This window comes from Pacificoceanicola algae, assembly GCF_049341065.1.
Lineage (GTDB): Bacteria > Pseudomonadota > Alphaproteobacteria > Rhodobacterales > Rhodobacteraceae > Pacificoceanicola.
The window spans coordinates 452,538-510,208 of the sequence record NZ_JBMPIX010000001.1 but is presented as its reverse complement, the minus strand read 5'-3'; the positions used below and the strand labels follow the sequence as shown (position 1 = coordinate 510,208).

At 60.7% G+C, this 57,671-nt stretch carries 52 protein-coding genes (2 of these 52 cut by a window edge); 34 read left to right on the top strand and 18 right to left on the bottom strand.

Annotation, left to right across the window (positions count from 1 at the left end):
* From ACOYQJ_RS02410 to ACOYQJ_RS02370, 9 genes are all read left to right on the top strand, one after another.
* A protein-coding gene (locus ACOYQJ_RS02410) for a PHA/PHB synthase family protein (RefSeq protein ID WP_500797219.1) crosses the window boundary here: on the top strand, nt 1-1,696 show its 3' portion. It extends 101 nt beyond the left edge of the window; 1,696 of the gene's 1,797 nt are visible here — the last part of the coding sequence; its start codon lies off the left edge, out of view; its stop codon occupies nt 1,694-1,696.
* A gap of 78 nt (nt 1,697-1,774) precedes the next feature.
* Nucleotides 1,775-2,416: a CerR family C-terminal domain-containing protein gene (locus ACOYQJ_RS02405; RefSeq protein WP_422904397.1), complete on the top strand. Its 642-nt coding sequence runs from the start codon at nt 1,775-1,777 to the stop codon at nt 2,414-2,416.
* Nucleotides 2,413-3,363, top strand: a complete 951-nt coding sequence (locus tag ACOYQJ_RS02400) for an HlyD family secretion protein (protein ID WP_422904396.1) — start codon at nt 2,413-2,415, stop codon at nt 3,361-3,363. The genes ACOYQJ_RS02405 and ACOYQJ_RS02400 overlap by 4 nt, the downstream gene beginning before the upstream one ends.
* The gene (locus ACOYQJ_RS02395; RefSeq protein WP_422904395.1) at nt 3,360-4,283 is read left to right on the top strand and encodes an ABC transporter ATP-binding protein; all 924 of its coding nucleotides are present in this window, start codon (nt 3,360-3,362) and stop codon (nt 4,281-4,283) included. The genes ACOYQJ_RS02400 and ACOYQJ_RS02395 overlap by 4 nt, the downstream gene beginning before the upstream one ends.
* The gene (locus ACOYQJ_RS02390; protein ID WP_422904394.1) at nt 4,280-5,410 is read left to right on the top strand and encodes an ABC transporter permease; all 1,131 of its coding nucleotides are present in this window, start codon (nt 4,280-4,282) and stop codon (nt 5,408-5,410) included. The genes ACOYQJ_RS02395 and ACOYQJ_RS02390 overlap by 4 nt, the downstream gene beginning before the upstream one ends.
* Nucleotides 5,411-5,518: 108 nt before the next feature.
* Entirely contained in the window at nt 5,519-5,977 is a 459-nt protein-coding gene (locus tag ACOYQJ_RS02385) for an Lrp/AsnC family transcriptional regulator (protein ID WP_422904393.1), read from the top strand.
* A 433-nt stretch (nt 5,978-6,410) separates the two neighbouring features.
* Nucleotides 6,411-6,941, top strand: a complete 531-nt coding sequence (locus ACOYQJ_RS02380) for a phage tail protein (RefSeq protein WP_422904392.1) — start codon at nt 6,411-6,413, stop codon at nt 6,939-6,941.
* 21 nt (nt 6,942-6,962) lie between these two features.
* Nucleotides 6,963-7,418, top strand: coding sequence for a DUF6916 family protein (locus tag ACOYQJ_RS02375; RefSeq protein ID WP_422904391.1), 456 nt, complete (start codon nt 6,963-6,965; stop codon nt 7,416-7,418).
* Between the two features lie 72 nt (nt 7,419-7,490).
* Nucleotides 7,491-7,997, top strand: a complete 507-nt coding sequence (locus ACOYQJ_RS02370; RefSeq protein ID WP_422904390.1) for a GNAT family N-acetyltransferase — start codon at nt 7,491-7,493, stop codon at nt 7,995-7,997.
* Nucleotides 7,998-8,000: 3 nt separating this feature from the next.
* Here the strand turns inward: ACOYQJ_RS02370 and ACOYQJ_RS02365 are convergent, their stop codons facing one another.
* A complete protein-coding gene (locus ACOYQJ_RS02365) occupies nt 8,001-8,333 on the bottom strand; it encodes a DUF6916 family protein (protein WP_422904389.1) in 333 nt (110 codons plus the stop codon).
* Between the two features lie 231 nt (nt 8,334-8,564).
* Here ACOYQJ_RS02365 and ACOYQJ_RS02360 point away from each other — a divergent pair, with 231 nt between their 5' ends.
* The 3 genes from ACOYQJ_RS02360 (at nt 8,565) to ACOYQJ_RS02350 (ending at nt 13,978) form a co-directional block, all read left to right on the top strand.
* A complete protein-coding gene (locus tag ACOYQJ_RS02360) occupies nt 8,565-9,614 on the top strand; it encodes a Hint domain-containing protein (protein ID WP_422904388.1) in 1,050 nt (349 codons plus the stop codon).
* Between the two features lie 272 nt (nt 9,615-9,886).
* A complete protein-coding gene (locus ACOYQJ_RS02355; RefSeq protein WP_422904387.1) occupies nt 9,887-11,725 on the top strand; it encodes a sulfotransferase in 1,839 nt (612 codons plus the stop codon).
* A 24-nt stretch (nt 11,726-11,749) separates the two neighbouring features.
* Nucleotides 11,750-13,978 (top strand): tetratricopeptide repeat protein, encoded by a 2,229-nt coding sequence (locus tag ACOYQJ_RS02350; RefSeq protein WP_422904386.1) that lies wholly within the window; start codon nt 11,750-11,752, stop codon nt 13,976-13,978.
* Nucleotides 13,979-13,994: 16 nt separating this feature from the next.
* Here the strand turns inward: ACOYQJ_RS02350 and ACOYQJ_RS02345 are convergent, their stop codons facing one another.
* Genes ACOYQJ_RS02345 through ACOYQJ_RS02325 form a run of 5 tightly spaced genes read right to left on the bottom strand, consistent with a single transcriptional unit; the run spans nt 13,995 to nt 18,677 of the window.
* Nucleotides 13,995-14,630: an aspartate/glutamate racemase family protein gene (locus ACOYQJ_RS02345; RefSeq protein ID WP_422904385.1), complete on the bottom strand. Its 636-nt coding sequence runs from the start codon at nt 14,628-14,630 to the stop codon at nt 13,995-13,997.
* A complete protein-coding gene (locus tag ACOYQJ_RS02340) occupies nt 14,627-15,466 on the bottom strand; it encodes an ABC transporter permease (protein ID WP_422904384.1) in 840 nt (279 codons plus the stop codon). Before ACOYQJ_RS02340 ends, ACOYQJ_RS02345 begins: the two co-directional genes overlap by 4 nt.
* Before the next feature lie 2 nt (nt 15,467-15,468).
* Entirely contained in the window at nt 15,469-16,332 is an 864-nt protein-coding gene (locus tag ACOYQJ_RS02335; protein WP_422904383.1) for an ABC transporter permease, read from the bottom strand.
* Between the two features lie 53 nt (nt 16,333-16,385).
* Entirely contained in the window at nt 16,386-17,645 is a 1,260-nt protein-coding gene (locus tag ACOYQJ_RS02330) for an ABC transporter substrate-binding protein (RefSeq protein ID WP_422904382.1), read from the bottom strand.
* A gap of 39 nt (nt 17,646-17,684) precedes the next feature.
* The gene (locus ACOYQJ_RS02325) at nt 17,685-18,677 is read right to left on the bottom strand and encodes an ABC transporter ATP-binding protein (protein ID WP_422904381.1); all 993 of its coding nucleotides are present in this window, start codon (nt 18,675-18,677) and stop codon (nt 17,685-17,687) included.
* A 275-nt stretch (nt 18,678-18,952) separates the two neighbouring features.
* Between ACOYQJ_RS02325 and ACOYQJ_RS02320 the strand changes: the two genes are divergently transcribed.
* The 6 genes from ACOYQJ_RS02320 (at nt 18,953) to ACOYQJ_RS02295 (ending at nt 26,771) form a co-directional block, all read left to right on the top strand.
* Nucleotides 18,953-19,627 carry a GntR family transcriptional regulator gene (locus ACOYQJ_RS02320; RefSeq protein ID WP_422904380.1) on the top strand — a complete coding sequence of 225 codons (675 nt, stop codon included), beginning with the start codon at nt 18,953-18,955 and terminating at the stop codon, nt 19,625-19,627.
* Complete coding sequence (locus ACOYQJ_RS02315; RefSeq protein ID WP_422904379.1) at nt 19,624-20,442, top strand: GNAT family N-acetyltransferase; 819 nt, start codon at nt 19,624-19,626, stop codon at nt 20,440-20,442. Before ACOYQJ_RS02320 ends, ACOYQJ_RS02315 begins: the two co-directional genes overlap by 4 nt.
* A gap of 73 nt (nt 20,443-20,515) precedes the next feature.
* Complete coding sequence (locus ACOYQJ_RS02310; protein WP_422904378.1) at nt 20,516-21,433, top strand: LysR substrate-binding domain-containing protein; 918 nt, start codon at nt 20,516-20,518, stop codon at nt 21,431-21,433.
* A gap of 121 nt (nt 21,434-21,554) precedes the next feature.
* The gene (locus ACOYQJ_RS02305) at nt 21,555-23,225 is read left to right on the top strand and encodes a sulfatase-like hydrolase/transferase (RefSeq protein WP_422904377.1); all 1,671 of its coding nucleotides are present in this window, start codon (nt 21,555-21,557) and stop codon (nt 23,223-23,225) included.
* A 61-nt stretch (nt 23,226-23,286) separates the two neighbouring features.
* Nucleotides 23,287-24,339: a TAXI family TRAP transporter solute-binding subunit gene (locus ACOYQJ_RS02300; protein ID WP_422904376.1), complete on the top strand. Its 1,053-nt coding sequence runs from the start codon at nt 23,287-23,289 to the stop codon at nt 24,337-24,339.
* A gap of 92 nt (nt 24,340-24,431) precedes the next feature.
* Nucleotides 24,432-26,771, top strand: coding sequence for a TRAP transporter permease (locus ACOYQJ_RS02295; RefSeq protein ID WP_422904375.1), 2,340 nt, complete (start codon nt 24,432-24,434; stop codon nt 26,769-26,771).
* A gap of 39 nt (nt 26,772-26,810) precedes the next feature.
* Here the strand turns inward: ACOYQJ_RS02295 and ACOYQJ_RS02290 are convergent, their stop codons facing one another.
* Entirely contained in the window at nt 26,811-27,770 is a 960-nt protein-coding gene (locus tag ACOYQJ_RS02290; RefSeq protein WP_422904374.1) for a sugar phosphate isomerase/epimerase family protein, read from the bottom strand.
* 151 nt (nt 27,771-27,921) lie between these two features.
* Entirely contained in the window at nt 27,922-28,848 is a 927-nt protein-coding gene (locus ACOYQJ_RS02285; RefSeq protein ID WP_422904373.1) for a LysR family transcriptional regulator, read from the bottom strand.
* 101 nt (nt 28,849-28,949) lie between these two features.
* Here ACOYQJ_RS02285 and ACOYQJ_RS02280 point away from each other — a divergent pair, with 101 nt between their 5' ends.
* The 12 genes from ACOYQJ_RS02280 to gph all read left to right on the top strand — a co-directional run bounded on the left by ACOYQJ_RS02280 (nt 28,950) and on the right by gph (nt 41,026).
* Complete coding sequence (locus tag ACOYQJ_RS02280) at nt 28,950-29,948, top strand: class 1 fructose-bisphosphatase (RefSeq protein ID WP_422904372.1); 999 nt, start codon at nt 28,950-28,952, stop codon at nt 29,946-29,948.
* A 17-nt stretch (nt 29,949-29,965) separates the two neighbouring features.
* On the top strand, nt 29,966-30,838 hold the full coding sequence (locus ACOYQJ_RS02275; RefSeq protein ID WP_422904371.1) for a phosphoribulokinase: 873 nt from the start codon (nt 29,966-29,968) through the stop codon (nt 30,836-30,838).
* 13 nt (nt 30,839-30,851) lie between these two features.
* Nucleotides 30,852-32,852, top strand: a complete 2,001-nt coding sequence (gene tkt / locus ACOYQJ_RS02270; protein ID WP_422904370.1) for a transketolase — start codon at nt 30,852-30,854, stop codon at nt 32,850-32,852.
* A complete protein-coding gene (gene gap / locus ACOYQJ_RS02265) occupies nt 32,849-33,850 on the top strand; it encodes a type I glyceraldehyde-3-phosphate dehydrogenase (RefSeq protein ID WP_422904369.1) in 1,002 nt (333 codons plus the stop codon). Before tkt ends, gap begins: the two co-directional genes overlap by 4 nt.
* Nucleotides 33,850-35,058: a phosphoglycerate kinase gene (locus ACOYQJ_RS02260; RefSeq protein ID WP_422904444.1), complete on the top strand. Its 1,209-nt coding sequence runs from the start codon at nt 33,850-33,852 to the stop codon at nt 35,056-35,058. Before gap ends, ACOYQJ_RS02260 begins: the two co-directional genes overlap by 1 nt.
* A gap of 12 nt (nt 35,059-35,070) precedes the next feature.
* Complete coding sequence (gene fba, locus ACOYQJ_RS02255) at nt 35,071-36,150, top strand: class II fructose-bisphosphate aldolase (RefSeq protein ID WP_422904368.1); 1,080 nt, start codon at nt 35,071-35,073, stop codon at nt 36,148-36,150.
* Between the two features lie 20 nt (nt 36,151-36,170).
* Nucleotides 36,171-37,640 (top strand): form I ribulose bisphosphate carboxylase large subunit, encoded by a 1,470-nt coding sequence (locus ACOYQJ_RS02250; protein WP_422904367.1) that lies wholly within the window; start codon nt 36,171-36,173, stop codon nt 37,638-37,640.
* A 58-nt stretch (nt 37,641-37,698) separates the two neighbouring features.
* Nucleotides 37,699-38,085 carry a ribulose bisphosphate carboxylase small subunit gene (locus ACOYQJ_RS02245; RefSeq protein ID WP_422904366.1) on the top strand — a complete coding sequence of 129 codons (387 nt, stop codon included), beginning with the start codon at nt 37,699-37,701 and terminating at the stop codon, nt 38,083-38,085.
* A 96-nt stretch (nt 38,086-38,181) separates the two neighbouring features.
* A complete protein-coding gene (gene cbbX, locus ACOYQJ_RS02240; protein ID WP_422904365.1) occupies nt 38,182-39,117 on the top strand; it encodes a CbbX protein in 936 nt (311 codons plus the stop codon).
* A complete protein-coding gene (rpe, locus tag ACOYQJ_RS02235) occupies nt 39,114-39,809 on the top strand; it encodes a ribulose-phosphate 3-epimerase (RefSeq protein WP_422904364.1) in 696 nt (231 codons plus the stop codon). The genes cbbX and rpe overlap by 4 nt, the downstream gene beginning before the upstream one ends.
* 9 nt (nt 39,810-39,818) lie before the next feature.
* A complete protein-coding gene (locus ACOYQJ_RS02230) occupies nt 39,819-40,373 on the top strand; it encodes a thioredoxin family protein (protein WP_422904363.1) in 555 nt (184 codons plus the stop codon).
* Nucleotides 40,370-41,026, top strand: a complete 657-nt coding sequence (gene gph, locus ACOYQJ_RS02225; RefSeq protein WP_422904362.1) for a phosphoglycolate phosphatase — start codon at nt 40,370-40,372, stop codon at nt 41,024-41,026. Before ACOYQJ_RS02230 ends, gph begins: the two co-directional genes overlap by 4 nt.
* 45 nt (nt 41,027-41,071) lie before the next feature.
* Here the strand turns inward: gph and ACOYQJ_RS02220 are convergent, their stop codons facing one another.
* Together ACOYQJ_RS02220 and ACOYQJ_RS02215 are read right to left on the bottom strand one after the other, a co-directional pair.
* Nucleotides 41,072-42,856 (bottom strand): methyl-accepting chemotaxis protein, encoded by a 1,785-nt coding sequence (locus ACOYQJ_RS02220; protein WP_422904361.1) that lies wholly within the window; start codon nt 42,854-42,856, stop codon nt 41,072-41,074.
* Nucleotides 42,857-42,899: 43 nt separating this feature from the next.
* A complete protein-coding gene (locus tag ACOYQJ_RS02215; RefSeq protein WP_422904360.1) occupies nt 42,900-43,472 on the bottom strand; it encodes a PDC sensor domain-containing protein in 573 nt (190 codons plus the stop codon).
* Nucleotides 43,473-43,626: 154 nt separating this feature from the next.
* Between ACOYQJ_RS02215 and ACOYQJ_RS02210 the strand changes: the two genes are divergently transcribed.
* Nucleotides 43,627-43,956 carry an SMR family transporter gene (locus ACOYQJ_RS02210; RefSeq protein WP_422904359.1) on the top strand — a complete coding sequence of 110 codons (330 nt, stop codon included), beginning with the start codon at nt 43,627-43,629 and terminating at the stop codon, nt 43,954-43,956.
* A gap of 51 nt (nt 43,957-44,007) precedes the next feature.
* Here the strand turns inward: ACOYQJ_RS02210 and ACOYQJ_RS02205 are convergent, their stop codons facing one another.
* The gene (locus ACOYQJ_RS02205; RefSeq protein ID WP_422904358.1) at nt 44,008-44,586 is read right to left on the bottom strand and encodes an outer membrane protein; all 579 of its coding nucleotides are present in this window, start codon (nt 44,584-44,586) and stop codon (nt 44,008-44,010) included.
* A 256-nt stretch (nt 44,587-44,842) separates the two neighbouring features.
* Between ACOYQJ_RS02205 and typA the strand changes: the two genes are divergently transcribed.
* Nucleotides 44,843-46,660: a translational GTPase TypA gene (typA, locus tag ACOYQJ_RS02200; RefSeq protein WP_422904357.1), complete on the top strand. Its 1,818-nt coding sequence runs from the start codon at nt 44,843-44,845 to the stop codon at nt 46,658-46,660.
* A gap of 54 nt (nt 46,661-46,714) precedes the next feature.
* Nucleotides 46,715-47,377: a DUF6639 family protein gene (locus tag ACOYQJ_RS02195; RefSeq protein ID WP_422904356.1), complete on the top strand. Its 663-nt coding sequence runs from the start codon at nt 46,715-46,717 to the stop codon at nt 47,375-47,377.
* Between the two features lie 16 nt (nt 47,378-47,393).
* Here ACOYQJ_RS02195 and ACOYQJ_RS02190 read toward each other — a convergent pair whose 3' ends face one another.
* The 3 genes from ACOYQJ_RS02190 to recA form a co-directional block, all read right to left on the bottom strand.
* Nucleotides 47,394-47,681 carry a DUF1330 domain-containing protein gene (locus tag ACOYQJ_RS02190; RefSeq protein WP_422904355.1) on the bottom strand — a complete coding sequence of 96 codons (288 nt, stop codon included), beginning with the start codon at nt 47,679-47,681 and terminating at the stop codon, nt 47,394-47,396.
* Between the two features lie 56 nt (nt 47,682-47,737).
* Entirely contained in the window at nt 47,738-50,413 is a 2,676-nt protein-coding gene (alaS, locus tag ACOYQJ_RS02185) for an alanine--tRNA ligase (RefSeq protein ID WP_422904354.1), read from the bottom strand.
* A 252-nt stretch (nt 50,414-50,665) separates the two neighbouring features.
* A complete protein-coding gene (gene recA / locus ACOYQJ_RS02180; protein WP_422904353.1) occupies nt 50,666-51,739 on the bottom strand; it encodes a recombinase RecA in 1,074 nt (357 codons plus the stop codon).
* A 181-nt stretch (nt 51,740-51,920) separates the two neighbouring features.
* Between recA and ACOYQJ_RS02175 the strand changes: the two genes are divergently transcribed.
* Entirely contained in the window at nt 51,921-52,514 is a 594-nt protein-coding gene (locus ACOYQJ_RS02175) for a sulfotransferase family protein (protein WP_422904352.1), read from the top strand.
* A 42-nt stretch (nt 52,515-52,556) separates the two neighbouring features.
* Here ACOYQJ_RS02175 and ACOYQJ_RS02170 read toward each other — a convergent pair whose 3' ends face one another.
* The 4 genes from ACOYQJ_RS02170 to garD form a co-directional block, all read right to left on the bottom strand.
* Nucleotides 52,557-54,788, bottom strand: coding sequence for a hybrid sensor histidine kinase/response regulator (locus tag ACOYQJ_RS02170; protein ID WP_422904351.1), 2,232 nt, complete (start codon nt 54,786-54,788; stop codon nt 52,557-52,559).
* 165 nt (nt 54,789-54,953) lie between these two features.
* On the bottom strand, nt 54,954-56,111 hold the full coding sequence (locus ACOYQJ_RS02165; protein WP_422904350.1) for an RsmB/NOP family class I SAM-dependent RNA methyltransferase: 1,158 nt from the start codon (nt 56,109-56,111) through the stop codon (nt 54,954-54,956).
* Nucleotides 56,112-56,172: 61 nt separating this feature from the next.
* Nucleotides 56,173-56,883 carry a FadR/GntR family transcriptional regulator gene (locus tag ACOYQJ_RS02160; protein WP_422904349.1) on the bottom strand — a complete coding sequence of 237 codons (711 nt, stop codon included), beginning with the start codon at nt 56,881-56,883 and terminating at the stop codon, nt 56,173-56,175.
* Between the two features lie 28 nt (nt 56,884-56,911).
* On the bottom strand, nt 56,912-57,671 hold the 3' portion of the coding sequence (gene garD / locus ACOYQJ_RS02155) for a galactarate dehydratase (RefSeq protein WP_422904348.1). 743 nt of this gene lie beyond the right edge of the window; 760 of the gene's 1,503 nt are visible here — the last part of the coding sequence; the start codon falls outside the window, past its right edge — the gene reads right to left on this strand; it ends in the stop codon at nt 56,912-56,914.

Below are 57,671 nucleotides of genomic sequence, written 5' to 3'. Positions count from 1 at the left end.
GGCGACCCCTTTTGAAACGCTGGACAAGATGGCCCATGCTGGGGTTGCCAAAGCAACCTCGGGTCTGTCCCCTTCGGTGCTGGGCGAGGCCTGGATGGACTGGGCCGTACACTTGGCGGTTTCGCCGGGCAAGCAGGCCAACATGATGCAGAAGGCGCTGCAGAACGTGCAGGCCTTTTGGAGCGAAGCGCTTGGCATCAGCCAACCCGAAGCCTCGTCCGACCGCAGGTTCGCCAGCCAGAACTGGCAAAAGTACCCCTTCAATGTCCTGTCGCAAACTCACTTGCGAACAGGCCGGTGGTGGCAGGAAGCCATGACCGATGTGCACGGCGTCTCCCCTGCGCATGAAAACCTGATGGCATTTGTGGCGGGCCTGATGGTCGATACCGCCGCACCCAGCAACTTCGCACTGACCAACCCTGATGTGATCGAGGCAACACTGAAAGAGCAGGGTCAGAACCTTGTCCGGGGCGCGCAGAATCTGGCCGAGGATATCGCCCGCAAGACACGCGGCACAAAACCGGAAGGGCCGCAGCCTTTCGAAGTCGGTCGCAATCTGGCGATCACCCCCGGCAAAGTCGTCTTCCGCAACAACCTGATCGAATTGATCCAGTACGTGCCCACCACAGGCAGCGTGCGCCCCGAACCGATCCTGATCGTCCCGGCCTGGATCATGAAGTTCTACATTCTCGATCTTTCTCCGCATAATTCGCTTGTGCGGTATCTGGTCAGTCAGGGGTTCACCGTCTTCATGGTGTCGTGGAAAAACCCCGACAAGAGCGACCGCAACCTGAGCATGGAGGATTACCGCGAAGATGGCGTCATGGCGGCAATCGACGCTGTTCAGGCCATCACCAGCGCGCCCAAACTTCACGCTGTCGGATATTGCCTTGGCGGCACATTGCTGTCGATCGCAGCTTCGGCCATGGCCCGGGACAAGGACAGACGCCTTGCAACGGTCACCTTCTTTGCCGCGCAGGTTGATTTCACCGAGGCCGGGCCGCTGCGACTGTTCATCAACGACTCCGAAGTCACCTTGATCGAGGATATGATGGCCGAACAGGGCTATCTGTCCTCGGATCAGATGGTGGGTGCCTTCGCCCTGTTGCGTGCCCGTGATCTGATTTGGGCGCCCGTGATACGCAATTATCTGCTGGGCCAGCGCAGCGATGCCTTTGACCTTATGGCTTGGAACGCCGACGCGACGCGGATGCCCGCGCGCATGCATTCGCAATACCTGCGCAAGCTGTTCCTGAATAACGATCTGGCCGAGGGGCGCTATCACGTGGGCAATGCGGCGATTGCCTTTGGCGATATTCGCGCACCGATCTTTGCCGTTGGAACCGAAGACGATCACGTGGCGCCTTGGTGTTCGGTCTACAAACTGCACCTGTTTGCCGATACCGACATGACTTTTGTCCTGACCAGCGGCGGGCACAATGCCGGGATCGTGTCGGAACCCGGCCACCCCAATCGCCATTTCCGCATCGCCGACACGCCGGTCGATGCCATCTATCGCGACCCCGATGAATGGCTGGCCGAATCCGATGTTCAAGGCGGCTCGTGGTGGCCCGCTTTCGTGGAGTGGCTGGCCCGGCATTCCGGAGAGCCTGTCCCGCCGCCCCCGCTGGGCGCAGCCTTTGGCCCCTACGCGGCCCTGTGCGATGCCCCCGGCACCTATGTGGTACAGACCTGAACGGCTTGGGCCGGACTTGTGCGCCGGCTTGCGTTTTGGATATTGATTCAATCAATCGTTTGATTTAATCTCTGGCCTATGCAAACCGATGATCCCAAGACCACGACGCGCGGAGCCTTGATTGACGCCGGATTACATCTGTTTGGCCGCCAGGGTTATGAAGGAACCTCGACGCGCGAACTGGCCGAGCGTGCCGGAACCAACATTGCCTCGATCAACTACCATTTTGGCGGCAAAGGCGGCTTGCGCAGTGCCTGCGCGACCTCTGTTGCGGACCGCATCAGCGCGGTGCTGGATACGGCCGGGATCATGCAGGTACAGACAACACCGCAGGCCGCCGAAACGCAGATCGAACATCTGGTCAGCGCCTTTATCGACCTTGTCGTCGGCTCGCCGCAGGCGCGCGACATGGTTGCCTTCATGCTGCGCGAGATCACTGAGCCCGGCGAGATTTCCCAGCAGGTCTATGAGACGGTGGTTGAACCCCGCCACAGCGCGCTCTGCGCCCTTTGGGCGGCAGCGACAGGCCGCACGCCCGAAGATGACGCGGTCAAGCTTTCCGTCTTCGCGCTGATCGGTCAGGTCGTCTATTTCCGCATCGCCTCGGATTTTGTGATGCGGCGCATGTCCTGGGATCAGATCGGCCCCGCACAAACCGGCGAGATCAAGCACATCGTCATCGCGAACCTGCGCGACGCCATCGAAAGGCAACGCCTATGAGTGTTATTTGCGCCCTGCCCTTTGCGGCCACTTTGTTCACCTCCTGCGCGCCGCCGGGTCCCTTTGCCACCGGCTATGTCGAAGGTGAGTTCACTTTGGTCGCGCCAGTGGCCGTTGCGCAAATCAAGTCTGTCGCCGTGGCCCGCGGAGACCGGGTTGAAGCGGGCGAGTTGTTGGTGGAATTGGAGCGGCGCGATTCCGAAATCGCCGTGGCGCAGGCCGAAGCCGGTCTGGCGCAGGCACAAGCCCATCTTGCGGACCTGCAAGAAGGCAAACGCCCCGAAGAAATCGCAGTGATCGAAGCCAACCTTGCCTCGGCCAATGCCCAGGCGGTAGAGGCAAACCGCACCCGCGACCGCGTCACCAGCCTTGCCGCCCGCGGCACAGCCACCGAGTCGCAAAGGGACGATGCCACAACCGCCGCGCAGATCGCCGCCGCCCGCGTCGCCGAGATCAAGGCCGAACTGGCCGTCGCGCGCCTGCCCGCCCGCCCGCAGGCCATCGCGCAGGCGCAGGCCGCACTGTCGGCGGCAAAGGCGACGCTTTCGATGGCGCGCTGGGCTGACGAACAGCGCACCCTGTCCCTGTCAGAGCCGGTCACGGTCTTTGACGTGATCCGCAACGACGGCGAGATCGCAGGCCCCTCGGCGCCGATCCTCTCGGTTCTTGGGGATGGCGCTGTCAAACTGCGGCTCTATGTGCCGGAAACCGCGATTTCCCGGATCAGCATCGGCGAAACGCTGAAGGTGTCCTGCGATGGCTGCCAGGGCGATCTGTCGGCGCGCATCACCTATATCGCAGAGGAACCGGAATTCACGCCGCCGGTGATCTACTCGCTCGAGAACCGGCAAAAGCTGGTCTACCTGATCGAGGCCCTGCCCATGCAGGGCACGACCCTGAAGCCGGGGCAGATCGTCGACGTCGCCTTGCCCGGCGATCACCCGTGACCGCGCCCGCGATCTCTGTCCAGCACCTGACCAAACGTTTTGGTGACAAGACGGTGGTTGACGATGTGTCGATGGATGTGGCGGTGGGCGAGATCATGGGCTTTCTCGGGCCAAACGGGTCTGGCAAGACGACCACCATCCGGCTGATGTGCGGCTTGCTGGAACCCGACGGTGGCGATGGCCAGGTGCTGGGGTTCGACATCCGCAAGGATCGCCGCAGCATCAAGCGCAAGGTCGGTTACATGACCCAGAAGTTCTCCTTTTACGAAGACCTGACCATCGAGGAAAACCTGCGCTTTGTCGCCGGGCTTTACGGCATGAAGGGCGCGCGGCGCGTGGTGGCCGACACGCTTGAGGATCTGGGCCTGTCCACCCGCCGCAAACAGCTTGCCGGATCGCTCTCGGGGGGCTGGAAACAACGGCTGGCGCTGGCGGCCTGCATCATGCACCGGCCAGACCTGCTGATCCTTGATGAGCCGACAGCCGGGGTCGATCCCAAGGCCCGGCGCGAGTTCTGGGACGAAATCCATGCCCGTGCCCAAGGCGGTCTGACCGTGCTCGTCTCGACCCATTACATGGACGAAGCCGAGCGCTGCCATCGCATCGGCTATATCTCATACGGTAAACTCGTGGCCAAAGGCACCGTCGACGAAGTCGTGCACGATGCCGCCCTGTCCACATTGGTGATCACCGGTGACAATGTCGCCGAGGCCGCCCGCGCGCTGAAAGACGCGCCCGGGGTCGATCAGGTGGCGCCGTTTGGCAAGACGCTGCATGTGGTCGGGCACGATGCCAAGGCGCTGCGCGCCTCGGTGGACCGGATCGCAAAGCAGACCGGGGTCACGGCCGACCATGCCGAGACCAGCCTTGAGGATGTCTTCATCCAGCTCATGGGCGCGTCGCAGGACAACATGCAATGACCCGGCTGTTTTCCTTCACTCGCCTGCGCGCGCTTCTGGCCAAGGAAACCATCCAGATGCGCCGTGATCGGCTGACCTTTGGCATGATGTTGGGCATTCCCCTGCTGCAACTGATGCTCTTCGGCTTCGCGATCAACACCGACCCAAAGGCCCTGCCCGCCGCACTGGTCGCCCCGACGCAGGACAGGTTCACCCGCGCCATGGTCTCGGCGCTTGAGTTGACCGGATATTACCGGTTCATCGCCCCGGCGGCGACAGCGCAGGAGGCCGAGGAAATGATCGCGCGTGGGGATGTCGCCTTTGTGGTGACGGTGCCGTCGGACTTTGGCCGCCGGATCGAACGCAACGACCGTGCGACCCTGCTGATCGAGGCCGACGCCACGGACCCTTCGGTCGCCTCGGGCGCGATCTCGACACTGGGCACCGTGGCCGCGGATGCCCTGAGCCGCGAGGCCGGGCTGGACAGCGCAAGCCGCGCCGCGATGGGCCCTTCGATCATTGTGCACCGGCGCTATAACCCCGAGGGGATCACCCAATACAACATCGTGCCCGGCTTGCTGGGGGTCATCCTGCAACTGACCATGGTGATGATGACGGCCATGGCCCTAACCCGAGAGATCGAGCGCGGCACCATGGAAAACCTGCTGTCGATGCCCGCCACCCCGCTTGAGATCATGCTGGGCAAGATCGTGCCCTATCTGGCGGTGGGCGGCGTGCAGGTGGCGGTGGTTCTGGTCGCGGCCAAGATGGTGTTCGGCATTCCCTTTGTCGGCAGCCTGCCCCTGCTTTTGGGCGGGGTGTTCATCTTTGTGCTCGCCCTGATCATCCTTGGCTATCTGATTTCCACGGTGGCGCGGACGCAGATGCAGGCCATGCAATTGACCTTTTTCTTCTTCCTGCCCTCGCTGCTGCTGTCAGGCTTCATGTTCCCATATCGCGGAATGCCGCAATGGGCGCAGTATCTTGGGGAAATCCTGCCGTTGACGCATTTCCTGCGCTTGATCCGGTCGGTCATGCTCAAAGGGGCCGAGTTGCAGACGGTCTCTGGGTCTTTCATGGCGCTGGCCGGGTTTGTTCTGGCCCTCGCGGGGTTGTCACTGCTCAGATTCCGCAGGACGCTGGACTGAGCTGGCTCAATTCCGCAAACCAGGCTGGGTTCCGGAAAAACCATACCGATTTCGCAAGATCCACGGAAATTGGTTTCATTTCTTACACTGCATGCGGTAACCTTCCTCATGGAAGATCTTGACCAAACTGACCGAAAGATCCTGCGCTTGTTGCGCCGGGACAGCCGCATTTCCAACGCCGATCTGGCCGAAGCCGTGGGGCTGTCGACCTCGTCATGCTGGCGCCGGGTTCGGGCGCTGGAGGATCAGGGCGTGATCCGCAACTACAGCGTGGTGCTGGACGACGAAAAGATGGACCTGAGCTTTCAGGCCATTGTGCACGTTCACCTGACCCGCCACGACCCTGACCGGCTAAGCGAGTTCATCCGCGCGGTTCAGACCAAGGAAGAAGTGCGCGAATGTTATGCCACCACCGGGCAATCGGACTATCACCTGTTCGTGCAGTGCCGCGATCTGAATGCCTACAACCGGTTTCTCGAAGAGTTCCTGTTTCGCATGCCCGCTGTCGCCTCGGCTCAGACAAATCTGGTGCTGCGCACAATCAAGACCCGAGATGATGGGCTTTGAGCATTGGCGCGGGCCAAAGCCGCAAAATGTGTCTCGGGAAATAGATGACATATATTTGGCCTGCGCCGCACATCCAAGGATCAACTTTTGGTTGTACCTGCAATCTTGCGGGCCTGTGGCACCTCAAGAACATGGAACGAAATAAGCCCACCGTCAGAGCCAATTGCATAAACGCCATTTTTTCAAATTTAACAATATTCTGGACGCATAATCGCGGTCAGGTCACCGTTCAATCCACACCCCGGCCACCAGAGTGGGCAATTGGGCTCCACGGACTCCTGAGCACAATTTGTACCGAAATGCCTGTGATCTGATCGAACAACTACCCTCATGGTTGCGAGATCGACCAAACAGGCCTCAAATCATTTCTTTACAGATGACCTAACGTCCCCCTATTCCTTAACAAATCATTAATGCTTTTGAGGATGCCAAAATGTCAGATCCGTATATTGGGCAAGTCTACTTGGTTGGGTACAATTTCGCGCAGCGCAACTTTGCCCTGTGCGACGGGCAGTTGCTGCCGATCAGCCAGAACACGGCGTTGTTTTCGCTGATCGGAACGTTTTATGGCGGCGACGGCCGAACAACTTTTGGCCTGCCGGATTTGCGCGGCCGTGTGCCGATCCATCAAGGATCCGGCCCGGGTCTGACACCTCGTCAAATCGGTCAAAAGTCCGGTCAGGAAAACGTCACGCTGACCACGAACGAGATCCCGTCGCACAACCATAGCCCGCGTCTTCTGGCCGAGGGCCGCGCCGGCAACACCGACGACCCCACCAACAACATGATCGCAAAGAACACCAATGCATTCCGGTCGCAAGCACCGACGGATGACATAACAATGAATGCGGCCGCAGTGTCATCGAGCAATGTCGGCGGCAATCTGGCTCATAATAACATGCAGCCCTATCTTGTTATGAATTATCAGATTGCCCTTTTTGGCATCTTCCCATCGCGCAACTGATCTGAAGTTCAAGGAGCGCAGATGGAACTGTTGAGAAATTTGACGCGGCGCGGTGCGCTGGCGAGTAAGGTTGCCTTTTTGGGGTTCGCCGCCCTGCCCAAGACAGCAATGGCGCATGGCGGGGCCCCGACTGTTGAAACATCCGCTGTCTTGCCCGCGCGCTGGACCACAGCCACGGCAGATGAACTGGCCGCTTTTGTAGGGGATCGCTTCCGCGTCCGAACAAAGGACCACGGCACGATCGTGTTGAAACTGGTGGCGCTCGAAACGTTGGACTCCGGTCCGGCGCGGCCCGCAGGGTTGCCTCGCCGTGAAGGCGTGACCGCCTTGTTCGAAAGCCCGGACATGGGCCCTTTGATCGCCGACACGTCGGGCGTTTACCGAGTATCCCATTCGCGCATTGGATCTGCGGACCTGTTTCTGAGCGCCATTCCCCGGCGCGATGGCGGCACCTATATCGAACTTGTGCTGAACTGAGCCCACTGCCTTGACCCGCATATCGCCGCCTTCGGTTTCCGGGGGCGGCGAACCCATTTCAGGACGTCGACGATGCAACCACTTTTTCCGAAAGGTCAGGTGACCTTCCGATCGATCCAGGACAGTGACCGGGACTTTCTTTTTCGTCTTTATGCCAGCACCCGGGAATGGGAATTCGAGCTGACCAAATGGACCGACGCGGACAAGCAGGACTTTCTCGAGCGCCAGTTCAAGACGCAGGACATGGCCTATCGGATGAGCAATCTGAACGCGACTTTCTGCATTATTCAGATGGACGGCACTGACATCGGGCGGCTGTATGTCGACCGTCAGGACAACTGCCTGCGCATCATTGAATTCACGCTGGCACCGGAATGGCGCGGGCGCGGCATCGGGTCGGACATCCTTCGTTCGCTGTTGAACGAAGCTCACGGTGGCAAGGTGCCTGTGCGGCTGAGCGTGATGAAAAACAGCCCCGCGCTGGCGCTATACCTAAGGCACCACTTTACCAGGATCGCTGACTTGCCGATGCATTACGAACTGGAGTGGCGCCCGGACATCCGCCCGCGCGAGATGTGATCCTCAGCTGAAGCCGATCTCGTAAAGCGTCAGGCCCTGTTCCTGACGAAACGGAACGATGAACAGCTCGGCCTGACCAAGCTCCGGCACCTCGACCTGATAGATCTTCTGCGGCAAGAGCGGCTCGAACGGTCCTTCCAGAACCAGCGCAAATGCTCGCCGCGGCGGCAGGACCCTGCCGTCAATCTCGACATGCGTGTCTCGCTTGGTCGCCTCGGACAGGGTTTTGACGTTGTCCAGTTTCAACGCCACCTGCCCCGCAGGCACCGACACCAGAAACGTCTTTCCAACGAGGGACTGAAAGTCCTGTGGTGACAGGTCGGCGGTGTCAATCATGGTCATGCTCACAAAGAAAAGTTGTTTCGCCGCGAAGGTGATCGTATGACGATACAAGGTCAATCGGATTCGGATCCGGAAGGTATTGGAGGTCGGCAAGTCACATTAACTATCGAGGAACCCCAAATTGGTGGTTTTCGGGAAGAAAAAAACTGGCCTGACTGAATTTAAATAGTTAACGTTAAGGCAATCTAAGTATTGCGGCCGAGGTGTCGCGTTGAAGGAGCAGACATGGCAATTTTTCAATTCGACAATATCGCTGAAAATACTTCGACTACAGGTCCCAGTGCAGCTATCGAATTCACGGACAACAGTGTCACATTCACGCTGAGCACAACGGCAAACCCCGGTGCAGGATTTAACAATGCGGTGTTTTACAATGGTGGAGCCGGCGATGACGGGCAGCTGTCCATCACCGACTACGCTGGCGCAGGCACCTGGACCCTGGACGTAAAGAACACCGCCGTGAGCACCAATTTCGGCAAGACCGCCACGATGACCCTCGGGCCGACAATGTCCAGTTCCTGGAAGATCACATTTGTTGCCACAGGGACCGGTGCAAACTTTGTCACGACCGTGACATCCGGACAGGTCGGCACGGTGATCAACGCCACGACGTCCACCGAATTTTCTGCCATCAAGTTCTCTCCCGCCGGCGCGGGCGGTGCTGCCTTCCTGACAATCGACAGCCTGACGGCGACCATCGTCTGTTATCTCGAAGACACCGGCATCGCGACCCCCGCCGGCAACGTGGCCGTTCAGGATCTGCGCCCGGGCGACAAGGTTCTGACCGCAGGTGGCGCGGAAACGACCGTGAAATGGGTCGGCGTTCAGCCGGTTGATACGCGGATTGCGCACCCTGCCAAGGTCAACCCGATCTGCATCTCTGCGGGCGCGATCGCCCAGAACATCCCCGAGCGCGACTTGTTCGTCTCTCCGGACCACGCGATCGAAATCGCCGGTATGCTGTACAACGCCAGCGCGCTGGTGAACGGCAAAACGATCTACAAGGTCGCGAAGATGCCGCTTGAAGGCTTTACCTATTACCACGTCGAAACCGACGCCCACGAGCTGATCATGGCCGAAGGGTGCCCGGCGGAAAGCTATCTGGACATGCCCGATCGCAGCGGCTTTGTGAACGGCGCCGAGCGCGCCGGCGCACCGATGATCGAAGAAATGCCGCTGTCGCGGATCACCGCAAGCCGCCTTGTCCCGCAAGAGGTGCAAGACCAGCTTGCCGCCCGCGCCGAGGCGCTGAGCCCGTCCGAGCGCGCCGCCTGATCGCAGCGTTTATCACGGCCAACATCCAATCCGGCCAGAGGCTCCCCGCCTCTGGCCGCTTTCATGTCAACTGGCAAGATGGCACCATAAGCCATTGAATCCGATAGATGAAATTTAAACCGCCCTCGGCCTGAAACCAGGATCACGGGACACAAGCATAATGACTTGCAGCTTGCCCACAGATGTCTGATCTTGTGGGAATAGTTTTGTGACGAGTGCGCCTGATCGGGTCTGTTGAGGCCGATACTTTGCAACAATTGGATAGTGACCACATGAAATCCGCCGCCGCCAAAAACGCCGCCGACCTGGAGGCCGTGAACGCCGACCTACAACGCATTTCCCAGCACCAGTCCGCTGGACGCTACAAGGAAGCGGGGGACATGCTGGACCGGCTTCTTCAGCAGCATGTGGACAATCCCCGCCTGACCCACCTCAAAGGGCTGAACCTTGCCTATATGGGCCAGCGCGAGGAAGGTCAGGCCTTGTTGGAATCCGTGCTGGCCTACGATTCCGGCGATGCGGTGGCGCTGGTGGATTTCGGCACCCTGCTTGCGCAGGATGGCGACATTCAGGGCGCTTTGGAAAAATTCCAGCGCGCCGTTGAAATTGCCCCCAACCTTGCCTTGGCGCATGCCAATCTGGGCGCCGCGCAGGTGCTGGAAAAGCAATACGGCAAAGCCATCAGCCATTTGGAAAAAGCGCTGGAACTCGACAGCCGGGTCTTTGACGTTCACCTCAATCTGGCGCAGGCCTTCATGCGCACGCATCAATTCGACCGGGCCATCGACGTGCTTTACAAGGCTCTGGTGATTGATCCACAATCGGCCGTCGCGCATTCACAACTGTCGGCAGCGCTCTTCCGGCGCGAGCGTCACGAGACCGCCGAACATCACGCCCGCCGCGCGATCGAGCTTGCCCCGAACGAGGCCGAACCCAAGCTGCACCTCGGCAATACGCTGGCCGCCGCTGGCCGCATGGATGAGGCCGCCGAGGTGCTTTTGGCGATCTCCAATAGACCTCCCGTCGGGATCGTGGCCCTGTCGCGACTGGTGCATATGCGCAAGACCAAAGCCGACAGCCCCGAGTTGAAAGCGCTGCAAGGCTACGAAGCCCGGCTGGCCGATCTGCCGAAAGACCCGCAAAGCACCCTGCATTTCGCCCTTGGCAAAGCCGCCGACGACATGGGCGATTATCCCAAGGCCATGGAGCATTTTCGCAAGGCCAACGCGATCAGTCACGAATTGCATCCCTACACCCCCGACACGTTCAAAGCGCGCGTCGAACGCATGTGCGAGGTCTTCACTCCCGAACTGATCTCACGTATCAGCGGACAAGGCGTGTCGGACATGGCGCCGATCTTTATCTGCGGTATGCCGCGGTCAGGCACGACCTTGATGGACCAGATGTTTTCGCGGCATCCGGATGTGCAGGCCGGAGGCGAGTTGAGCGCGTCGATGTCCGCAATTCGCCGGAACCAGCACCTGCGCGCCGCGCTTGAAGGGGAATTGCCGCCCGAAGATCTGACCGCAGACGATTTCGCCCGTTTGGGCGAGGATTACGTCGCCGGGCTGCATGCCGAAGGTCTGAGGGCGGGCTATGTCTCGGACAAGATGCCCGCGAACTACCTTTATGTCGGGCTTCTGTCGATTGCCCTGCCCCGCGCCAAGTTCCTGATCATGCGCCGCCATCCGATGGATTGCCTGCTGTCGAACTACATGCAGAACTTTGGCCCCAACCAGACCTTCAGCACGGATTTCAAGAACTTGGGCGAGGTGTACAAAGGCTTTGACCGGATGGCAAAGCACTGGTCGGCGTCGTTGCCTGACCGCGTGCGCGAAGTGCCCTACGAAGGGATCGTCGCGCAGCCTGAGGACCGCATGCGCGAAATTCTGGAGTTTGTCGGGCTCGACTGGACCGATGACATTCTCGACCACACAAAATCGACCCATCAGGTTAACACCGCATCCTTCGCCCAGGTCCGCGAACCGATCTATTCCACTGCCGTCGCCCGGTGGCAGCGCTACGGCCCGTTGCTGCACGATCTGGCGGCCGAGGTGCAGGACTTCCTGACCGCCGAGGAGCGCGACGCCTGCGGCTTGGGCGCGGCCTGACGCACGCGTGACCATGTGCCTGACATGACGACCCCCGAGGCTCAGACCCCATCCTGGCTGGCGCACAGTCAGGCCTGCGACGATGCTCTGGACCGGCAGGACCTGGCCGAGGCCGAGGCCCATCTGAACGCGGCCCTGTCGCGGGTCATGCCAGCCAAGCTGTGGCTGTTGCAGGCCGAAGTGCTGCGCCGCAAGGGTGACATCGCGCAGGCCGAACAAATCTTGAAGCTGGCCTGCGCCGCCTACCCCGCCAACTTCTGGCCGCCCTTCAAGCTTGCCGAACTCAAACACGCGCAGGGCGACAGCGGCGCGGCAGCCGATGCGCTTGATCTGGCCCATGCTGCCAATCCGCCCGCCACGCTGCCGCGCTTTCATGCACTGGATGTTGAGGTCCGTCTAGCCGCCCGGCAACCGGCCAGGCTTGCCCGGGCTCTGACAGCCTATATACCAATCGCGCCCAAAGATTTTGACCCTGATCCGGTGATTTCCGAACTGGAGAATATGCCGGGTGGGGCCGCGCAGGCTGTCCCGTTCTACAAATCCGCGCTGGAGGCCGAGCCGGACAACCGCGAGCTTGCTGAACGGTTTGCCAAGCTGCTGAGTACCTGCCCGGCCGAGGCGGCGTTGCCCGGTCTGGAACTGCTGCATCAGATTCAGGACGGCGCGCTGGACGTCGTTCTCCTGCTGGCGCGGACCTATCGCCAGCTTGGTCTTCTCGACAAGGAAGAGAGCCTTCTGGCCGAGGCTGTCAAACAGCACCCGACCTCGCCAGACTTGCAGCGATACCTGTTTAGGACCCAGATTGCGATTACGGACAGAGCGCAGTTGCTCGATGTCGTGGAGGGGCTGAAAGGCAAGGTCAGCGACCGATTGCAGATCGAACTGGCCAGCCAGCGTGCGCTGGCCCTGATGGAGTTCGACACGGCCGCAACATTGCTCCGCCGCAGGCAACCGCAAGGTAAGGCGCCGCACGAAACCCAAATGCTGGCAACCGCGTTGATCGGGCTTGGCCGCTATGACCTTGCGCTGCGATACCTGCGTTTGTGCACAAGGCGTTGGCCTCAGGCGCCGGGGCTGGTGTCGTTTCACTGTATCTGGGCCTTGAAACTGGGCCGGATCGAGGATGCGCGCCAGACAATCGAGAACGCCCAAGGGAAACTGCCCGAGGCTAATCTGACCGCTCACCGCCTGATGCTCGCGGGGATGCAGAACGATCTGGACGGCGCGATCGAGTGCTACGCGGCGTTGCGGAATGGCAAACAGTTGACCCAGCAGCATCGCGTGACAATGGCCAAGCTGATCTTCAGCCTTGCCGACTTTTCGCAGATCGACCAGATCCACGACCGCATCGGCGACCCGCTGGGCGAGGTCGGCGGGCTGCTGCACCGGTCGGGACTGGCCGGGATGATGACACTGGAACTGGCGCTGGAGCGGAGCGACTATGCCTCTCGGGGCGGTTATGATCGCATTGCTGATTGGCGACACACCCGGCCAAATTCCGTCCTGCCCGCGATCCGTCTGATCGACGAATGGCGCGCCGCCGCGCCGGAATGGCCCAAGTCCCCCGAAATCCCCAAGCGAATTTTCCAGTATTGGGATGCCGCCTCGCCCCCAGAGGCGGTGATCGAGATGAGCGAAAGCTGGTCCAGCGCACCGGGATACTCGCATGAGCTTTTTTCCCGCAAGGGCGCGGTGGCATTCCTGCGCGACAAGTTTGGCCCCAGATGGCTGCGGGCCTTTGAAATGGCCCGCAATCCCGCCGAAGAGGCCGATCTGTTGCGATTGTGCCTGCTTGTCCAGTTCGGCGGCATCTGGGCCGACGCCGACGACCGGCTTTATGGCAATCTCGATGCGCTTTTGGCGGGCTCCGGCGGCCTTGTGCTGTACCGCGAACCGCTGGGCGGGACGCTGGGCAACAATTTCATCGCCGCCCCGCCCGGGCACCCGGCGCTTATCTTTGCGGCCAAACTGGTGCGCCGGGCCTTGCTGGAACGCACCGCGGATATCGCTTGGGCCAAGACCGGACCGGGCGTATTGACCCGCGCGGTCGCGCACTATCTGGTCCAAACCGAAATCCCCCGGGATGACCACCCTTTGAGCATCATCGAAGGGGATCGGATCGCCCGGGTCATCGCCATGCACAACCCGGTTCGGTACAAGACGCTTGCAAGCCATTGGGCCAAGGGAGAAGCGCGCAACCGGCCCAGCCAACTGTGGCCCAACCTCCTAGAGGCGCTGCGCAGCGCCCCCTAGCTCTGGCGCGCGCCGGTCACAAGGCGCTGGCCATGACCGTTGCGGCGCGCACACCGTCAATCAACATTGCCCGCGAATGCCCGCTGGCTTTGGCCGCGATGTCGCCCATGCCACCGCAGCCCAGAACCACACTGGTGACCCCGTCTTGCGCCTCGGCGGCCCGGACCTCATCAAGGACGCGGCGGGTCGCGCTGTCGGGATCGCTCTCCAGCGCCAGAACCGGCACTTCGCTGGCGCGCACACGGGCCAGATGCCTGTCCAGCCCATAGCGATGAATGTTGCCCTCAAGCACCGGGACCGAAACCGAAAGAGTCGTGACCACGGAAAACCGCCCGCCACAAGCGCAGGCCAGAAGATAGGCCGCCTGCCCAATCCCCAGCACCGGACAGGCGGCGATTTCGCGCGCCTCATCCAGCCCGGTGTCGTCGAAACAGCCGATGATGATCGCACGCGCGCCTTTGTCCGAGGCCTGTTTGACATGGTCGAGCATGCTCGGCACCGCCGCCGCACCATCTTCGGCCCCCTGAATTGCAGGGGGTCCACCCGCGTTCGTGACCCCTTCGATGATCATGTGCGGCGCGGTGGCACGGGCGATCCGCACCATCGCCGCAGTCATCGCCTCGGTGCTGTTGGGATTGATGAGAACGATCATACCAGCCCCTTGCCCTTGTCCGACCCCGCCTTTGCCTTGCGCCGCGCGCTGAGCAAGGCGACGCCCAGAAAGACCCCGATCAGCACCAGCGAAAACACCGTTGTCAGCGTTCCCAACGCATAAAGAACCGGCGATGTGACATTGGTCGTCATGCCGAAAATCTCAAGCGGCAGAGTGTTATAGCTGCCCGCCGTCAGCAGCGTTCGAGCGAATTCATCGTAAGACAGGGTAAAGCCGAACAGCGCGACCCCAATCAGTGAAGGCGCGATGATCGGCAGCACCACATGGCGCAGCGTTTGCCAAGGCGTCGCCCCCAGATCGCGCGCCGCCTCTTCATAGCTTTTGTCAAAGCGGTTGAAGACGGCGAACATGATCAGCAGGCCAAAGGGCAAGGTCCATGTCAGTTGCGCGCCAAAGCCCGAGGTCGCCCAATGCACCGTCAACCCGCCCTGAGAAAAGATCAGACCGACCCCCAGTGACACAAGGATCGACGGGATCACCAGCGAGGTGATGATCAGGTAGAAAAGGACATTCGACCCGGCAAAGCGTTTTCGAAACGCCAGTCCGCCCATGACCGACACTACCACGGTCGTCACCATGACCATGATCCCCAGCGTCAGGCTGCGGCTGAAGCTGCCCCAGATGTCGCCCACCGCCTGTTGTTCAAACAGATCGCGGAACCAGTGCAGCGATACCCCGTTCATCGGAAAGGTCAGCCCCCCTTGCGGCCCCTGAAAGGACAGCAAGGCAATGGTCAGAGTCGGCCCATAGAGGAACAGCAGGAACAGGCCGAAAAATCCGGCGAGAACGTAGAAGGATCGGGACCGCGGCTCCATGGTTACAACTCCTTCCGGATGTCGACGAAACGCAAGAGGATGCCGATGACGATCAGCACCGTCAGCAACAGAACAACGGCGGTGGCCGAGGCCGAAGGATAGGCCAGCAAGGCGATGTCATTCGAGATCAGCCGCCCGACATTGGCCGACTGGCTGCCCGACATGAAGCGCACCGTGATGAAATCACCCATCACAAGCGTGACCACAAAGATCGTGCCGATCATGATGCCCGGCTTGGTCAGCGGGATGATCACGTTCCACAGGATCTGCGCGCCATTTGCCCCGGCATCGCGCGCCGCTTCTATCAGGCTTTTGTCAATGCGCATCATCGTGTTGAAGATCGGCACGACCATGAACAGCGTATAAAGGTGAACAAAGGCCAGTATCACCGCGAAATCACTGAACAAAAGCCACTCAAGCGGTTCATCCACCACACCCCATGAGATCAGCGCCGAGTTGGCGATGCCATTGCGCCCCAGAAAGGGAATCCAGCTGATCATCCGGATGATGTTCGAGGTCCAGAACGGGATCGTACACAGCAGGAAAAGCGCGATCTGCCATGTCTGTGTACGCACGTGGAAGGCCAGGAAATAGGCCACCGTGAACCCAATGCTCAGCGTCAGGGCCCATGTGATGGCTGCGTATTTGAAGGTGTTGAGAAACACCCGGTAGGTCACTTCCGAGCCGAAGAGAAACTGGTAATTTTCCCAGACAAAGGCCGGGATGATCGAGAATTCCGTGGCGCGCCAAAAGCTGACCACGACGATCATGATGATCGGGAGCACAAGGAAAAAGATCAGGATCGCCGCGAGGGGCGAGACCATCAGCCAGCCGCTGACTGTCTTGTTTTTGAGAACGCTTTCCATGAGACCCCGGCGGTTAGGATGGGGACGCCAACTTGGCGCCCCCGGTTGTACGATCAAGCGGCGATAAACTCGTTCCACTTGCGGACCATGTACTGGTTTTCGTCCATGACGGCGTTCCAGCAGGCGACCGAGCCCATGCGGTCATAGAACGAACCGCCATCGCGGATCTCTCCGGCCTTGGCCAGCGGATCACCAAAGGGCGAGGTGATGGTGTCGGTGGCTTCCTTGCCTTCGAACCAATAGCCCCACTCGTTTTCGGACATGTAGTTCTTGGAGGTTTCCGGCACGGCCGAGTAATAGCCTTGACGCATCAGGAAGCCGCCGACCCAGCCATCGAGGTACCAGTTGATGTATTCATAGGCCGCGTCGCGCTCCAGCCCGGTCAGTGCCGCCGACAGGCCGATACCGCCACCCCAGGAACGATAGCCCTCTTCCAGCGGCTGGTAGACGCAATCGATGCCTTTAGATTTGACAGCGGTGATCGCGGGCGACCACATCGACTGGATCACCACCTCGCCTGAGGCCATCAGGTTGACGCTTTCGTCGAAGGACTTCCAGAAGGCGCGGAACTGGCCATTCTTCTTGGCTTCGGTGAAGATTTTCATCGTCAGATCAATCTCTTCACGGGTCATGTTGCCCTTGTCCGGGTAGGTGTATTCGCCCATCGACTCGACCACCATCGCCATGTCCATGATCCCGATCGACGAAATGTCGAGGATCGAGGCCTTGCCCTTGAAGTCGGGGTTCAGCAGTTCCGACCAGTTCTTAATCGGGCGGCCGATCAGATCTGGCCGGATGCCCAGTGTGTCGGCGTTGTAGATCGTGGGGATCAGAGTCATCCAACCGGATTCTTCCTGCACGAAATCGGTGCCATCCGGACCGGAGGTAAAGCCAACCGTGTGCGGCGCAGTGCCTTGCGCGATCTCGCTGTCGGGGGTCAGTTTGCCGCTGCGGAAGATGCCGACGATCTTGTCATAGTTCTTGATCTTGGAGGTATCCATCGCCTGCAGGTTGCCGGTCGGCCAGACCTTTTTGCAGATCCAGTATTCGATATCGGCGATGTCAAAGCTGCCCGGCTGGGTCGCCGCGCGCTGGGTCACACTATCGGAATCCAGCGCCGTCATCTCAAGCGTAAAGCCGAGGTCTTCCTTGACCTTCTGCGCCACCTCGTTGAGGTTCGACACCCCGGTGCCGAACTGGCGCAGGGTCACGTCCTTGATGTTCTGCGCCCAGATCATCGGGGCGCCAAGGGTGCTGCCCGCTGCAAAGGCCGCGCCGCCCTTCAGGACGTTTCTTCTGGAAATCTTTGTCATTGTCTCTCTCCTGGTTGGAAGCTCAGCTCTGGTTGGGTCTCAGGCCGTCAATCGGTGAAGTTTTTCGGCGTCCCAGATCAGACCGACGGTGTCGCCCGGGTTTTTCGGTTGCTCAAAAAAGTGTTGGTCCGGCATCAGCACGATCACCTCTTGATCGCCGGCAATGCGCGCGGCGACGCTGACGTGCGTGCCCTGGTATTCGACCCCGGTGACTGTGGCGTCCTGCTGTCCCTGCCCCGGCACACCAAGACCGACATCATCGGAGCGGATGGCAAATTGTCCTTCGGGCAAAGCCAGCACGTTATGTCCGCCCATGAACCGCGCCACAAAGGCGGTTTTCGGCGCATTGAAAACCTCACGCGCGGGACCGGCCTGTTCGATCTTGGCGTTGTTCATCACGACGATCTCATCGGCCAGTGCCAGAGCCTCGTCCTGCCCGTGGGTGACATGCACAAAGCTGATCCCCAATTCCTGCTGCAGACGGCGCAATTCGCTTCGCATCCGGATGCGCAGGAAAGGGTCCAGCGCCGACAGGGGTTCGTCGAGCAACAGCACCTGCGGCCGCGTGATCAAAGCGCGCGCAAGCGCTACACGCTGTTGCTGACCGCCGGAAAGCTGGTCTGGCAGACGGTCGGCCAGCGCCGTCATGTCCACGAGTTCCAGCATCTCACCCGCAGTCTTGCGGCGGGTGGGCGCATCCACCCCGGCCATCTTCTGACTGAAAGCCACGTTGTCCAGAACGCTCAGGTGCGGGAACAGGGCGTAGTTCTGGAACATCATCGCCGTGCCGCGCTGCGCAGGTGGCAATTTTGAGATGTCGCGCCCCGCCAGCAGGATTGACCCTTCCGTGACGCTTTCATGTCCGGCAATCATCCGCAGGGTCGAAGATTTGCCGCAGCCCGACGGCCCCAGAAAACACGTATAAGAGGCGTGCTTGAAATGATGGCTGACGGTATCAACCGCCAAAGCCTCGCCAAAGCGTTTCGTCACCGAAACCAGTTCCAGATCCTGCCGCTGCGCTGTCGTTGTCATGCCCGTCTCCAAGGTCCTGAGCTAGAAACAGCGCGACTTGCCCCAGTTCGGGCAACAAAAGCCGCCGGGCATTCCGCCGACATGCTTGAGTTTGATGAAAATTGATGCAACCGCACGGGCTGATGCTGAATTTCTGTGCGCAACATTGTATACAATCAGCAAGCGGACCGCACACAACAATCGCAAGGGTTGAGATACAAGGCGCGCTCTGCCAAACCGATTCCCAAGGCGGCCCGGAGCCCGGGCTGGCAAGCAAAATAGTAGTGTGAACCTGTATGAAACCCTCAGCCTCAAGCGAGATCGTTGCGCGAGCCTTGTCCCTTGCCATCCATGAACATCGCCTCGCCCCGGGCACAAAGCTGGGCGAGGATGAACTGGGCGAGATTTACGGCGTCTCGCGGACCATCGTGCGCAGCGCATTGCAAAGCCTTGCGCATATCCAACTGGTGACCATCCAGCGCAATCGCGGGGCTTTCGTCGCGCAGCCCTCGCCCACCGAAGCGCACGAGGTCTTTGAGGCGCGCGAACTGCTGGAGCCGCGCACCGCGCGCAGCGCCGCGCAAAACGCCACCGCCGCCGAGATCGACACACTGCGCCGCCATATCGAGGACGAGCACGCCGCCCTGCACGCCAATGACCACGGCCGCGCGCTGCATCTGTCGGGATTGTTTCATATCGAAATCGCACGTATCGCCGGACAGGCTACCATCGCCAGATTCATCGAAGCCCTTATTGCGCGGTCGTCGCTGATCATTGCGCTCTATTGGCGGCGTGAAAGCGCGCTTTGCGAAAGCCACGCCCATGACGCGCTGATCAAGGCCATCGCCGAAGGCGACGGTCAGGCCGCCGAGGAACTCATGCGCTCGCACCTTGTCGATCTGCACACGGCGTTGAACCTGCGGTCGGTGCAGGCCGCCCCGAAATCCTTGAAAGAGGCCCTCAGCCCATGACCACGCGCCGCATGACCCTGGACGATCTGAAGATGGTGCTGGACTGGGCCGCCGCCGAAGGCTGGAACCCCGGGCTTGACGATGCCGAGGCGTTTTACGCCGCTGACCCCGACGGTTTTTTTCTGAATGAGATCGACGGCCAGCCGGTCGCCGCTGTTTCAGTGGTCAATCACAGTGAGAGCTTTGCCTTTCTCGGGCTGTACATCGCAGCGCCCGACTGGCGCGGGCAAGGTCACGGGATCGCCGTCTGGGATGCGGGGATCGCCCACGCGGGCGCCCGCCGCATTGGGCTGGATGGGGTCCCGGACCAACAGGCCAATTATGCCAAATCGGGCTTTGAATCGAGCGGCAAGACAACCCGCTATCACGGCACACTTCCCAAGGCCGAAAAGCCTTTGGCGCGGCTTGCCACGACGGCCGATCTGGATCACCTCTGCGCCGCAGACAAGCGCGCCTGCGGTGCGGACCGTCCCCGCTTTGCCCGCGCATGGTTCACCAATACCGCCACGCGCAAGACTGTCCTGTTGCCCGGCGGCGATTACGCCACCTTCCGCGCCTGCCGCGAGGGGGTAAAGATCGGCCCGCTGGTGGCGCAGGATGCCCAAGCAGCTCTGGCGCTTTTGTCCAGCCTCCCCGAAGGCTTGCCGACGGGCAGCCTCTATATCGATCTGCCTGACACCTCCTCCGGGCTGGCGGAATTGTTGATCGATCGCGGTTTTGCACCCAGCTTTGAAACTGCTCGGATGTACCGCCCTGCACTGACCACCCGCGCGCAGACGCCGTTCTACGCCACCGCGACGCTGGAGCTGGGCTGACACATGTGGGGATTGCCCCCCGTTGCCTTTGCCGTGACATTGGGCCCCGAACGATCTGCAAGAGGCCCCTGTCATGGCGTTATCCCACATCCGAATGCGCCACCTGCGCTGCTTTCTGGCCGTTGCCCGCCACGGCAGCGCCACCAAGGCCGCCGAAGCGCTTGGCACGGTGCAACCCGGTGTCTCGCGCAGTCTGCGCGAACTTGAGGACGAGATCGGCACGCCCTTGTTTGACCGAAGCGCCCAAGGGCTGGTTCTGAACGAGGCTGGCCGGACGCTGTTCACCTATGTCTCCGGCGGGATAGACCAGCTCGACCGTGGCTTTGACATGCTGCGCAACGAAGTCGGCGACCACCGCGTCACCGCCTATGTGCTGCCCAACGTAGTGCGCATGATCATGCCCGGAGCCGTCCGGCGGTTCAAATCCATCAAACCCGAGGTCGATCTGAATTTCCTCACCGCCACAATCGGAGGGTTGAAAACTTATCTGACAAACAGCGAGATCGACTTCGGCTTTGGCCGGCTCTTGTCTGCCGAGCACATGCACGGGATGAATTTCGAGCATCTGTTTTCCGAACCTCTGGTCTTTTTCGCCCGCGCCGGGCATCCGCTGGCCTCAAGGCGCAACCTGAGCATACAGGAGATTGACCGCCACGAGGTTGTCTTGCCCACCTCTGGCACCATCATCCGGGCCGAGATCGACCGCTTTGTCATTGGACAGGGCATCCAGCGCTTTTCCAACCTCATCGAAACCCTGTCATTCGAATTTGGCCGCAATTACATCACCATGAGCGATGCCATCGCCTGCCATCCCCTTGGCGCGTTGCGGCGGGAACTGGATGCAGGGGACGTCATCCGGCTGGATTTTGCCGCCGGGGCCCTGATGGGATCGGTGGGGCTGACCACGCCTGCAGCGCGCGGCGTCTCGGCAACGGCGGGGCTGCTGATGCAAACCATCCGGGACGAAGTGACTGCACAGGGGCTGTCATAACAAAATCGCTATAGCTAAACTCAAAAGATTATTTTCAATCTGCCCAAATTTCCCTCAGTCTGCCAAAATGGACTTCTAGGATGGGACTCCTGTTCTGCAACGCAGAAAGGAGATGGGGACTTTGGCCAAAGCAAAAAACGTTCTGTTCATCATGTTCGACCAGCTGCGCTGGGATTACCTGAGCTGTTATGGCCATCCACATCTGAAAACACCGAATATTGACCGATTGGCGCAGATGGGCATGCGCTTTACCCGCGCCTATATCCAGTCTCCGATCTGTGGCAGCAGCCGGATGAGCACCTATACCGGACGCTATGTGCACAGTCATGGCGCCAGTTGGAACGGCATCCCGCTGAAGGTTGGCGAGCGCACCATGGGCGATCATCTGCGCGACAATGGCATGGATTGCTTTCTTGTCGGCAAGACCCATATGCGCGCCGACGAAGAGGGCATGGCCCGCCTGGGACTTGCGCCGGATTCGATCATCGGCGCGCGCGTGTCGGAATGCGGCTTTGACGTGTTCGAGCGCGACGACGGCATGCTGCCGGAAGGACCGGATGGCTCTTACGATCCCGATGGCGCGAAAGAGTACAACAAATACCTGCGCGCCAAGGGTTATGAAAGCGACAACCCCTGGCACGACTTTGCCAACTCGGGCTTGGACGAGGACGGCAATGTGCTGTCCGGCTGGTTCCTGAAAAATTCGCCCGAACCTGCAAATATCGCCGAAGAGGACAGCGAAACCCCCTATCTGACCGGACGCGGCATGGCCTTTATGGAACAGCACGACGGCCCTTGGTGCTACCATCTGTCCTATATCAAGCCGCATTGGCCCTATATCGTGCCCGAACCCTATGCGAGCATGTTCGGCCCCGAACATGTGCTGCCGGTGGTGCGCAGCGACAGCGAACGCCAGAACGCCCATCCAGTCTTCAAGGCCTTCATGGACACCAAGGTCGGCGAGACATTTTCGCGCCAAGACGTTCGCGATGCGGTGATCCCGGCCTACATGGGGCTGATCAAACAGGCCGACGACCAGATGGGTCGCCTGTTCAAATGGCTTGAAGACACCGGGCGGATGCAGGACACGATGATCGTCCTGACATCGGACCACGGGGATTTTCTGGGCGATCACTGGATGGGGGAAAAGACCTTTTTCCACGACACCAGCACGCGCGTGCCGCTGATCATCTACGACCCCTCCCCCGAGGCCGACAGCACTCGCGGCAAGGTTTGCGATGCGCTGGTCGAATGCATCGACCTTGCCCCGACCTTTGTCGAAGTGGCGGGGGGCAAACCGGCCTATCACATCCTCGAAGGTGAAAGCCTGCTGCCAATCCTGCATGGCACCGCGACGGACACCCGGCGCGACTATGTGATTTGCGAATATGATTTCTCTGCCACGCCGGTCGCCCATATAAACCATATCGCCGTACGCGACGCCGTGATGTTCATGGTTGCTGACAAACGCTGGAAACTGTCGCACTTTGAAGGGGGCCACCGCCCCATGCTGTTCGATCTGGAAAACGACCCGCAAGAGCTGACCGATCTGGGTGACAGTGTCGAGCATGCCGATATCATCGCGCAGATGTACGACAAGCTGTTCGCATGGACTCGCCGCCAGTCGCAGCGCACCACCCGGTCCGAGGAACAATTGATCGAGATGCGCACCAAGACCCGCAAACGCGGCGTGGTGATCGGCGTCTATGACGAGAATGACACGGCACTGGAACTGACCGTGAAATACCGGGGCCGCAAGGCACCCGACATGAAACAAGGGCCGGGCCACTAGCCCTGCCCCGCCGGGACGTTTGAGGAGGCGCCCCGGCAAAACCAAAATGGGAGGAGACACCATGAACACACTGACCAAAGGCTTTGTCGCGCTTTGCACGGCCGCCACCCTGGCCAGCAGCGCCTTTGCACAGGCCAACCTGACGGCCGAAACCTCTAGCCCGGGCAACAGCCCGCATGCCTCGATCCTGCACATGGCCCAGATCGCCAGCGGCGCGGGCATCGCGAACCTTCAGGTGCAGGAAGGCCAGACCGCGACCAACTCGGTTGTGAACATTGCCGAGGGGCGCACGGACATCGCCTCGGTTCCGCTGATCCTTGCGTTCTTGCTGGAACAGGGGCGCGGGCCTTTTGCCTCTCAGGGGGAAAATGGCGCGGCACTGGCGGCGAACCTTCGGGCACTTTATCCCTATAACGCGGGTGCCTATGGACTTTTCGCGCTGGAAAGCGAAGGCATCGGCAGCTGGGCCGAACTGAAGGGCAAGAACGTCTGGAACGGCCCGCCTCGCGGCGCCGCCCTGGTCAACGCCCGGCAGGCGATCTATCTCGCGGCTGGCCTGAAGGACGGCGAAGACTACACCGGCCACCAAGCCAACTGGGGCCAATTGCCGACCCTTCTGGTCGATGGCTCGATGGATGCTTTCGTGGTGCCGATGACCTTCCCATCGCCGCGCGTGACCACCATGCAAGCGGCAGGCAATGTCGTCATGGTCTCGACCCCCAAAGATGTTTTTGAAAGCGATGCGTATCAAAAGATCTTCAAGGCCCCTGGCAACGTTCCGATCGTGGTCAAATGGGAGGACATGGGGTACGGCGATGGAAAGGGCATTCGCCTGATCTCGGAGGATGGAGTGTTCCGCGGCATGGGCACCGCCTTTGCCGATATGGTCAACAAGGACATGCCCTTTGACACGGCCAAGGCGCTGGTGGCCGAGTACATTGCGCAGATCGACGCCCTCAAAGCCAAGACCGCCTATATGCCCAACGTCAATGTCGCTGTTCTGGATGCCGAGGCCTCGGGCTTTTGTGGCGTGAACCCTTTGAAGTATCACCCCGGCGCCGTCGCCGCATGGGAGGAGGCGGGCTATACCGTCCCGGACTGCGCCAAGGAATAACGGCCAGCGGGGGCCCGAGCTACGGCTATGGCCCCCGCTGCTTCCCGAAATCCGACATCTGACAAACTGACCAAGGGTCAGAAGAGGGCTTCATGACAAACGACATCCCCGTACAGCGCGATCTTTACCAGCGTCTGGCCCTTGTTCTGGGCCTGATCCTTGTGGTGATCGGAATGCTGAACACCCTGCCCACCTTGCCCGGCCTTGACACCTGGGTCTCGGATACCTTTGGCGAAGGCGTGGTGATCCGGCGGTTCAGCTATGAATACCTCTTCCCGCTGTCCTTTGTGCTGATGATGACCACCGTCGCGATGCAGCACAGCTTTGCCCGCGATTTCAATGACCGCGGCACGGGGCTGTTCCGCATGGGGCTTTTGATGGATGTCGCGCTTGTCACAATGGCTTTTGCGGTCGCCGCCGGCTATCTGATCGAGATCGACAGTGTCTGCCTGATCGACCAGTTCACCGGTGCGCGCGCCGAGCTGATCGTCCAGGCTCTGAAAGACGAAATCGAATTCGCCGAACTGATGGGCCTGCCAGAGCCGACCACTGTCGATGACCCATCCTGCATCAGCACGCTAGGTCTGTGGATTTTTCCGCTGGTCGCCGTCGCTATCGCGGTTTTCCTTGGCTACAACGTGCGGATCTGGGGGTTTCCTCTGGTCGGAGTGGCCATCGCCATTGCGGCCTACACGCTGTTGACCGTACTGGTCTGGTACTACCTCGGCGCTGAGGACATGAACAAATACCTCGTCACCAAACTGGGCGGTGAGCCGCGCATGCTGCTGGATGGGCGCCCGAACATGCGCGACATCCTTGTGAACAATGCCCAAGGGCTGTTGGGCCGGTTCATGGGCATCCTGATGAACACGGTCTTTCCCTATATCGTGCTTGGCTCGCTGTTTGGCGTCTCTGCAGGCGGGCGGTCCTTGATCAAACTGGCCTTCCTGTGGACGCGGCGCATGCGCGGCGGACCTGCCCACGCGGCGATTGTCAGCTCGGCCCTGTTTGGCACGATTTCCGGCGGGCCGGTGGTCAATGTGCTGTCCACCGGCGTGCTGACCATCCCGATGATGCTGCGGCGCGGCTTTTCCAAGACCTTCGCCGGCGGGATCGAGGCTGCGGCCTCCTCCGGGGGGCAGATCATGCCGCCGGTCATGGGCGTCGCAGCCTTTGTGCTGGCCGCGATGACCGTCGTGCCCTACCGCGAGGTGATTATTGCCGCCATCCTGCCTGCCGTCGCCTATTTCGGCTGCCTGTTCCTGACGGTCATCTTTCAGGCCCGCAAACAAGGGCTTGAGGCAGTCGGAGAGGCCACCGAAGACATGCGCCTGACCCGCGAGGACAAGATCCACCTGATCATGATCTTCGCGCCCATTGCGCTGATCCTGCTGTTCCTGCTGACCCCGAAAGAGGCGGTTGGTTGCGGTCCGCTGGCGGGCCTTTGGGGGATCACCCAGATCATCACCGAAAACGGCTGCCGCGCCGAGAACCTGCCTTGGCTGATGGAGCTGTTCCAGAATTCGGCAGGCGATGCAGGATCGGCGGGCTGGTGGGCGGCGGCGCTGCTGCTGGTCCTGTTCTTTCTGGACCGCGAAATCCGCCAGAACCCGGGCAAGATCGTCTTTGCCCTGGCCGATGCGGGTGTGCTGGTCAGTCGCCTCTACCTGATGTTCCTTGCGGTTTCGGTCATCGACTTCTGCCTGAACCTGACGGGCCTGTCGAACTATGTCGCGGTGGATATCCTTGGCTGGCTGCGCACCTCGGGCGGGATCATTGCCGAAAGCGGGTTCTTCTTGTTCCTCGCCCTTCTGGCGACCATGGTCATGGCGATCCTTCTGGGCATGGGGATGCCCACAGTGCCCGCCTACATCAACGTCGCGCTGCTGATGGGGCCGATGCTGGTGGGGCTTGGGATCGCCAGCTTTACCGCCAATATGTTCATCTTCTACTTTGCTGTCGCCTCGGCCATCACGCCACCTGTCGCGGTGGCCGCCTTTGCGGCCTCATCCATCACCAAGGCTGATCCCTTGCGCACCGGGTTTGCGGCGGTCAAGGCGGGCGTGGTGATCTTTGTGATCCCCTTCATCTTTGCCTTCTACCCCGAGCTTTTGCTGATCGAAGCGGCCCAGTTGAACCCGGTGTCCGGGGCCGGGCGCTACCTGAGCGGCCTTGATGGCACCGTGCATCCGTTGCACCTGATGTTCGTCTGCGCGCGGGTCGGGATGTCGCTGTATCTTCTGGCCACCGTTCTTGCCCGGTTCGAAGCGCGCCGGATCGGCGGATTTGAAAGCCTGCTGCGTCTGGCGCTGGCATTGCTGGTGCTGCACAAACTGATCTTCGTCTTCGGGCCTGCCATCGCGGCGGCACTGGTGCTGATCGGCTGGCATTGGCAGGGGCGCAAGGCTCCCGCTCCCAACGCGGCGCCGTGAAGCCGCAGGAAAGGTGTTCTTGCTCGGCGTAAAACTGTCTTAGACCGCCTGCGTTTGGAAATCCGGCGCGGCAAGAGGCATCGCGCGCTTGAGCAAATCCACTGACCTTTCCAGCCCTTCGAGCGTGTTGAGCAGCATGTCTTCTTGCTCGATGCTCAGCCAGCCATCATATCCCGCCATCTTCAAGCGATAGCAAAACTGGCGCCACCATTCGTCGCCGTGGCCATAACCCAAGGTGACATAAGACCAGGACCGCGATGGAATATCCACGAGCGAGCCAGTCTCAAGCAACGACGTCACCGCCTGCGCCGGAGCGTTCAGCATCGTGTCCTTGGCATGCACATGGTAAATCGCCTCCCCCAGCGCTTCGGCCGCGACAAGCGGATCGGCCCCCATCCAGAACAGGTGGCTCGGGTCCAGATTGGCGCCCACCACGGGGCCTACTTCATCACGCAATTGCATCAGCGAGGGCACGTTATAGACGCATTGGTTACCATGCAGCTCCAGCGCGATCCGTTCGACACCGGCGTCGCGCGCCAGCGCAACAATGCCGGTCCAGAAGGGAAACAAGACCTCTTCCCACTGATAGCGCAGAATGTCCTGCGTCTCGGGCGGCCAGGACGAGACGACCCAGTTCGGCATGGTGTCATTCGGGTTGCCAGCGGGCAGCCCCGACATGGTGCAAACCGTCTTGACCCCAAGTTCTCCGGCAAGGCGGATGGTATCGACAAGGCAATCTGCCTGTCCCCGGTCCACCGGATGCAAGGGATTGCCGTTCGCGTTCAGGCTGACAATCTCAAGATCGCGGTCCGCAAAGGCCTGGCGAAAGCGTTTGCGCGCCCTGGAACTGTTGTTCAACTCGGACAAATCAAGATGGGGCGCTGTCGACCAGCCGCCCGTGTTCATCTCGACACCCGAAACTCCAAGACGTGCCGCATGGTCCAGCATGTCGTCAAAGCTTAGCGCTCCAAGACTGTCGGATACGAATCCCAGTTTCATCTGCTCACCTCATAACGACGGCGAGCTTTCATGCCCGCTCTCACAATCGCGCTACGATACCTGCGAAAGCCCGTTGAAGCGATAGGTTGAAAACCAACAGTTTGAACCAATTTGAAAGCTTTCCCCGAACCCCGGTCCGGTCGAAACGCTTTTAAAAGTCGAGGGCCGGCAGGGCGTCTTTGCCATGCTCGGCGATCCAATCCCGAACCCGTTTGGTAGCAGGCAAAGACGTATAAGATGGGGTAAGAAGGAACCATTGCCGCCAGATCGGCAGTCCGGGGCAATCCAGCGCCACCAACCGCCCGGTCGCCAGCTCGTCGGCCACCGTATGGGCCGAGATCAGCGCAACGCCAAGCCCGTTCATCACGGATTGTTTGATGGTCTCGTTGCTGTCCATTTCGATCACCTGCACCTCGCGCCCCTGCCCGACTTCGTCCAGATAGCGGGTCGCCAGAATGCGTGTCCCCGATCCCGGTTCGCGCATGACAAAGACTTCGTCCAAGAGACGGTTGATGCTGACCGGTCCCTGCCCGACCAAGGGATGATCTGCGGCAGCAATCAGGATGTGCGGATGCGGCGCCAGCACCCGAGAGGCCATCAACGGGTCGCGCGGCGGCCGCCCCATGATGCACAGATCCAGCCGATGCTCGCTCAACGCCTGCAGGATCTCACTGCGGTTGCCCACCTTCAGACGGATGTCGACTTCGGGCATGGCGGCCCGCAACCGAGCCACGATTCGAGGCGCGAAATACTTGCCGGTGCTCACGACACCCAAGACGACGCGCCCGATTTGCCCGCGATCCAGTGCCTCGATGGTGTGACAGGCGCGACCGAGCGCCGCACGTGCCTCCGCATGGGCCTGAAGCAGCGCTTCGCCCTGAGGCGTCGGGATCATCCGCTTTTTCGCCTCGCGCACCAGCAGCGGGCTGCCAACGGCATCCTCCAATGATTTCAATTGGCTATGCACAGCCGGGCCGGTCAGCCCAAGGCCTTCGGCAGCCTGCGTAATACTGCCTTCCTGAATGACGGCAGCAAGGGCGCGCAATTGCTTGAAGGTGATGTGATCGTAGCGTGACAAAACTTTTCCTTACACATCTATCAGAATTTTTAAATTTTCTTATCACCGCAACCCGTGGAACTCAATGACTGCACCGGACGAGGATGGGAGGCCCCGACCACATGCAGTCACTTAACGCCAATACCGCGATCCCGCAGGATCTGCGCCCCGTGATGGAGGCGCTCTGCCGCGTCGCTGCCGATCTGTCGAACCTGATCGCGCGTGGGCCTTTGGGCGGCGCCCTTGGTGCCAGCGTCGGTAACAACACCGATGGCGACGACCAGAAAGCACTGGATGTCATGGCCGACGACGCCTTTGCCACAGCTTTGCGCGGCACTGGCATCCGCTGGTACGCCTCGGAGGAGCAGGAAGATGTGGTTCAGATTGATACGGATGGCACATTGGCCATCGCCATCGACCCGCTTGACGGCTCATCCAACATTGATGTGAACGTCTCCATCGGCACGATTTTCGGCATTCAGCCTGCGACCGCGGATGCCAGCGGGACATTCCTGCGCGAAGGACGTCACCTGATCGCCTCGGGCTATTTCATCTACGGTCCGCAAAGCGCGCTGGTGGTCACCTTTGGTGAAGGCGTCCGGCAGTTCATCCTTGATCGTGCAACAAATACTTTTGTCGAGGCAGTAACTGCCCCGTCGATTCCACCCGCGTCGACCGAATTTGCCATCAATGCCTCGAACTATCGGCACTGGGCACCGCCAGTCCGCGCCTATATCGACGACTGCCTTGCCGGCGAAGACGGCCCTCGGGCGCGGAATTTCAATATGCGCTGGGTGGCCTCGCTGGTGGCCGAAACCCACCGGATCATGACGCGCGGCGGTATCTTCTTGTACCCGGCCGACGCTCGCCCCGGGTACGAACAGGGCCGCCTGCGTCTGATCTATGAATGCGCCCCGATCGCGCTACTGGTCGAACAGGCGGGCGGCAACGCCACCACCGGCACATCGCCCATCCTTGACCGGGTGCCAGACAGCCTGCACGCCCGCACGCCCTTTGTCTTTGGAACCTCGGACAAGGTCGCCCGCGTGGCCAGCTATCACGACCTGCCCCAACACGAAGTCTCGGCCCTTTTTGCCCAACGCGGCCTGTTCCGCGCCTGACCTGAAAGCAGTCCCCCATGTCCAAGAAACATCCGATCATCTCGGTGACCGGCTCCTCTGGTGCCGGCACCACCACCGTCAAATCCACCTTCGACCAGATCTTTCGGCGCGAAGGGATCAGCACGGTCTCTATCGAAGGGGACGCCTTTCACCGCTTTGACCGCGCAGCGATGAAGGCCGAACTGGACGCCCGCAAGGCCGCAGGCGACGAGACCTTCAGCCATTTCAGTTATGACGCCAACGAACTTGCCAAGCTCGAAGACGTCTTTCGGACCTATGGCGAAACCGGCAAAGGCGAGACCCGCCACTATATCCACGATGACGACGAAGCCGCCCGCTATGGCGCCGCCCCCGGAACCTTTACCGATTGGGCCCCCTTTGAAGACGGCAGCGACCTGTTGTTCTACGAAGGGCTGCACGGCGCCGTCGTCAGCGACGAGGTGAATCTGGCCGCTCAGGCCGACCTGAAGATCGGCGTCGTGCCGGTGATCAACCTCGAATGGATTCAAAAGATCCACCGTGACAGCGACAAGCGCGGCTACACCACCGAGGCGGTCACCGACACAATCCTGCGCCGCATGCATGCCTATGTGCACTGCATCTGCCCGCAGTTTTCGGAAACCGACATCAATTTCCAGCGCGTACCGGTTGTCGACACCTCGAATCCCTTCATCGCCCGCTGGATTCCAACGCCGGACGAAAGCCTTGTCGTGATCCGGTTCAAAAGCCCGCGCGGGATCGATTTCCCATATCTGACCTCAATGATCGAAGGCAGCTGGATGACCCGCGCCAATTCCATCGTGATCCCTGGCGGCAAGATGGATCTGGCGATGCAGCTGATCTTTACGCCGATGGTCTGCCGGCTTGTCCACGAATCCAAGCGCGCCTGAGGAGACCCTGAAGATGAACATCCAAACCTCTGTTACAGCTCATGAAACCCTGATGGCCAACGCCATCCGAGCATTGACAATGGACGCGGTCCAGGCGGCGAATTCGGGCCATCCCGGCGCGCCGATGGGACTGGCCGATGTGGCGACCGTCTTGTTCAACCGTTTTATCACCCTGGACCCTTCATCGCCTGATTGGCCCGACCGCGACCGCTTTGTGATGAGCGCGGGCCATGGCTCGATGCTGGTCTACGCGATCCACCACCTGCTGGGCTATGAGGACATGGGGATCGACCAGTTGCGCGCATTTCGCCAGTTGGGGGCCCGCACCGCAGGCCATCCGGAATACGGCCATGCCAAGGGGATCGAGACGACGACAGGCCCCTTGGGACAGGGCATCGCCACCGCCGTCGGTATGGCCTTGGCCGAGCGGATGCTGAACGCGCGCTTTGGCGACGATCTGCAAGATCACTACACCTATGTACTGGCCGGTGACGGCTGCCTGATGGAGGGGATCAGCCACGAAGCCATTGATATGGCTGGACACCTTGGCCTTGGCCAGCTGGTGGTCTTCTGGGACGACAATAGAATTACGATTGACGGAGCGACGGATCTTTCGACCTCGACCGATCAGGCCAAACGCTTTGAGGCCGCAGGTTGGCATGTGCAATCCATCGATGGCCACAACAACGAAAGTATTGCCCGCGCCATTGACGCCGCACACGCCGACGCACGCCCCTCGATGATCGCCTGCCGCACGGTGATTGGCAAAGGCGCGCCCAATATGGCCGGGTCACACAAAGTGCATGGCGCCCCCTTGGGCGACGCGGAAATTGCCGCAACCCGCGAGGCGCTTGGCTGGTCTTATCCGGCTTTCGAGGTGCCCGAAGAGGTCTACCGCCTATGGCAAAGCGTGTCGCAGCGCGGCGCCAAGGCGCGCGCGGCATGGGATGCTCGCAAGGCCAACAACGCAAAGGCGCGTGCCTTTGATACCGCTTTTGCTGCGCCCGATGCCAAGGCCCTTCATAAGGCGATCACGTCTTACAAACAGCGGCTTAGCGCCGACCAACCCAAGGTCGCGACCCGGAAGGCCAGCGAAATGGCGCTGGAGGTGGTCACTGCCACGCTGCCCATGATGGTTGGCGGATCGGCGGATCTGACCGGTTCAAACCTGACCCAGACCAAGGGGCAATTGCCAGTTTCCAAGGCGGATTACAGCGGCAGCTACATCCACTACGGCATCCGCGAACATGGCATGGCTGCGGCGATGAACGGCATCGCTCTGCACGGCGGCTTGCGTCCCTACGGCGGCACGTTTCTGGCCTTTGCCGACTATTGCCGCCCCTCGATCCGCCTGTCCGCACTGATGGGCGTGCCGGTGACCTATGTGATGACCCATGACAGCATCGGACTGGGCGAAGACGGCCCGACACACCAGCCGGTCGAGACCATCGCCAGCCTGCGCGCCATGCCAAATCTGACGGTCATGCGCCCGGCCGATGCGGTCGAAACCGCCGAAGCATGGGAGATCGCGGCAACCTCGCAAACCACGCCAACGGTGCTGTGCCTGTCCCGTCAGGGTCTGCCAACCATTCGCACAAATCATAGTGATACCAATATGGTAGCGCGCGGAGCTTATGTCCTGAAAGAGGCGGCAGGTGGGCGGGATGTGACCCTGATCGCCAGCGGATCAGAGATGCAGCTGGCAATCAAAGCCTCAGAAGCCCTTGGTGCAAAGGGCATCCGCGCCGCCGTCGTTTCGGCCCCAAGCTTTGAGCTCTTTGCCCAGCAAAGCGCCGACTATCAGGCCTGCGTTCGCGGCACCGCGCCACGGGTCGGGGTCGAGGCAGCCATCCGGCAGGGATGGGAGTGCTTGCTCGACCGCGATGACGCCTTTGTCGGGATGACAAGTTTCGGCGCTTCGGCCCCCGCCGACCAACTTTACGAACACTTCAATATCACCGTCCAAGCTATTGTTGCAGCGACGAAATCCATGATCGAAAGGGGAAACGCATGACCACAAGGGTTGCCATCAACGGGTTTGGGCGCATCGGGCGCAACGTGCTGCGCGCCATCGCGGAATCGGGCCGGAACGACATCGAGGTCGTGGCGATCAACGATCTTGGCCCGGTGGAAACCAACGCACATCTGCTGCAATTCGACAGCGTGCACGGGCGTTTCCCCCATGAGGTCACGGTCAAGGGCAATGCCATCGATATCGGCTATGGTCCGATCGAGGTCACGGCCGAGCGTGACCCGGCCAATCTGCCGTGGAAGGGCGTGGACGTGGCGCTGGAATGCACCGGCATTTTCACCGCACGAGACAAGGCCGCCCTGCACCTTGAGAACGGATCGAAGCGGGTGCTGGTCAGCGCCCCCGCTGCCGGAGCCGACAAGACGGTGGTCTTCGGCGTGAACCACAGCGATCTCAAGCCTTCGGATGTCGTCGTCTCAAATGCGTCCTGTACGACGAACTGCCTGTCCCCCGTCGCCAAGGCGCTGAACGACGCCATCGGCATCGACAAGGGCTTCATGACCACGATCCACAGCTATACCGGCGATCAGCCGACACTGGACACCATGCACCCCGATCTGTACCGCGCGCGCGCCGCCGCGATGAGCATGATCCCGACCAGCACCGGGGCCGCCAAGGCTGTTGGACTGGTGCTGCCGGAGCTCAACGGCAAGCTTGACGGCGTGGCGATCCGCGTGCCGACGCCCAATGTCTCGGTGGTGGATCTGGTGTTCGAGGCCAGCCGCGACACCACCGTCGAAGAGGTCAACGAAGCGATCCGCGCCGCCGCTGACGGGCCGTTGCGGGGCGTGCTGGGATACACCGATAAACCGAATGTTTCCATGGACTTCAACCACGACTCTCATTCGTCGATCTTCCACATGGATCAGACCAAGGTGATGGCGGGCCGCATGGTGCGCATCCTGTCCTGGTATGACAACGAATGGGGTTTTTCCAATCGCATGGCAGACACCGCCTGCGCCATGGGGAGGCTGATATGATGCAAGTCCCGACGATCATGGATGTCGATGTCCGCGGCAAACGTGTGCTGGTCCGCGCCGATCTAAACGTGCCGATGGAGGGCAAGCGCGTCACCGATGCCACCCGCATCACCCGTTTTGCCGCGGGCATGAAGCCTCTGCTGGCGCGCGGTGCGCGGTTGGTGATCCTGACTCATTTCGGCCGACCTCAGCCAAACGTCATGGATCCGGTTTTTTCCGTGGACAAGCTGCGCCCCGCTTTGGCCGAAGCGCTGGGATGTCCGGTGAAGTTTTCGGACACCTGCTCCACACAGGCCGCCGTGATCCTGTCCGAGGGGTTGCAAGATGGCGAAGTTCTGCTGTGCGAGAACCTGCGCTACAATCCCGGCGAAACGCAGAACGATCCGGCATTTGCGGCGGCGCTGTCGAAGCTTGGTGATCTTTACGTCAATGACGCCTTTTCCTGCGCCCACCGCGCCCATGCTTCGACCGAAGGGCTCGCGCACCACCTGCCCGCCTATGCCGGACCGCTTTTGATCGAGGAAATCAATGCTTTGGGCAGCGCGCTTGAAGCGCCTGAAAGGCCCGCGGTGGCCATCGTCGGCGGCGCCAAGGTCTCGTCCAAGATCGCGGTTCTGAAAAATCTCGTCGGCAAACTGGATCATGTGATCATCGGCGGCGGAATGGCTAATACGTTTCTGTTCGCGGACGGCGCGCCCATGGGCAAATCGCTGCATGAAGCCGGTGAAGTCGAAACCGTGCGCGATATTCAACGGCTGGCCAAGACCGCAGGCTGCGTAATCCACCTGCCCCAGGACGTGGTCGCCGCCTATGATTTTGCCCCCAAGGCCCGGCACGAGATCACCGCCGCGGATCATTGCCCAAGTGATGCGATGATCCTTGACGCTGGCCCCAAGGCGCTGGCCGATTTCCAGACCGTCTTGGCGGGGTGCAACACCATCCTGTGGAACGGCCCCCTGGGCGCCTTTGAAGTGCAGCCCTTTGACCAGTCAACAAAGCTGCTGGCGCAAACCGCCGCTGATCTGACTCGTCAGGGGCTGGCGGTCAGCGTGGCGGGCGGCGGGGACACCGTCGCTGCGCTGAACGCCGCCGGGGTCGCCGATGACTTTACCTATGTCTCCTCCGCCGGAGGGGCCTTTCTGGAATGGCTGGAGGGCAAGACGCTCCCCGGTATCGCGGCGCTGCAAGCCGCCGCAAAAGCAGCCTGAGGGAGGAACACCATGGCGCTCATTACCCTTCGACAACTTCTCGATCACGCAGCCGAACAAGGCTATGGCGTACCTGCCTTCAATATCAACAATATGGAACAGGGTCTGGCGATCATGCAGGCGGCCCGCGCCTGCGATGCGCCGGTGATCCTTCAGGCCAGTCGCGGGGCACGGTCCTATGCCGGGGATATCATGCTGCGCCACATGGTGCAGGCGCTGGCCGAAATGTACCCCGACAACCATATCGTGCTGCATCAGGACCACGGCAACAACGATGCCACCTGCCTGAGTGCAATCCGGCACGGGTTCACCAGCGTGATGATGGACGGCTCGCTTGAAGAGGATATGAAAACCCCGGCCAGCTACGACTACAACGTGGCGATCACGGCCCGCGTCACCAAAGCAGCCCATGCGGTTGGCGCAAGTGTCGAGGGCGAGCTGGGCGTTCTGGGCAGCCTTGAGACCGGCGAAGCTGGAGAAGAAGACGGATCAGGCGCCGTAGGCAAACTGACCGAAGATCAGTTGCTGACCGATCCTGATCAGGCGGTGGATTTCGTGTTGCGCACCAAATGTGATGCGCTGGCCATTGCCTGCGGCACCAGCCACGGCGCATACAAGTTCACCCGCAAGCCCGATGGCGACATCCTGTCGATGAAGACCATTCAGGGCATTCACGAAAAGCTGCCGAACACGCATCTGGTGATGCACGGGTCTTCTTCGGTCCCGCAGGACTTGCAGGATCTGATCAACCAATACGGCGGCCACATGCCGCAAACCTACGGCGTGCCGGTCGAAGAGATCGAAAAAGGCATCCGTATGGGCGTGCGCAAGGTCAATATCGACACCGACTGCCGCATGGCGATGACCGGACAGTTCCGCAAGATCGCGATGGAAAAGCCCGAAGAATTCGATCCGCGCAAGTTCATGATCCCCGCCATTGCCGAGCTTGAGGCGCTGGTGAAGGACCGTTTTGAGCGCTTCGGCACCGCCGGACAGGCCGCCAAGATCAAACCCATCGCCATCGACGATATGGCCGCCCGCTATGCATCAGGCGCCCTTGACCCGCAAATCGCCGCCGCCCGCGCCGCGTAATTCCATCCAGGAGAGAGACCATGAACGACATGACCAATCCGACCGAAATCACCGACAAGAAAAAGCGTTATGCCGCCGGTGTTCTGAAATATGCCCAGATGGGCTATTGGGATGGCGATTACGAACCAAAGGCGACCGACCTTCTGGCGCTGTTCCGGATCACCCCGCAGGAAGGCGTCGACCCGATCGAGGCCGCCGCCGCCGTGGCGGGCGAATCCTCGACCGCAACATGGACGGTGGTCTGGACCGACCGTCTGACCGCCGCCGACCAGTACCGCGCCAAGGCCTATCGTGTCGATCCGGTGCCCGGTCAGGAAGGCCAGTATTTCGCCTATGTCGCTTATGATTTGATCCTGTTCGAAGAAGGCTCGATCGCCAACCTGACCGCTTCGATCATCGGCAACGTGTTTTCCTTCAAACCCTTGAAGGCTGCGCGCCTTGAGGACATGCGCTTTCCGGTCGCCTATTGCAAAACCTTCCAGGGCCCGCCCACCGGCCTTGTGGCCGAACGCGAACGCCTGGACAAATTCGGCAAACCGCTGCTTGGCGCCACGACCAAGCCCAAGCTGGGACTGTCTGGCAAGAACTATGGCCGCGTTGTCTACGAAGGACTCAAGGGCGGTCTCGACTTTATGAAGGACGATGAGAACATCAACTCGCAACCCTTCATGCATTGGCGCGACCGGTTCCTGTACTGCATGGAAGCGGTCAACAAGGCGACGGCCGAGACCGGCGAGGTCAAGGGCCACTACCTGAACATCACCGCCGGCACGATGGAGGAAATGTACGCCCGCGCCGAGTTTGCCAAGCAGTTGGGCAGCGTCATTGTCATGGTCGATCTGATCATCGGCTGGACGGCGATCCAGTCGATCAGCAAATGGTGCCGCGACAACGACATGATCCTGCACATGCACCGTGCCGGTCATGGCACCTATACCCGTCAGAAAAACCACGGGATTTCCTTCCGCGTGATCGCCAAATGGCTGCGTCTGGCGGGCGTTGACCACCTGCACTGCGGCACCGCCGTGGGCAAGCTGGAAGGCGATCCTCTGACGGTTCAGGGCTTCTATAACGTCTGCCGCGAGACCCATAACAAGGTGGACCTGCCGCGCGGGATCTTCTTTGAACAGGACTGGGCGGACATCAAGAAGGTCATGCCGGTCGCCTCGGGCGGCATTCACGCGGGCCAGATGCATCAGCTGATCGACCTGTTCGGCGATGACGTCGTCTTGCAGTTCGGCGGCGGCACCATTGGCCACCCGATGGGCATTCAGGCCGGGGCCACAGCCAACCGCGTGGCGCTGGAATGCATGATCCTTGCCCGCAACGAAGGCCGCGACATCCGCAACGAAGGACCAGATATCCTGCGCGCGGCGGCCAAATGGTGCAAACCGCTGGAGGCAGCGCTGGAGACATGGGGCAACATCACCTTCAACTATACCTCGACCGACACCAGCGATTTCGTGCCGCTGGAAACCCCTGCCATGTAACCCCCTCTGCGTGGCGGCCCTGCCCGCCCCCCCCTTTATTCCGACAGGAGACAAACTGATGCGTATCACCCAAGGTTGCTTTTCCTTCCTCCCCGATCTCGACGATGTGCAGATCACCGCTCAGATCGAATACATCCTGAGCAAAGACTGGGCCGTGAGCCTTGAATATTCCTACGATCCCCACCCGCGGAACACCTATTGGGAGATGTGGGGCCATCCCATGTTCGACCTGCGCGACGCCAAAGGCGCGATGATGGAATTCGAGGACTGCCGCAAGGCCCACCCGGATGCCTACATCCGGGTCCAGGCCTTTGACGACACCCGCGGATTCGAGTCGGTGATGATGAGCTTTATCGTCAACCGGCCCAAGGATGAGCCGAAGTTCCACATGCAGCGCACCGACTTTGAAGGCCGCTCCCAGAAATACGCCTGGGACGCGCGCTGACGGGTTTCGGGCCGGCGCCCCGGCCCGACCAACTGGGGGGCCAGCCCCCCAGACCCCCCCGGGATATTTATGGACCAGTGAGAACAGGAGCCACACATGAGTGATGGAACAGAGACGGTCAGGCCCACGACTGTGGATCTTGCTGCAGAATACGAAGCCTCGGGTGTGCGGGAGGTCCTGGAGGATCTGGACCGAAGCCTGATCGGCCTGGCCCCGGTCAAACAGCGCATCCGCGAGACCGCCGCGCTGCTGTTGGTCGACAAGGCGCGGCGCGAGATGGGGCTGACTCAGGAAACGCCGACCCTGCATATGTCCTTTACCGGCAATCCCGGCACCGGCAAGACCACCGTGGCGCAGATGATGGCCGGGCTTTTGCACCGTTTGGGATATGTGCGAAAAGGCCATCTTGTTTCGGTCACGCGCGATGATCTGGTAGGGCAATACATCGGCCATACCGCCCCAAAGACCAAAGAGGTGCTGAAAAAAGCCATGGGCGGCGTGCTGTTCATCGACGAGGCCTATTACCTTTATAAGCCGGATAACGAGCGGGATTATGGCCAGGAGGCCATTGAGATCCTATTGCAGGTCATGGAGAACAACCGCGACGATCTGGTGGTGATCATGGCCGGATACGCCGACAGGATGGACAAGTTCTTTGCCGCCAATCCCGGGTTTCGGTCGCGCATCGCCCATCACATCGACTTTCCCGACTACAGCGATGACGAGTTGCTGAGCATCGCAGGCACCATGCTGGACGGGCAAAGCTATACGCTGGATGAGGGTGCCCAACGCGCCTTGGCCGAGTATATCACCCTGCGCCGGGGACAGCCGCATTTTGCCAATGCACGCTCGATCCGAAATGCTTTGGACCGGGCGCGGCTCCGACAGGCCAATCGGCTGTTTTCCGAAAGCCGGGGGCCATTGGATGCCGCAGCCCTGTCCACCATCACCGAAGCCGACATCCGTCCAAGCCGCGTGTTCCGGGGCGGGCTGGATGTTGATCGCCCCTTGGCTCAGGAGGCCGCAGAATGAATTTCGACCGTTCCATCAAGATCGCGCCGTCGATCCTTTCCGCTGATTTCGCCGACTTCGGGCGCGAGATTCAGGCCATCGAAGCGCAGGGCGCCGACTGGGTGCATGTCGATGTCATGGACGGGCATTTCGTCCCGAACCTGACCTTTGGCCCGCCCGCCGTGAAAGCCTTTCGTCCGCACGTCAAAACCTTCATGGACGTGCACCTGATGATCTCGCCTGTCGATGCCTATATCGACGCCTATGCCGAGGCTGGGGCCGACATGCTGACCGCCCATGTCGAGGCCGGACCGCATATCCACCGCACCTTGCAGGCCATTCGTGGCGCCGGGATGAAGGCGGGCGTAGCGCTGAACCCGGGCACCCCCGCCGAAGTCGTGAGCGACCTGCTGGATCTGACGGATATGGTGCTGGTGATGACCGTAAACCCCGGCTTTGGCGGGCAGAAGTTCATCGACATGACCGCCAAGGTCCGCAAGGTCCGCGAGATGATCGGCGACCGCGAGGTGCATATCCAGATCGACGGCGGCGTTGATCCCGTGACCGCACCTTTGGTGACCGCGGCCGGGGCGGATGTTCTTGTTGCGGGATCAGCGGTTTTCCGCGGCGGATCGGTGGACAATCCCGCGCCCTATGGCGAGAATATCGCCGCGATCCGCGCCGCAGCCGCCGGAGCGCGACAAGCCGCCTGAGAGGACCCCATGGCCGATACACCCCCTGTTTGCGATTTTGGCTGGCAAGCGCCGGACTTTACCTTGCCTGCAACCGATGGGCGCCGCCTGTCGCTATCTGAGATCAAAGGCCCAAACGGCACGCTGGTCATCTTCATGTGCAACCACTGCCCCTATGTCCTTGCCATCCTTGACCGGATCTTGCGCGATGCGCGCGACTTGCAGGCCCTTGGCGTGGGTGTCGTCGCGATCAGCGCCAATGATGCCACGGCCTATCCGGCGGACAGCTTTGCCAATATGAAGATCATGGCGGAAGAGCGCGATTTTCCCTTTCCATACCTGTACGACGAAAGCCAAAGCGTGGCCCGCAGCTTTGACGCCGCCTGTACGCCGGACTTCTTTGGCTTCAACGCGGACCTGCAATTGCAATATCGCGGAAGACTTGACGCCTCGCGCAAGGCGCCCGCCGCGCCGGACGTGCGGCGTGATTTGTTCGAGGCCATGAAGCAAATTTCCCAGACGGGTCAGGGGCCCCTTGACCAGATTCCCTCCATGGGATGTTCGATCAAGTGGAAAGCAGCGTGAGCGCGCGCATCGTTTTTGACCTTGACGGCACGCTGATCGACAGCGCTCCGGACATCCATACGGGCACTGCGCGCATGCTGGAGGAACAAGGCATTGCCCCGCTTGATCTGGCGACCATCACCTCGTTTGTCGGGAATGGATTACCGCATTTGACAAAGCTGGTAATGGAACGTGTCGGGCTGGCACCGGAGCGCCACGACGAACTGACCGCCCGGGTTCTGGATCATTACAACGCCGTCAGCGGCGAGTTGACACGCCCCTATCCGAAGGTTGTGGAAATGCTGCGCCAGCTCAAGGGGCAAGGCCATTTATTGGGGGTCTGTACGAACAAACCCCAAGGCCCTGCGGTCGACATTCTGAAAATCACCAGACTCGGCCCTTTTGATTGCGTTGTCGGTGGCGACAGCATGCCACAGCGAAAACCTGATCCGGCACCTCTGAAAGCCGCCTTTGACGCTCTGGGGCAAGGGCCCATGATCTATGTCGGAGACAGCGAGGTGGATGCCGAAACCGCAGACCGTGCCGGGGTGCCATTCTTGTTGTTCACAGAGGGCTATCGCAAGAGCGCGGTCGAGACCCTGCCCCATGCGGCAAGCTTTTCCGACTTTGCTGACCTGCCCGGATTGATCTCTGATCAGCTTGCCAAATCTTGAACCCAATTGATGTCTCCCGGCAGGCAAGGCCGCCGGGAGACATTTTCACGCCGCATCCATTTTGATATCAGGTGCAGGACCTTGCGCAGGTTTCGACTGGGCCGAACTCTGCTCAGCGCCTTCGCTTCCCTGACCTTCGGTATCGAAACGGCCAACCACCTGGCTCAACTCGGTGGCGTCGCCGCGCAGCATATGCGCCGCGGCAGTCGTTTCTTCGACCATGGCCGCGTTTTGCTGTGTGACGCGGTCAAGATTGCTGACGCCGGTGTTGATCTCATTGAGACCCTCGGCCTGTTCGCTGGCGCCCGCGGCGATCTCGGTCACGAGACTCGAGATTTCGCCGACCTGTTTGACCACTTGTTCCAGTGCCACCCCGGCCCGCTCGACCAGACGCACCCCATCCTTGACCTGACCGGACGAACCTTCGATCAATTCCTTGATTTGCTGTGCCGCTTCGGCGCTGCGCTGCGCCAGCGAGCGCACTTCTGAGGCGACCACGGCAAAGCCTTTGCCCGATTCCCCGGCGCGCGCCGCTTCGACCCCGGCATTCAGTGCCAACAGGTTGGTCTGGAAGGCGATGTCATCAATCACCGTAATGATCTCACCGATCTTCTCGGAGCTCTTTTCGATTTCTCCCATGGCGCCGACAGCTTCTTGCATGACTTCGCCGTTGTGCATGGCCGTTTCACGCACCGTACGCACCGCGCCGTCCGCGTCCCCGGCCCGTTCTGCCGCACGTTTGACGATCCCCAGAAGCTGTTCCAGAGCGGCCGCCGTCTGTTCCAACGTTGCCGCCTGGGTTTCCGTGCGCTGAGACAGATCATCCGAAGCCCGGGCAATTTCGTCGGCACTATGCAGGATATTTCCGGCATTTGTCGACACATGCGCAATGGCCGAACTCAGACTTTGAACCGCACGGTTGAAGTTGTGGCGCAACGCCTCGTATTCATCAGCAAAAATCACGTCGATCTGGTGATGCAACGCCCCTTCTGCCAGGGCATCCAACCCATTGCCCAAGTGCTGGACAACCGCCACCTGCTCTTCGAGCTTGTGAACGCGATCCTCCTCGGCGCTGCGCGCGATTTGAAGTTTGGCGATCAAGGCTTCCAGGTGGCCGGCGATCTGGCCTATCTCATCTCGGCGACCAGCAAAGCCAACAGGCGTGTCGTAGTCGCCCTCGGACACCCGTGCGATGGCACCACCAAGAATGTTCAGAGGCACCCCAAGGAAGCGGCGCAACAAGAAAATTGTCAGAGCCATCATGCCCGCAAAGATGCCGATCGCCCAAAACACGATAGAACGCTTTTCGCCTGCAACCGACGCCAGCGCGTTTTCATCGCTGAAAGCCATCGCAACCGCACCCAGCGCGGGCGTATCCGGGTCAACCGCAACCGGATTGGCCGCGTAAAGCCCGCCGCTTGCATATTGCGCCGAACCGGCGTCGAGGCTTTGCGCAGCAAGAGCGCGCAAAGCCACGATCGCCGTTTCATCTACGCCCGATTGTGCGATGACCTGTCCAGTGGCATCAACAACGACCACCGCCAGACCATCTTCTCCGGCGGCGGCCATGGCGCTTTTGATCTGTTCGTCAACTTTGGCAACGGCCTTGAAACGCAGCGGAGCGACAAGCGCCTTGGCTTCGGCATCGACGGATTTGGCGGCTTGAGTGATGACCCCGCGCCGAGCCAATTCATCCACCAGACGCGCCGACTGCACCGCCATGACACTGGCGACCACAATCGTGGTCACCGCCATCATGGCGGCACTGCGGACAAAGATTGACCGCATGACCGAAACGCCGGCTTTCACTTTTTTCTGCTCGTTTTTCATTGTCTCGTTCCCGTTACCGCCCCGGTTGCCTATCGCCGACGACTTACATCAAAGCGTCAGCGACGATTCCGACCGTCATGGCGCCGATTACTTCGCCATTGGCGGGATCCGTCAGCGAAATTGAGATCTGCGCCTGATAGGTCTGGCTGGATTCGTCGAATTCGATCTCGCTGAAATGCACTGCGTCGGGGCCTTTGGAATAGGTCATCTGATGCTTTTCCTCATCGCCCTGCCAATAGTCAGAGGTCACACCCGAGGCCGCGACATTCAGCCCCTTGGCATCCATGATGAAGACTTCGGTGATCACACCGCCCGAAGCCTCGACCTGATTGCGCAGGAAATCTGCCGCTGCGTTATGCAGCACGGGATCAATTGTCGGGGTTGCAGCCGCGCCGACCTCGGCCCTCCAGGTCTGATCCAGCGCCTCGATCTGGGCCGCATCATAGCCGCTGGTCTTCGCGTTTTGAGCCTTGACCGCGTCAACAAGAACGCCCTCGTGGGACCAAGGCATCACGACATCATTCAAGTAGGACTGCATGGCCACATTAGGTTCGGCGGCAAAGGCTGCGGGGGCGGTGAAGGCAAGCATTGCCGACAGTAAAAGTGCACGTTTCATCAATATCTCCTCAGGGGTTTTAACCACTGACGAGCCTAGGCAACGCGACCTTACACACAGTTAAAGAAGCAGCGATTTCCATTTTATCCGGCGAAGAATTCAGGCAGGATTTGATCAAGATTACCCGCAAATTTTCAGAATAATTGGTGCCGCCATGCCCTATCTCACGCTAATTCTGGCTGTTCTGGCCGAAACCATCGGCACCACGGCCCTACAGGCCAGTCAGGCTTTTACCAAACCTTTGCCAACCGTCGTGGTGGTGATCGCCTATGCGGCGGCGTTTTATCTTTTGGGACAGGCGCTGCGCTATTTCCCGGTCGGGATCGCCTATGCGATTTGGTCCGGCCTAGGGATCGTGCTGATCGCGCTGATCGGCTTTGCCGTCTTTGGGCAAAAGCTTGACCTGCCAGCGGTTCTGGGGATGGGGATGATCCTTGCGGGCATTCTGGTCATCCACCTTTTTTCAAACGCATCCACGCATTAAAACGCCCCCCGGAATCTCTCCCGAGGGGCGCTGTGTCGCAACATTTGTGGCTTAGAAGCGCATTGTGCCACGCAGCGAAATGGTATCCGCCTGAACGTCGACGTTGGTGTTGCCGACGTCGTTGAAATCATGACGCAGGTATTCACCGCCGACGCTGAAGCGATCGGTCACCTTGTACTCCATCCCAAGGCCATAGACGCCGCCCTCGGCATCGCCGATCGAGGTATTCGCCTTGGCATAACCTGCCGTCGCGTAGATCAGCGCGGGACCGGCGTCATAACCAGCCCGAGCCTTCAGGCGCCAGACATCGTCAATCGCGACGCCGCCCAGGGTGAAATCGTCGGTCGCCTGATACTCAAGCTCACCGCCAACGACGAGCTGGCCAAAGTCGTAGTCATAACCGCCATAAAGGCCATAGACCGTGCCATCATCCTTGACGCCGCCACCTTCGGCATCCAGACGGCCAAAGCTGAGACCGACATAGGGGCCGGTCCAGTCACCGCCCAATTGCACAGGCACAGGCGCTGGCTGCGGCGGAGGCGTCGTCATCACCGGTTCAGCCATCGAGCCAGCATAGGCTGCTCCGCTCAGCATGAGACCTGCGGTCGTCAGGGCAATCATCCGTTTCATTTTTCTGCTCCTTCGTTCTTTCTGCGGCCATAGGCAGCGCTGTGCTGCCGGCCGTCATCAGGTAAATGGGATTGCCCCGCCTTTAGTTCCAATCACACAAACGGGATCAGCGGAGCGCCGCCGGTTGACAGCGGCCCCCTGCCGACAAAAGTCACACTCTTGAAACAGGTTTGTCGAAACTGCGGCGCATCGCCTCTGGCCTTTTGGCGCGATGCCCTGTACGCCGCGCGCAACCCTTATATGACTGGCTAGATACATGGACCTGCGAAATATCGCGATCATCGCACACGTTGACCACGGCAAGACCACCCTTGTTGACGAACTATTGAAACAATCCGGTGCCTTCCGCGCCAACCAGGCCGTGGCGGAACGCGCCATGGACTCCAACGATCTTGAGCGCGAGCGTGGAATCACCATCTTTGCCAAGCCGACCTCGGTTGAATGGAAGAACACCCGTATCAACATCGTCGACACCCCCGGCCACGCGGATTTCGGCGGCGAGGTTGAGCGTATCCTGTCGATGGTCGATGGCGTTGTCCTGCTGGTGGACGCCGCCGAGGGCCCGATGCCGCAGACCAAATTCGTGACCTCGAAGGCGCTGGCGCTTGGTCTGCGCCCCATCGTCGTGCTGAACAAGGTCGACAAGCCCGACGCCGAACCGGACCGTGCGCTGGACGAATGCTTTGACCTGTTCGCTTCGCTCGATGCCGACGAAGATCAGCTTGATTTCCCGCATATGTACGCCTCGGGCCGCAATGGCTGGGCTGACACCACGCTGGATGGTCCGCGCAAGAACCTTGACGCGCTGTTCAAACTGATCGTCGATCACGTCCCGTCCCCCAAGCAGGTCAAGCGTCAGAACGAAGATTTCCGTATGCTGGCAACCACGCTGGGCGCGGACCCCTTTGTTGGCCGCATCCTGACCGGCCGTGTCGAAACCGGCAAGATCAAGGTTGGCGCCACGGTGCAGGCCCTGTCGCGCATTGGCCAGAAGATCGAGCAGTTCCGTGTCTCCAAGATCCAAGCCTTCCGCGGCCTTGGCATGCAGGACATCGAAGAAGCGCAGGCCGGCGACATCGTCTCGCTTGCCGGGATGAGCAAGGCCACCGTGGCCGACACCATCTGCGCGCTGGCCGTCGAAGATGCACTGGAAGCCCAGCCCATCGACCCGCCGACCATCACCGTGACCTTTGGCATCAACGACTCGCCCCTTGCTGGCCGCGATGGCAAGAAGGTGCAGTCGCGCGTCATTCGCGACCGCCTGATGAAAGAGGCCGAATCCAACGTCGCCATCAAGATCGCGGACACCCCCGGCGGCGAAGCCTTTGAGGTTTCCGGTCGCGGCGAACTGCAGATGGGCGTTCTGATTGAAAACATGCGCCGCGAAGGGTTCGAGCTGTCAATCTCGCGCCCGCAGGTGATCATGAAAGAGGTGGACGGCAAGCTGATGGAACCGGTCGAAGAGGCCACCATCGACGTTGATGACGATTATACCGGCGCCGTGATCGAAAAGCTGACCGGCCCGCGCAAGGGTGAACTGGTCGAAATGCGGCCCGCTGGCGCTGGCAAGACCCGCATCATCGCGCATGTCCCGTCGCGCGGCCTGATCGGCTATCACGGCGAATTCCTGACCGACACGCGCGGCACAGGCGTTCTGAACCGGGTGTTCCACGGCTGGACCGAACACAAGGGCCCGATCCCGGGTCGTCGTTCGGGCGTGCTGATCTCGATGGAGGATGGCGAGGCCGTGGCCTATGCACTGTGGAACCTCGAAGAGCGCGGCAAGATGTTCCTTGGCGCCCAGGCCAAGGTCTATCAGGGCATGATCATCGGCGAACACAGCCGCGACAACGATCTGGAAGTGAACCCGCTCAAGGGCAAAAAGCTGACCAACGTGCGGGCCTCGGGCACCGACGAAGCAGTCCGCCTGACCACGCCGATCACGCTCAGCCTTGAAGAGGCGATTGCCTATATCAACGACGACGAACTGGTCGAGGTGACCCCCAACGCTATCCGTCTGCGCAAGCGGCACCTTGACCCGCACGAACGCAAGCGCGCCTCGCGCAGCGCCTGACATTGTTCACGCCCCCTGCCTTGGTCTATCGTGACCAAAAGGCAGGGGGCGCAATTGCATCGTATCATAGTTTCAACAGTCAGTCTTTGGGCTTCGGCCTTGGGCGCAGAGACATTTGTCTGTGACAACAATATCGTGAAGGTCGAGACTGCATCACCAGACTTGGCCCAAACCGTCTGCACCCATACCGACACGGCGCTTGCACAGTTTCGCAGCTGCAACTTGCCCGATCCGTTCCCGTTGGGGATCGAAGCCGTAAATTCTCTCGAAAACAACTGCCTCGGACTGTTCCACTGCGGGGAAAACAGGATTGAGGTTCTGGCGCCGGACGCGATGACAGCCCTCCGATTGAAGCAGAGCCTGTTCAACGCCATCCCCACTGATCGGCTTTTTGCCAGCGTGATCCTGCATGAGATGGCGCATGCGCTTTACGATCAAACGCCCTGCCCCTTCGACGATTGCGTCGCGACCAGCGAATATTTTGCTTATACCCAGCAGCTGTCAGGGCTATTGCCGCAAGATCTGGCGACGATAGAAAACCAGATCGACCCCGAGCACGAGGTCTCGCGCGATTCAATCAACGCGATGATCCTGTTGATGGCGCCGGACCGCTTTACCCTCAACGCTTGGGAGCATTTTTCCCAGCTCGAAGATAGTTGCAGCTATTGGCGCGGCATTTTGCACGGTCAGATCGTCTTTGACCGTGTGCACCCCTGATCCGGCAGCGATCACCTCAGTCCGGGATCTCGACAACCATCAACTCGCGCTCAGACGCGCCGCGGGCATGGCTCAGCGCCTCTTGGTAGGCATCGGAATTGTAGCATTCGACCGCTTTTTCGAGCGACGGAAAGCGCGCCACCACGTTGCGGGGCCGTTCCTTGCCCTCAAGTTGCACAAAGCGGCCACCCCGGGCCAGAAACTCACCGCCGTGATCGGCGATCGCCGGACCGGCAAGCTTGGCGTATTTGCCATAGGCTTCCTCGTCCGTGACGGTCACATGTGCGATCCAAAGTCCTGCCATTTCAACGCCCTTCCAATATATGTCGCGCCCCGGAGCTGTTCCGGGGCCGCAAAGCCTTATCCAGCAATCACCGCTTCGGCGGCTTTGATCGCAGCATCAGCGTTGCTAACATCCTGACCACCGCCCTGCGCCATATCCGGACGGCCACCGCCGCCCTTGCCGCCCAGTTCGACGACCGCCGCCTTGACCAGATCAACCGCAGACAAATTGCCCTTGAGATCGTCCGTGACCCCCGCCGCAACAGCCGCCTTGCCGCCCGCATCCGCGATCAGCAGCACCGCGCCCGACCCGATCCGGGTCTTGTGCTCGTCAATCAGCGGAGGCAGATCTTTGCCCGTCACACCGCTCAGCACCTGCGCAATGAACTTGACCCCGTTGATCTCGCGAGTCTCGCCGCCCGCAACCTGACCGCCGCCACCGGCCATGGCCAGTTCGCGTCGCAGATTGGCGACTTCGTTTTCCAGCTTTTTTCGCTCGTCGAGCAGCGCCTTGACGCGCGCGGGCACTTCGGAGGCCTGCGCTTTCAACACACCCGCAACCTCGGACAGCCGCTCATCCTGTTCGGACAGATAGGCCAAAGCCGCCTCACCGGTCAGCGCCTCGATCCGGCGCACCCCGGCGCTGGAGGCACTGTCGCCAAGCGCCACAAAGGCGCCGATATCGCCAGTCTGGCGCACATGCGTGCCGCCGCAAAGCTCCAGTGAATAGGTCTGGCCGTCCGTCCCCTTACCGGAGCCGCTCTGAATGCCCATCGAAACCACGCGAACCTCGTCACCGTATTTTTCACCGAACAGCGCCTGCGCGCCGATGGCACGGGCATCATCCGGCGTCATGATCCGGGTGGAAACGGTCGAGTTCTGGCGGATAAAGGCGTTCACATCCTTTTCAACCTGCTTCATCTCAGCCGCCGTCAGCGCCTTGCCGTGGCTGAAATCGAACCGCAGGCGATCCGGCGCATTGAGCGAGCCACGCTGCGCCACGTGATCGCCAAGCGCCTCGCGCAGCGCCTCGTGTAGCAGGTGCGTGGCCGAGTGGTTGGCCCGAATGGCACTGCGCCGCCCATGGTCAACCTCAAGCTGCAGCGCGTCGCCCATCTTGATCATGCCTGCGTCGACCGTCACGTTATGGGCAAAGACCTTGCCGCCACCCATCTTCTGGGTGTCGGTCACCGTCGCGCTTTCGTCCTCATTCTCAAGGCGGCGCAGCCAACCGCGATCGCCCACTTGACCACCGCTCTCGCCATAAAACGGCGTCTGGTTCAGCACGACCCAGCCGCTCTCACCGGACTTCAACGTGTCAACGGTGGCGCCATCCTTGACCAGTGCCAGCACCTGCCCTTCGGCAACCTCGGTGTCATAGCCAAGGAAATCGGTCGCACCGTGAGTTTCGGCAATATCAAACCAGATCGCCAGATCCGCCGCTTCACCCGAGCCCGACCAGGCAGCACGTGCCTTGGCCTTCTGCTCGGCCATGGCCGCGTCAAAGCCATCGGTGTCCACCGAACGGCCTTTTTCGCGCAATGCGTCCTGCGTCAAGTCCAGCGGGAATCCATAGGTGTCGTACAGCTTGAACGCCGCAGCACCGGGCAAGGGCGCATCGTCCGACAACCCGGACAATTCGTCATCCAGCAGCTTCAAACCCCGGTCCAAAGTCTGCTTGAAGCGCTTTTCTTCGTTTTCCAGCGTCTCTTGGATCAGCGACTGCGCCTGCCCCAGTTCGGGATAGGCCGCCCCCATCTGCCGCACCAAGGCGGGCACTAGCTTGTGCATCACCGGGTCCTGCGCGCCAAGCAAATGGGCATGCCGCATCGCGCGGCGCATGATCCGCCGCAACACATAACCGCGCCCATCGTTCGACGGCATAACGCCATCGGCAATCAGGAACGAGGTCGAACGCAGGTGATCCGCGATCACCCGGTGGTGCATCTTGCCCGGCCCATCGGGATCGGCGCTGGTGGCATGGGCACTGGCCTCGATCAGGGCGCGCATCGTATCAGTGTCATAGTTGTCATGACTGCCCTGTAGCAGCGCGCCAATCCGTTCCAGCCCCATGCCGGTGTCGATCGACTGCATATCGAGCGCCTTCATAGAGCCGTCCTCGAACTGCTCGTTCTGCATGAAAACCACGTTCCAGATCTCGATGAACCGGTCACCGTCTTCCTCGGGGCTTCCCGGAGGACCGCCCCAGATGCGATCGCCGTGATCGTAGAAAATCTCGGTACACGGCCCACAAGGCCCCGTCGGTCCCATCTGCCAGAAATTGTCCGATGTGGCGATCCGAATGATCCGGTCCTCGGGAACGCCGACCTTCTTCCAGATCTCAAAGGCCTCATCGTCCGTATGATACACCGTGGTGTACAGCCGCGACGGATCGAGCCCGAATTCCTTCGTCACCAGCTCCCAGGCGAAGGGGATCGCGTCATCCTTGAAGTAATCGCCAAAGGAGAAATTCCCCAGCATTTCAAAGAACGTATGGTGCCGCGCCGTATAACCGACATTGTCCAGATCGTTGTGCTTGCCACCCGCTCGCACACATTTCTGCGCCGTGGTTGCGCGCTGGTAATCGCGGGTCTCGACCCCGGTAAACAGGTTCTTGAACTGCACCATCCCCGAGTTGACAAACATCAGCGTCGGGTCATTGCGCGGCACAAGCGGACTGGACGGGACAATCTGGTGCCCCTGCTTTTCAAAGTAGTTCAGAAAGGTCGAGCGGATGTCGTTCAGACTTGCCATGATCGGGGGCCTCTTTTCGGGCAAAAGTGTTGCTCGCAGATGTATCCTCGTGGACCCGCAGTGTCCATAAGCGCGCGCATTGTGCACAGACACCCGACGCGGTTTCTTTGGGCCGAAAATACCTCGGGGGTGAATTGGCCGCAGGCCAAGAGGGGGCAGGCTCCCTACCCTGGGCGGCGCCAAAGGCGGCGCATAACCAAAAAGGGCGCCCGGTTTCCCGCACGCCCCTTTGTTTTCGCTTTGCGGCGAAGGTCAATCCTCGGTCACATCCGAAGAACCGTCGTCGTCCGACATATCAAACTCCAAGCCATGCGCGGCGCGGATCTTGTCCTCGATCTCCAGCGCAATCCGGGTGTTCTCCTTGAGGAAATTCTTGACGTTCTCACGCCCCTGACCGATCCGTTCATCGCCGTAGGAATACCATGCACCGGATTTTTCGACCACGCCGGCCTTCACGCCCAGATCGATCAATTCCCCGGTCTTCGAGATACCTTCGCCATACATGATGTCAAATTCCACCTGCTTGAAGGGAGCCGCGACCTTGTTCTTGACCACTTTCACACGGGTCGCGTTGCCGACAACCTCGTCGCGGTCCTTGATCGCGCCAATTCGGCGAATATCCAAACGCACCGAACTGTAGAACTTCAGCGCATTGCCGCCCGTCGTCGTTTCGGGCGAGCCGAACATGACGCCGATTTTCATCCGGATCTGGTTGATGAAGATCACCATGCAGTTGGTCCGACTGATCGAGCCGGTCAGCTTGCGCATGGCCTGGCTCATCAGGCGGGCATGCACGCCAACGCTGCTGTCGCCCATGTCGCCTTCTAGTTCGGACTTCGGCGTCAGGGCCGCAACCGAATCGACCACCACAAGGTTCACTGCCCCCGAGCGCACCAAGGTATCGGTGATCTCAAGCGCCTGCTCACCGGTGTCGGGCTGCGAAATCAGCAGCTCGTCCAGATCCACGCCCAACTTCTTGGCGTACTGCGGGTCAAGCGCATGTTCCGCGTCCACAAAGGCACAAACGCCGCCCTTTTTCTGCTCTTCCGCGATTGCGTGCAGAGTCAGAGTGGTCTTGCCCGAGCTTTCCGGCCCGTAGATTTCGATGATCCGCCCCTTGGGCAGCCCGCCAATACCAAGGGCAATATCCAACCCCAGCGATCCGGTCGAGGTCGACTCGATATCGCGCATGGCGTTGTCTGCGCCAAGTTTCATGATTGAGCCTTTGCCGAACTGACGTTCGATCTGGGCCAAGGCGCTGTCGAGCGCCTTTTGTTTATCCGCGTTGCGCTTATTGTCCATTGTCAGGAGGTCTGCCGTTGCCATCACTTCCGTCCTTATTTCACACGCCATCACCGGCGGCAATCGCTGCATTTGTTCTTGCCTTGTTCTCACACGTATGAGATCAAAACGAGAACAATTCAAGTTAAATCTTTCTCTTCTCAGCTTGCCGCAGGATCGTTAAGAGAAGATTGATAAAATCAGGTTCACGCAAAAGGGATTGAAAATGCTGGTTTTCTGGAAGCAGCGCTTGGTCTTTCTTGCGGTTCCCAAAACCGGAACCTCGGCTTGGGAGCAGGCTTTGTTGCCACATGCGTCGATTTCCGTGTTGAATCCGCCGGAGCTGAAACATGCGCCGGTCTATCGTTATAACCGTTTCTTCCGCCCGATGTTTGAACGCATGGGCGCGGAACATATGGATATTCTGGCGGTGGTCCGCGAACCGGTCAGCTGGCTGGGCTCGTGGTATCGCTACCGCCAGCGCGGATTTCTCGAAGGCAAACCCACCTCGACCCGTGGCATCAGTTTTGATGAGTTTTGCCAAGCCTACGCGAGCGGCGACAGACCACCTTTCGCCAATGTCGGCGCACAGTCGAAGTTCATTGAACCCCGCCCGAACGGTGTGTCAGTCACCCACCTTTTCAAATATGAGAATCAGGCCAATCTGATCGCCTTCATGGAGGCGCGTCTGGAAACAACGATCGATCTGCCGCGCGAAAACGTCTCGCCCCGCCGCGATTTGGAACTGTCCGCCGCGACGGAAGAAAAGCTGCGCCGAAAATGCGCTTCCGATTTCGATGTTTGGGATCGGGCGCAATAGCACCCTAAGCTGCCGGGCATTCCACCTTTCGGCCCCAAGTCATCAATTCAGCTGCTGATGCACCGTTTCCGTCAGATCGGTCAGCGAGAATGGTTTTGGCAGGAACACGGAATTCGGGATTTCCTCGTGGCCTTCGCCAAAGGCGTCTTCAGCATAACCAGACACAAAGACCACGCGCACATCGGGCCGCACCTTGCGCGCCTCGCGTACCCAGCTGGGACCATCCATGCCGGGCATGACCACATCGGTCACAAAGATATCTACGGCCAGCGCCTCATCTTCGAGGGTGCTGAGCGCCTCTTCGGCGGTTTCAGCCTCGATCACGGTGTAGCCGCGCAGGCGCAATGCGCGAGCGGCAAAGGCCCGCACCGGTGCTTCATCCTCAACCAAGAGCACAACGCCCGACCCCTTTTCAGGCAGCTTGCGCGCCTCGGGTTCGGTTTTGGCGGGTTGGGCTTCGGTGGTGGCCTCATAGGCGGGCAGCAAAAGGGTGAAGCAGGTGCCCTGCCCCACGGCGCTGTCGACAAAGATGAACCCGCCGGTCTGCTTGACGATACCATAAACGGTGGACAGCCCCAGTCCGGTGCCTTCGCCGGGACGCTTCGTCGTGAAGAAGGGTTCAAAGACCTTTTGCAGCTTGTCTTTGGGAATGCCGGTCCCCTGATCGGTGATCCGGACTGAGACATAGGTGCCCGGTTCCACCACGGCGCGGTCACGTTCAAGCGACTCGCGCAAGACGCGGCGCTCGGTCTCGACGACGATTTCGCCGCCTTCGGGCATGGCATCGCGGGCGTTGACCACAAGATTGACGATCACCTGCTCCAACTGCCGCTTATCCCCGCGGACCGGCGGCAGAACCGGATCGTGCTTGAGCGTGAGCGAGACTTTCTCTCCGACCAGCCGGTTCAAGAGATGTGTCAGATCCGAGAGCGTATCGCGCAGGTCCAAGACTTCGCGGCGCATGGTCTGCTTGCGCGAAAAGGCCAACAATTGCCCCACAAGCGAAGCCGCTCGGTTGGCGTTCTGGTTGATCTGCACAAGATCGCTGTAGTCCGGGTCGCCTTGATCGTGGCGCAGCAGCATAAGGTCACAATGACCGGAAATTGCTGTCAGCAAGTTGTTGAAGTCATGCGCAACGCCACCTGCCAATTGGCCGATGGCCTGCATTTTCTGGCTTTGAACGAACTGCGCTTCCAGCGTCTTCAACTCGGTTGCGTCGTTGAGGATCGCCACCAGGGTCGGCTCACCATTTTCGGTCACACGCTTGAGCGTCACCTGTACAAAAATCTCCTGATCTTCGCGGGTTAGCCGCAGAAACTCTGACCTGTGAAGACCTCGTCCCTCGGCCGCCTCTTGCAGCCAGTCGGTCAGAGCGCGCCCAAGGCCGACCATATGTTCCGCCAGATTGCCTGCGTTCCTGCTCTCAATCGCGAGCATGCGCTGCGCTTCGGGGTTGGCCCGCAAAATGGTGCCGTCCGGGGCAACTTTGATCAGCGGCACCGGAAGGTTGTCAAAGCCTCCGGTGCCCTCGAGCCCATCCGCTCCGGAAGTCGTTTCGGCCACTTCCATCAAGCTGAGCTCAACGCGGCCAGCGCCGATTTCCGCGCTTTGCAACAGCATCTTGCTGAGCCCGTCAGGAGTTTTCACCTGATGAACGCCGCCCGCACGCAACGGCATGTCTTCGATGATTTCCTCTATCCGCTTGACCCGCTTGCCGGCCAAAGCCCGCGCCCGCGCGTTCATGTACAGAATTGCTCCATTGCGACCCAATGTCAGGACAGCATGGCTACCGCGCGCTGCCCCGTTTTGCGCCGCGTTCGGCTCCATCCGCCAAAACACCACTGGCCCCGGGAAAACCCGGGCGTAGACGCGAAACCCCTCGGCGTGGCTGGTGATCTCTTCGACTGCGGAGCCTTCGTTTTCGGCTCTGTTCTGCAGGCGAAACAATACCCCTTCGGCGCTGGCGAAAACCTCGCGCAGGATCACGGCGAGCGATACGCCATTCTCCGCGGAAAACCGGTTGCGCGCGGTCTTGTTCGCCGCCAGCAAACGACCGTCGCCATCAGTGACAAAGCAATAAGACGGCTCGCCTTCCACCAGATCGATCAGAATGTCGGTCTTTCGCTTCAATAGCCAATCCGAAGTTGTCCGAATGGCAAGCCAGCCGATCCCCATGCTGCCCATCGCACCGGTTGCCGCGAGCAAAGCCGTGCGCACCACGCCTGCGGGTACGAAAATTGACGCAACAAAGGCCGCTACAGCCATCATCAACATAGCGAATGCACCGTAGCGAAATGCCAGGCCAATGCCTTGCGAAGTTTGATGTTGCGCTGTCGCAGCCAATTCAAAATCTCCAAGATTGATTCTTGGTCGCGATTAAACACGCTTTAGCATTAAGCGTTGGTTAACCGTGTCATCGCACACCCATAAGTTGAACCATTAGCTACCGCGCCTTGCCATGCAAGCCATGAAAAAGCCATCGCCTCCCTCGTCCGGTGTCAGTTGCCGAGACATCACAATCTGCCATTCCGGGTTGTTCTGGATAAATCGTTCGATCTGGGCGTCGTTCTCGTCGCGCAGAACCGAACAGGTGGCATAGGCCAATGTGCCCTTTGGCGCGACCAGAGGCGCGCAGGTTTCAAGGATCTCTGATTGCACGGCGCAAAGCGCGTCCAAGGCATCGGGCGTCAGCCGCCATTTGCCTTCCGGAGAGCGCCGCCAAGCTCCGCTGCCCGAACAGGGGGCGTCGGCAAGAACAAGATCATAAGCCCCCTTGGGCCGCTCTATTTGCATGACCTCAACGCCAGCCCGTTCGGCGCGAATGGGCAGGTCAGACATCCGGCGCGGGTCGGCATCATGGGCTTCGAGTGGGCCGCCGTTAAGCTGTGCCCCCATGGCCAAAGTCTTGCCGCCGCCGCCCGCACAGTAGTCCAGCACCCGCATGCCCGGTTGCAGCGGCAGCAGATCGACCACGGCTTGACTGGCGGCGTCCTGCAGTTCGACCAGACCATCGCCATAGGCCTTGCCTCGGGCAACGGCCCGCGCGCCTTTGGTCACGCGCAAGGCGGCGGGTGACAGATCATGTGGTTCGGCCTCGATCCCGTCTTGAGCGAGCGCAGCCAGTGCCCCGGCAATGTCGGTTTTCAAGGTGTTGACCCGCAGGAACACGTCGGCCCGGTGGCGCAAGACCTGCGCGACCTGTTCGGCCTTGTCGCCAAGACTTTGCGTGAAGCGGTCCGCCAGCCAGTCGGGCAGATCCCATGCCTCGACCGCTTCGGGCGTGCGTCCCGGCGCATCATCAGCGCCAATTGGCGCAGGTCCATAGCCGCCGCCGACAAACAGCGCGTCGATGTCCTGCCCGGTTGCCCGCAGATGGCCCAGCATCCGCGCGCGCCCGGTTTCGCCGCCCCCCAGAACCGCAGAGGAGCGCCAGCAGCGCAGAACGTCAAAGACATGGTCCCGCACTGCGGCACGATCCTTGGAGCCCGCGTACCGCGCCCCGCGCGCCCAGTTGGTCAAGGCGCGTTCGGCAGGCTCACCCGCCGCGATGCGGTCCAATATCTCGATTGCGGTTTGCACACGGGCGGCTGGCTGCATGACGATCTCCTGAAGGCATTGCCCCCGCGGTGTGGCCCAAGCACCCGCTACTGTCCAGCGCTCAGGAGGTGCGCAACAATTTACGATAGCGCTTCTGCGCACCTTCCAGATGCTGGCGCATGGCATCCCCCGCCGCCTGCACGTCCTGATCGAGGATCGCATCCACGATGCGGCGGTGCTCGGAATCGATCAGCGCCATATAGCTCTCGGTCATCTGGGACCCTTCGCCTTTGCGCAAGGCGTGGCGCGGAATAGCGGCAGAGCCAAGCATGGTCAGGACTTCGGCAAAACGCGGGTTGCCGGTTGCCTCCGCGATGGCCAGATGAAAGGCGAAATCCGCCTCTGACGTGCCCTGCCCCTCCTCCATGCGATTGCGCACCGCAGCGACCGCATCGACGATGATCTCGATCTGCGCGGCCGAGCGGCGCGTGGCCGCGATCCGCGCGCTTTCCACTTCTATCGCCGTGCGCAGCTCCAAGACCTCGATCACCGAGGAAATCCGGTCATAATCGACATTGCGGAAGGGCAATCCGCTGTCCAGCTTGTCCTTGACCACAAAGACCCCGGCGCCGCGGCGCGGCTCGACCAGACCATCGGCGCGGAGCGAGGCGACGGCCTCGCGCACCACCGTGCGGCTGACGCCGTATTCCTCACAAAGGCGCGCTTCGGACGGCAATCGGGCACCAAGAGGGAATTCGCCGCCAAGAATGCGTGCAGACAGCGCCTCGGTGGTGCTGCCGACCAATGATCCACTTTGTGCCTTCACGTCCACTTTGCTCCCTCTTGCGGGTTTGTTGCGTCTACGTCACCGGCGCGGGATTGAACAGAGCCAGCGAATTGTACAGCCCCAATGCCTCGGCGCAGGTGGCCTGACCGCTGGCGGTGCGCAGGATGTGTTGGAACACTTGCTGACCCATTTCTTCGATCGTGACCTCTCCGGTGACAATCGGGCCTGCGTCGATGTCCATCAGGTCGTGCCAACGCCGCGCCAGATCGCTGCGGGTGGCCACCTTGAGCGTCGGCAGGGCCGCCAGATTATAAGGCGTGCCGCGCCCGGTGGTAAAAATATGCACCGTGGCCCCGGCCGCAAGTTGCAGCGTGCCGCAGATAAAATCGCTGGCCGGTGTCGCGCAATAGAGCAGCCCCTTGCTCCGCGCCCGTTCCCCTGGCGGCACCACCGCCATGATCGGGCTTGAGCCGCTTTTGACGATGCTGCCCATGGCTTTTTCGACGATGTTCGACAGGCCGCCTGCCTTGTTGCCCGGTGTGGTGTTCGCCGCCCGGTCTACGCCGCCACGGGCGAGGTAATCGTCATACCAGCTCAGCTCGCGGATGATGTCCCGCGCAACCTCTTTGCTCGCCGCGCGCGATGTCAGCTGAGCGATGCCGTCGCGCACCTCGGTGTTCTCGGAAAACATCACCGTGCCGCCTGCCCGCACGATCAGATCCGCCGCCGCCCCAAGCGCCGGATTGGCCGTGACCCCGGAAAAGGCATCCGAGCCACCGCATTGCATCCCCACCACCAGATCCGAGGCTGGGCAGGTCTCGCGCTGGCGTTTG

Excerpts from the sequence above, each read along its gene's own strand:
- ACOYQJ_RS02405 (WP_422904397.1), top strand. The coding sequence starts at position 1,775 with ATGCAAACCGATGATCCCAAGACCACGACGCGCGGAGCCTTGATTGAC.
- ACOYQJ_RS02400 (WP_422904396.1), top strand. The coding sequence starts at position 2,413 with ATGAGTGTTATTTGCGCCCTGCCCTTTGCGGCCACTTTGTTCACCTCC.
- ACOYQJ_RS02390 (WP_422904394.1), top strand. The coding sequence starts at position 4,280 with ATGACCCGGCTGTTTTCCTTCACTCGCCTGCGCGCGCTTCTGGCCAAG.
- ACOYQJ_RS02385 (WP_422904393.1), top strand. The coding sequence starts at position 5,519 with ATGGAAGATCTTGACCAAACTGACCGAAAGATCCTGCGCTTGTTGCGC.
- ACOYQJ_RS02380 (WP_422904392.1), top strand. The coding sequence starts at position 6,411 with ATGTCAGATCCGTATATTGGGCAAGTCTACTTGGTTGGGTACAATTTC.
- ACOYQJ_RS02375 (WP_422904391.1), top strand. The coding sequence starts at position 6,963 with ATGGAACTGTTGAGAAATTTGACGCGGCGCGGTGCGCTGGCGAGTAAG.
- ACOYQJ_RS02370 (WP_422904390.1), top strand. The coding sequence starts at position 7,491 with ATGCAACCACTTTTTCCGAAAGGTCAGGTGACCTTCCGATCGATCCAG.
- ACOYQJ_RS02365 (WP_422904389.1), bottom strand. The coding sequence starts at position 8,333 with ATGATTGACACCGCCGACCTGTCACCACAGGACTTTCAGTCCCTCGTT.
- ACOYQJ_RS02360 (WP_422904388.1), top strand. The coding sequence starts at position 8,565 with ATGGCAATTTTTCAATTCGACAATATCGCTGAAAATACTTCGACTACA.
- ACOYQJ_RS02355 (WP_422904387.1), top strand. The coding sequence starts at position 9,887 with ATGAAATCCGCCGCCGCCAAAAACGCCGCCGACCTGGAGGCCGTGAAC.
- ACOYQJ_RS02350 (WP_422904386.1), top strand. The coding sequence starts at position 11,750 with ATGACGACCCCCGAGGCTCAGACCCCATCCTGGCTGGCGCACAGTCAG.
- ACOYQJ_RS02345 (WP_422904385.1), bottom strand. The coding sequence starts at position 14,630 with ATGATCGTTCTCATCAATCCCAACAGCACCGAGGCGATGACTGCGGCG.
- ACOYQJ_RS02340 (WP_422904384.1), bottom strand. The coding sequence starts at position 15,466 with ATGGAGCCGCGGTCCCGATCCTTCTACGTTCTCGCCGGATTTTTCGGC.
- ACOYQJ_RS02335 (WP_422904383.1), bottom strand. The coding sequence starts at position 16,332 with ATGGAAAGCGTTCTCAAAAACAAGACAGTCAGCGGCTGGCTGATGGTC.
- ACOYQJ_RS02330 (WP_422904382.1), bottom strand. The coding sequence starts at position 17,645 with ATGACAAAGATTTCCAGAAGAAACGTCCTGAAGGGCGGCGCGGCCTTT.
- ACOYQJ_RS02325 (WP_422904381.1), bottom strand. The coding sequence starts at position 18,677 with ATGACAACGACAGCGCAGCGGCAGGATCTGGAACTGGTTTCGGTGACG.
- ACOYQJ_RS02320 (WP_422904380.1), top strand. The coding sequence starts at position 18,953 with ATGAAACCCTCAGCCTCAAGCGAGATCGTTGCGCGAGCCTTGTCCCTT.
- ACOYQJ_RS02315 (WP_422904379.1), top strand. The coding sequence starts at position 19,624 with ATGACCACGCGCCGCATGACCCTGGACGATCTGAAGATGGTGCTGGAC.
- ACOYQJ_RS02310 (WP_422904378.1), top strand. The coding sequence starts at position 20,516 with ATGGCGTTATCCCACATCCGAATGCGCCACCTGCGCTGCTTTCTGGCC.
- ACOYQJ_RS02300 (WP_422904376.1), top strand. The coding sequence starts at position 23,287 with ATGAACACACTGACCAAAGGCTTTGTCGCGCTTTGCACGGCCGCCACC.
- ACOYQJ_RS02295 (WP_422904375.1), top strand. The coding sequence starts at position 24,432 with ATGACAAACGACATCCCCGTACAGCGCGATCTTTACCAGCGTCTGGCC.
- ACOYQJ_RS02290 (WP_422904374.1), bottom strand. The coding sequence starts at position 27,770 with ATGAAACTGGGATTCGTATCCGACAGTCTTGGAGCGCTAAGCTTTGAC.
- ACOYQJ_RS02280 (WP_422904372.1), top strand. The coding sequence starts at position 28,950 with ATGCAGTCACTTAACGCCAATACCGCGATCCCGCAGGATCTGCGCCCC.
- ACOYQJ_RS02275 (WP_422904371.1), top strand. The coding sequence starts at position 29,966 with ATGTCCAAGAAACATCCGATCATCTCGGTGACCGGCTCCTCTGGTGCC.
- tkt (WP_422904370.1), top strand. The coding sequence starts at position 30,852 with ATGAACATCCAAACCTCTGTTACAGCTCATGAAACCCTGATGGCCAAC.
- gap (WP_422904369.1), top strand. The coding sequence starts at position 32,849 with ATGACCACAAGGGTTGCCATCAACGGGTTTGGGCGCATCGGGCGCAAC.
- ACOYQJ_RS02260 (WP_422904444.1), top strand. The coding sequence starts at position 33,850 with ATGCAAGTCCCGACGATCATGGATGTCGATGTCCGCGGCAAACGTGTG.
- fba (WP_422904368.1), top strand. The coding sequence starts at position 35,071 with ATGGCGCTCATTACCCTTCGACAACTTCTCGATCACGCAGCCGAACAA.
- ACOYQJ_RS02250 (WP_422904367.1), top strand. The coding sequence starts at position 36,171 with ATGAACGACATGACCAATCCGACCGAAATCACCGACAAGAAAAAGCGT.
- ACOYQJ_RS02245 (WP_422904366.1), top strand. The coding sequence starts at position 37,699 with ATGCGTATCACCCAAGGTTGCTTTTCCTTCCTCCCCGATCTCGACGAT.
- cbbX (WP_422904365.1), top strand. The coding sequence starts at position 38,182 with ATGAGTGATGGAACAGAGACGGTCAGGCCCACGACTGTGGATCTTGCT.
- rpe (WP_422904364.1), top strand. The coding sequence starts at position 39,114 with ATGAATTTCGACCGTTCCATCAAGATCGCGCCGTCGATCCTTTCCGCT.
- ACOYQJ_RS02230 (WP_422904363.1), top strand. The coding sequence starts at position 39,819 with ATGGCCGATACACCCCCTGTTTGCGATTTTGGCTGGCAAGCGCCGGAC.
- ACOYQJ_RS02220 (WP_422904361.1), bottom strand. The coding sequence starts at position 42,856 with ATGAAAAACGAGCAGAAAAAAGTGAAAGCCGGCGTTTCGGTCATGCGG.
- ACOYQJ_RS02215 (WP_422904360.1), bottom strand. The coding sequence starts at position 43,472 with ATGAAACGTGCACTTTTACTGTCGGCAATGCTTGCCTTCACCGCCCCC.
- ACOYQJ_RS02210 (WP_422904359.1), top strand. The coding sequence starts at position 43,627 with ATGCCCTATCTCACGCTAATTCTGGCTGTTCTGGCCGAAACCATCGGC.
- ACOYQJ_RS02205 (WP_422904358.1), bottom strand. The coding sequence starts at position 44,586 with ATGAAACGGATGATTGCCCTGACGACCGCAGGTCTCATGCTGAGCGGA.
- typA (WP_422904357.1), top strand. The coding sequence starts at position 44,843 with ATGGACCTGCGAAATATCGCGATCATCGCACACGTTGACCACGGCAAG.
- ACOYQJ_RS02190 (WP_422904355.1), bottom strand. The coding sequence starts at position 47,681 with ATGGCAGGACTTTGGATCGCACATGTGACCGTCACGGACGAGGAAGCC.
- alaS (WP_422904354.1), bottom strand. The coding sequence starts at position 50,413 with ATGGCAAGTCTGAACGACATCCGCTCGACCTTTCTGAACTACTTTGAA.
- recA (WP_422904353.1), bottom strand. The coding sequence starts at position 51,739 with ATGGCAACGGCAGACCTCCTGACAATGGACAATAAGCGCAACGCGGAT.
- ACOYQJ_RS02175 (WP_422904352.1), top strand. The coding sequence starts at position 51,921 with ATGCTGGTTTTCTGGAAGCAGCGCTTGGTCTTTCTTGCGGTTCCCAAA.
- ACOYQJ_RS02170 (WP_422904351.1), bottom strand. The coding sequence starts at position 54,788 with ATGTTGATGATGGCTGTAGCGGCCTTTGTTGCGTCAATTTTCGTACCC.
- ACOYQJ_RS02165 (WP_422904350.1), bottom strand. The coding sequence starts at position 56,111 with ATGCAGCCAGCCGCCCGTGTGCAAACCGCAATCGAGATATTGGACCGC.